We start from the raw sequence: 54,219 nt of genomic DNA on the forward strand, positions 1-54,219 counted from the left end.
GGGACCAGACCCTGTCGGGGGCGGGACGTCTACTGGCATACCCATGGAGCGACACGTGAATGAGTAGACGGGCGGTGCCGGTTGGTCGGCCAGCGTGTTGGTGACGGGTGCGACCAGTGGGATCGGGCTGGCCACTGCTCTGCTCCTTGCCCGTCAGGGCCGACGGGTGATCGGGACTGCCCGCTCGCAGGACAAGGCTGACGCGCTGGTGCGCACTGCCCGCGACCAGGGGCTGGTGTTGGACACGGTGGTCATGGACCTCATTGACCCGGTGTCCTGCCGCAAGGCTGCCGGGAGAGTGGCCGAACTCACCGATGGTGGCCCCGATGCGTTGGTGGCCAATGCCGGGATCCCGCTGACGGGTGCGATCACTGATGTGTCGGAGGACCGGATCCGCGAGGTGATGGAGGTCAACGTCGTGGGCACGCTGCGTATGTGCGGCCTGGTGTTGCCTGCGATGCGTGAGCGGGGCAGGGGACGGATCGTGACCGTCTCCTCGGCCGCCGCTCGGATTCCGTCACCGATGAACGGCTGGTATTCCGCGAGCAAGCACGCGCTCAGCGCGGCGACGCACAGCTTGCGCATGGAGATGCGCCGCTACGGCGTGCAGGTGGTCCTCGTCGAGCCCGGCACGGTCGCGACCCCGTTCTGGGACCGGGCCCAGGAGGATCTGTCCGCCCTGGCTACTGGCGAGGCCGACTCCGAGGTCCATGACCGGGCCGCGAGTCTCTTCTCCCGCATCCAGCGGTCGGCCGGCGGACCGCAACCGGTGGCCCGCACCATCGCCAGGGCTCTGCGTGTCCGGCGCCCGCGTCGCAGGTACACCGTCGGCGTCGACGCGCATCTGGGCACCGCCCTGCAATGTGCGGCGCCTCTGTGGTGCAGCGATCACGTCAAGAGCCGGCTGTTCGCCCTCCACACCCCGGCCGGCACTGCACCGGCAGCCGCCCCGATCGGGCAGACGAGCGGCAGCAGCAACGCTCCGCAGGCGCAGCACAGAACCTGACGACCCCGCGGCGGCCCGTCCGCGGTGAAGGGCCTCGACCGAACGAACGCACCTGCCCCGGACCCACGTTCAGGCCGGGCACTGCCCCCGCCCTCCGCGTGACGCCGCGCCGCCAAGATCGTTGTACCTGATGGCGCGTACGCCGCCGTGGCCGGTGCGAGGCCGAGGCCCTTGAGGGGTCACATGAACCAGGAGAGCGTCCTTGGCCTTCGAAGAGTTCGTGGTGTCCAGCTACGGCGGATACAAGTCCGAGGGCCGCACGCTGCGGCACGGCGACCCCGCGGCTGAAACGGTCGTGCTGATCGGTGGGGCCCTCCAGCGCAAGACGGCATGGGGCCGTTTCGAGGTGGCGCTGGCCCAAACGTTTCACATGTTCACGGTGGACCTGCCCGGGTGGGGTGACGCGGACACGCTGCCCGCCTCCCATGGGCTGGACTTCCTCGCAGGTGCCCTGCACGACCTGCTGGAGGCGGCTGGGCACCGGCAGGTGCATGTGCTCGGCGCTTCGTACGGTTCGGGCATCGCCCACCGCTATGCCCAGACCTATCCCCAGGCGGTGCGCAGCCTGGTGCTGGCGGGACCGCTCTTGTGGGTCCCCGACGCGGTCCGGGAAGATCTGCGGCGCAGCGTGGATCTATTGGCAGGCGAGCGGATGGAGGCGTTCGCCGAATTGAGCGCCGACACCATCCTGCGCTCCACGCCGGGCGAGCGAGTGACCCGCCAGTCGGCGGTGCGCCGCATCCTGCGTTCCATGTTCCGTGACATCGGTGAGGCGGACCGGGAGAAATACCGGAACAACACTTTGAGGTTGCTGGAACAGGCGCCGTCGCCACACCCGCCGATCACCGCGCCCGTCATGGTGGCCACCGGCGAGCACGACCTCTTCACTCCACCCGACCTGTGCCGCGAAGTGGCTTCAGCCTGCGCCGACGCCCGCGTCGTGCTGGTGCACTGCGCCGACCACGCGATGCATCTGGAACTCCCCGACCTGGCTGGCGACCTGCTGACCCGCTTCGCGACCGGGCAGTCCCTCGACGGCCTCGCCTACTGCCACCCGATCGAATATTTCGACTCTTCCATCGCTGGGCGCCGCGATGTGCGCGACGCCCAGCGCCGGGCCGTAGGGCCCCTTCCCGCGGCCGTCGTGTGAACTCCGTGGCCACCGCCACGCCCCCCGACATCCCATCCCAGCTGCGAGGCATGCCGCACGCCGGGCTGCCCCGTGCCCGTTCCTCCCGTTGCGAGGCCAACATGACCGCAGCCCGCCCCACCGTCCTCCTCACCGGCTCGACCGGCGTGATCGGGGCGAACCTCCTCCCCGCCCTCGCCGCCCGCCACGACGTCACCGCGTTCGTCCACCGCCGCCGGCCCGAAGGCGCCACCACCTGCGTGCAGGCCGACCTGACCGCCGACAGCCTGGGCCTGAGCAGCAGCCGGCGCCGCGAACTGGCCGCCGGAATCGACGTCATCGTGCACTGCGGCGGTCTCACCGACTTCGCCCCCCGCGACCGCACCGCCTTCGACACCGTCAACGCAGAGGGCACCCGCAGGATCCTGGAACTCGCCGAAGACGCCCGCGTGCCCGTGGTCCTGCTCTCCTCCGCCTCCGCCGCCTTCGACGTCCCCGGGGACGACCTCGCCGCCCGCTCCATGCGCGCGTACAGCCAGTCCAAGCGCCGAGGCGAGGAACTGGCCGCCCAATGCAGCCAGACGGTCGCGATCGTGCGCACCGCGCTCCTGTTCGCCGCCCGAAACGCGCCTGCCGCCCCGCAACACCAGTTCCCGCACGCCCTGTTCACCGCCATGCTGCAAGCACGACCCGGTTCACTGCCCGTCCTGCCCGACCACTGGACCGACATCCTCCCGATGGAGACCCTCGTCGACTACGTCACCGCACTCACCGAAGCATTGATCTGCGGCAACGCAGCAGCTCCCGGCCTCCACTGGGTCACCGCCGGCCCCGCCCGCCTGACCGCAGCCGACCTGGAGCGAGCATGCATCGACTTCCTCAACGAAGCGGGCCGTCCGGCCACCGGCCCCCTGCTCGCCGATCCTTCCACCCCGCAACCTCGCGCACGCGGCCTGGCACGCGTAGCCCAAATCGGCTTCCTGCCACCCAGTCAGCCTGACATGCCCTCCCACCTGACCCGGATGCTCCCCACCCAGGTGACCCGCTCCGAGGTACTCGACTCCCTCGCACACAACGTCCGACGCTGCGCGCCATGGACATCATGACCCCCACTCCTCGGCGACCCCGTCATGCCCGGCAGGCCCGACAAATGCATACACCCCAGCCGCGCCCCCAGGGCGGAGCCTGATGTCAGATGCGGGGGCGGTTCCGGCGACGACATGGTCGACGCCTTCCACCGTGAGCGGGCGGCGGCGGACGGTGTCGCCCGGTCAGCGGATCGGTGACAGGGTTATATCCGGGTGCGCGGTCTGTACGTACTTCACCGCGACACGGGGGTGGATGCCCAAGAGGCGGACGAGGCGGACCGGGTCGGCGGTCTCCTGGGCCTCGTAGAGGGATGCGGTCGGCCCATACCTGGCGGGGCAGCAGCCCGACCTGGTCGAAGGCGGTCCTGCACGCACTACCTGATCGGCGGGGATGCCAGGTGACGGTAGGTCTGGGAGGCGATGAGCAGATGCGGGTTGGCGGCTTGTGGCCAGCGCCGCCGGCGTTTGCGAAGCCAGTCGGCCACAAGGCCGGTGCCCAGGTCGTCGAGGTAGCCGGTGCGGATGTGCTCGGCCCGTCGGACTGCGAGGGTCCGGTGGCCGCGGTCGGCGTCGGGGAGGTTGAGCCGGGCGACCTCCACGGCGCGCACGGTGGATGGCGACCAGTCCAACGCCGTCGGCGTGAGGCGCCATGGCACGACGCCATAGAGCTCGCACAACTCGATCACGGGCTTGACCAACTGGTCGATCGACGTCGGCATCAATCCGGCCGCGTCCCGCGCCCACTGGTACTCCGCGAGCGTGTCGAAGAAGTACGACCGCTCATCAACCTGGCCCGGACGGCTCCGGTAGGTGTGGAGAGAGAAGACCTCCGCCAGACCGACCGTGTCACGTCCCGATCTCAGGGAACGGGTTCCAGATTCCCCATGTACCAGCAGACTACGAAAGGCACTCACAAAATCTGCCAGCGATTGCAGAAATCTCACACCCTTGAGAGACGCCTCGAACATGAGTCTCCTACCTGCTGATTTGGCCCCACCATCCCGTGATGACCAGCCAGGAACCCGTGCGTACTCCAGTTACGAAGTGCGCCGGCTGCTGTCCGGCGGCCTGGAGAGCTGCGGGGCCGCGCCGCTGCAGCCGGGTTTGCAGCTGCCCGAACGCGAGACACCCGGCGCTGTTCCACACGATGAGTTCGCCGTCCCGGGCGATGGCGTCCGGCAGTTGCGCTGCTCCGGCCACTACCTCAGGAAACGCGGCTGCCGTGGGGGCGCCGCGCCGGTAGCGCAGCACCACCTGGCCGCCGTCGACGGAGAGGCCGGCCCGGAATCCGTCCACTTGGGTTCCGCGGCTGACCGCGGTGGCAGGGCAGGGCTGCGCACCGCTTCGGTGAGCATCGGCTCCGGCAAGGTCCACATCACAAACCCATGCCTTCCACCCAGGCCGTGCGCTACCCGAGTGAGCGCGTGCGCCCACGTGGGGCTTGTACGTGGAAGCCAAAACCGTACTCACCGTTCCGAGCTGGTGATTTGGCCGCCATGCTGCCTGCCAGGAGCATCCTCTGAGCGGCTGGCTCGCGGCGCCCGGGAAGTGGCCCGGAAGCGCACACGCCGGACAACATGCCTCGTGGCAGCAGCAGTGCCCACTGCCGCAAGGCCACCCAAAAACTCGGGTAGCGCCTCCACCAGCACCTTCATGACGATGACCGTGCTTTCCGTACCTTCTTGGCGGCACCGTCGTGGGAACGGGAGACCGTACGTCTGACCTTGCGGCGCACCCGCTCACCGAAGACTCCCGGATCAGGCACGCCGACGAAGAGGGCTGCATCGGTCCACGTTGCGATTCCCTTGTGCGCCCAGGCCATCGCCACCGCGCGCTCGTCCGGATGTAGGGCGTGCAGGATCGTGGTCAGACGTGCCTCGTGAAAGTCAGAGGTCGCTGCCATGCTGCCGGGTTCAGCGACGGAAGCCAGCACGTCATACAGCGACAGTCCGTCGCCGAGGGGCATGTCGAGGAGCAAAAGTCGTGATCCGCAGGTACGGCGATGCCACAAGGGCAGCAACTGACGGTGAAGCTGCTCGGCTTCCTTCCTCAGCTGCGCGATGGCTTCTGGCCCTAGCCGGTGACCTTGGATGAACGGATCTGCCCATTCGCCCAGGAGAGCCGTGGAGACGGCCTCACGCCAGCGCGTCCCTCGGCGGCCGATTACTTGCATTGCGAAGGCGTCGATCAGGTCGTCCTTCCCCCGCAAGGCTGCCTGGCGGGCGCCGAGAGCGTGTGCGACGTGGAGAGTCTCTCGAGCGAGGTGACTGCGCCAGTTGCCCTCTAGATCCACACCGTCTTCGAAAAGCTTGTTGGAAACGGCACCGTCGTCCTCAACGGCAACGTGCACTGGCTTGATGCCCATGCGAGTTCCGACGCACAGCACGTTCCGGCGATCCAATCTGGCATGGAAGTAGATCATGGGCATGGCGCTTTCACCGACTCGAATGCCGACGGTTCCGATCTGGGTTTCTACGGCGGGCGACAAAACGATGCTGTCCTTCACGCGGGCTACTCCTACAGGTGGAAGACGCTGTACTTCTAGGCCCGGCAGCGCACTCCACCGGCAACGAATCCACGATTTCACCGTGTGATCGTCGTCACATGAGACTCCAAGGGAAGAGTGAAACGGAACGCGGGAGCATCGGCTCCGGCAACGTCCATGCCTTCCGCCCGGGCCATGCGCCTCCTGGGTGACCCCCTGCACGCCACCCCGTCGCCGATGGGCCGCCACCCCGACCATGACCCCGACCACATCTGGCAGGCCTCTTGTGAGGGCGAGAGGCACGGCGCATCCTGCGCCTGAGGCGGAACGACCGCTGCGAGTCCGGCCCCATCCGCAAGCTCGACTGGGTCATCGCCGACGCGAGTCCGGGGCCCGGGCTGACCTCTTCACCCGAACTGGATCCGCAGCGACCAGACCCGCGAGAACTACGTGCCGTTCTTCTTCAAACAGCTGGGGGCGCGCGCTGGAAGACCAAGGGCACGACCGCGGCGGCCTCACCGTCATCCACGCGGGGCCGCCTCCGGAACCGCGCGTACGCGCCCTCGCAGAATCCGTTGACTGCCTGGTGGAGCGCGCCCCGGCGCACTCCACCAGGCGACAATGCGCTCGTGGCGTGCGCTCGCCCAACCCGGGGAAAGCACGTGGCCTGGGCGGGACGAGGGCGAAGGACAGTTGTCGCCCCTGAGCATCTTCTCTTGTTGATCAAGCATGGTGCTGCCGGGCGGCTTTGCAGTGCGAGCGCGGGGAGCAGTTGGACGTCGAAGTCCTTGAGCCCGTCCGGGAGGGGCCATCCCCGCGGGTGCGGGGAGCAGCGTCCGCTGTACCAGGGAAGGGCCAGGCCGTGGACCATCCCCGTAGGCGCGGGGAGCAGCGCCCGGAGGTACATCGGATCGATCCGAAGTGGGCGGACAAGCTTACCGACGCGGACCGGCGAGCGCTGTCGCGGTTGTTATGGACCCATGTGAATCCGTACGGCCGGTTCGAGCTGGACATGAACAGCCGTCTCGATCTGGACCTGTCCGTCCGGGCGACGGTGCCCGGCCCGCGTATCCCGCAGGGTGAGGCTGCCGCAGCCCCAGTGTGACGCCCGGGATAGCCCAGGCCCGGAACCTCGGTGGGGACGACGTTGCTCGGGGCGCTTCAGCGTCCCGAGCAACGTGCGTGAGCGGCAGGTCTACCGCAGGAGCCGCAAGTGCTGAACCGAGTGCCGCACTATTCCTTCTTGCTAAGTACCGGTAGTCAGCGTTACGGTGTACCAGTACTCAGCAACACCGAATACCTCAGAGAGGAGGTGTCACATGGCCAAACTGCTGACGGAGATGCTCAAGGGCACGCTGGAGGGCATCATCCTCGCGTCCCTGTCTGGCCGGCCCGCCTACGGCTACGAGATCACGGCACATCTGCGGGAGCAGGGTTTCTCCGACATCGCCGAAGGCACTATCTACGCGCTGCTCCTGCGGATGGAGAAGCGCGGCCTGGTCGACGTGGAGAAGGTCCCCTCCGAGAAGGGGCCGCCGCGCAAGGTGCACTCCCTCAACGCGCAGGGGCAGCAGTACCTCGAAGAGTTCTGGAGGACCTGGAGCTTCCTCACGGAACGACTGGACCAGCTCCGCGAAGGGGGCAAGTAACCATGTCCGATGTCGAGAATAGCGGCTTCCTCATGAAGGTGATCGGGCCCAAGAAGCGTTGGAAGGCGTACAAGGAGCGCGTCAAGGAGCTTCCCCAGAACTACCGCACGGCGGTCGAGGCGATCGAGCAGTACCTGATGCACTTCGTGCCGACCGACGGCGACAGCAACGCGGCGATGTTCGAAGACCTTGCCGACCTCTTCGAGCAGGCCGCGGCGGACGGAATGCCGATCCGCGACATCGTCGGAGAAGACCCGGTGGAGTTCGTCGACGCGTACGCCCAGAACTACACGGAGGGCGGCTACGTCCCCGCCCGTGCACGCAAGCAGCTGACCGACGCCCTCGCGAGCGCCGAGGGCGAGGCCCCGGAGGAGACGGCGGGCACCGCCTAGGCCGTGTTTTAGAACGGGCTGGTCTGCCGAGTTGGCTGTCCGGGGAAGTCGCGGGCGGCCAGCCAAATGATGAGGTCGCCTGCGATCCGGCCGATGCTGGTGTCAGTGGTGACCTCGTGTTCGCGGCGGGCGGTGTCGCGGCGGACGGTCTCGTAGCCGCCTTCGTCGAGGACGGCCACGGAGGCGAACCAGGCGGGGTCGTCCTGGTCGGGCTGGATGACGACGAACGTGTTGTCCGCGTCGTTCAGTTCGCTGATGAGGTCGAACAGGGCGTCCTCGGACGGGTCGTCGATGTGATGGCCGTTCTCGCTGTCGGCGCAGTAGTACTCAGCCGCCATTGGTCCGCTGTCTCCCTTGTGCCGACGTGCTGCGGGTTGCCGCCGCCAGGATGGCATGCGGTGCGGAAGCGCCAAGTCACAGCCATTCGTTGATGGCGGCGATGTGGACGGTGGCCTCGAAGCGGACGGCGAGCTTGTCGAACCGGGTGGCCACCGCCCGATTGCGCTTGAGCCGGTTGATGCCGCACTCGACCGCGTGCCGGGCCTTGTAGTCCTCGCGGTCGAAGGCCGGCGGTCGCCCGCCGTTGCTGCCGCGGCGTCTGCGATGGCCGGCCTGATCGGCCGGTTCCGGGATGGTGGCCCGGATCCCGCGTCGGCGTAAGTAGGCGCGGTTGGCGCGCGATGAGTACGCCTTGTCACCACGGACCCGCAGCGGCCGTCTGCGCGGTCGCCCCGCGCCGAGCCGGGGCACACGGATGCCTTCCAGTACGGCCACGAACTGCGGGCTGTCACCCCGCTGCCCTGCCGTGACCAGCAACGACAAGGGCCGTTGGCCTTGTTCGCACGCCAGATGAATCTTGGTGGTCAGACCGCCTCGAGACCGGCCGAGTGCGTGATCGTCCGGCTCGGCGACGATCCCGCCGGGCGGCTCCTTCTGAGTCTTCCCGTCCCGGCGGGCGCCGGCCGCGTGCTGGTGAGCCCGGCAGACCGTGGAGTCGACATTCACCTCCCACGTGATCAGCCCGCCGGCATCGGCCCTGGCCTGCAGCCCGCTCAGTACTGCTGCCCAGACACCGGTGCGTTGCCAGCGACGGAACAGCCCGTAGACCGTCTGCCACGGCCCGTACTGACCCGGCAGGTCCCGCCATGGGGCACCAGTCCGTACCCGCCAGCGGATCCCATCGATCAGCCTCCGCCGGCATGCTGACGGCCTGCCGACCTGCGCGACGGGCAACAGCGGTTCCAGCACTGCCCACTGCTCATCCGAGAGATCCCCACGTCCCACACCGAGATCATCACGGCATCAGGCGCGGCAACAAACCCCGTTCTAAAACACGGCCTAGATCCGCACCCCGCCCCGGGCGCGGCATCATCGGCATTCGCCGCGCCCGGGGCCCGGCCCCAGATGGGCCGTCCTCAACTCACTCACCCGCCAGTCGCTTCAGCCTTCGAACGGGAACATCCATGCCTTCATCTGTCATGTCCACATCCAAAAAGGGCGACGGTCACCCATTGCCGACCGCCGTCTCCGCCGTCGGTCTGCGCAAGTCCTACGGTGACAAGACCGTCCTCGACGGCATCGATCTGCAGATCCCGGCCGGGTCCGTGTTCGCACTGCTCGGTCCGAACGGCGCGGGCAAGACCACCGCCGTGAAGATCCTCTCCACCCTCATCACCGCCGACCCTGCCTCCGGAGACATCCACATCTGCGGCCACGACCTGGCCGCCGCCCCGCAGGCGGTGCGTGCCGCGATCGGCGTCACCGGGCAGTTCTCGGCGGTCGACGGCCTGATCACCGGCGAGGAGAACATGCTCCTCATGGCCGACCTGCACCATCTCTCCAAGCAGGAGGGCCGCCGGGTCGCCGCCGAACTCCTGGAGCGCTTCGACCTGGCGGAGGCCGCCAAGAAGCCCGCCTCCAGCTACTCCGGCGGCATGAAGCGACGCCTGGACATCGCCATGACCCTGGTCGGCAACCCCCGGATCTTCTTCCTCGACGAGCCGACCACCGGCCTCGACCCGCGCTCCCGCCACAACATGTGGGGCATCATCCGCAAACTGGTCTCCGGAGGGGTCACCGTCTTCCTCACCACCCAGTACCTCGAAGAGGCCGACGAACTCGCCGACCGCATCGCCGTACTCAACGACGGCAAGATCGCCGCCGAAGGCACGGCCGAGGAGCTCAAGCGGCTCATCCCCGGCGGCCACATCCGGATCCGCTTCACCGACCCCGCCGCCTACAGGTCCGCCGCCTCCGCACTGCGCGACGTCACCACGGACGACGAGGCACTGGCGCTGCAGATCCCCAGCGACGGCAGCCAGCGCGGACTGAGCTCCATCCTCAGCTGGCTCGAATCAGAGGGCATCGAGGCGGACGAACTGACCGTCCATACCCCCGACCTCGACGACGTCTTCTTCGCCCTGACCGGCCCCACCAACGTCATCAGCCAGACCGAGGAGACCGTCCGATGAGCGCCCTCTCCCTCGCCGTCCGCGACTCGAGCACGATGCTGCGCCGCAACCTCCTGCACGCGCGGCGCTACCCGTCCGGAACCCTGAACCTTCTCCTCGCCCCGATCATGATGCTCCTGCTCTTCGTCTACATCTTCGGCGACGTGATGAGCACGGGCATCGGCGGCGCGGACCGCTCCGACTACATCGCCTACATCGTCCCCGGTATTTTAATGATGACCATCGGCAGCACCGTGATCGGGGCCGCGGTCTACGTCTCCACGGACATGAACGAGGGCCTCATCGCCCGCTTCCGCACGATGAAGATCTACCGCGGCTCCATGATGATCGGGCACGTCGTCGGCAGCGTGCTGCAGTGCCTGGCCAGCGTGGTCCTCGTCGGTGCCGTCGCCGTGGCCATCGGCTTCCGGTCCACCGACGCCACGGCCCTGGAGTGGCTGGCCGCGTTCGGACTGCTTGCACTGTTCGCCGTGGCGCTCACCTGGATCGCAGTCGGCATGGGCATGGCCAGCCCGAACGCCGAGGCAGCCGCCAACAGCGCCCAGCCGCTGATCCTCCTGCCGCTCATCTCCAGCGCGTTCATCCCGGCCGACACAATGCCGGGCTGGTTCCAGCCGATCGCCGAGTACCAGCCCTTCACCCCGGCCATCGAGACCCTGCGCGGCCTGCTGCTCGGCACCGAGATCGGCAACGACTGGTGGATCGCCCTCGCATGGTGCGTCGGCCTGATCGCGCTCGGCTACCGCTGGTCGATGGCGCAGTTCAACCGCGACGCGAAGTGAGCACGCGGGCGGGCTGATTCCCCCGGAGCCCGTCCCGCTCCCGGGCGGCGTACTTCGACACCGCGTCGGCGTACGCGCCCAGTCGGCGTCCTCGACCTGCCAGTCCGGGGCTGCGGTCATTGTCGGCTGGAACTCCCGTGGCAGGCGGAGCCGTTCGGCCAGCGCGAGCAACTGCACTGTGGAAGCCGCCGCCGACAAGGCCCGCCACGGCGAGCCCGCAGAGGACGATGCCGAAGGCCGAGGGCGAGGGGCCATCCCCGCGGGTGCGGGGAGCAGGAGCCGCTGCACCCGCACCAAATTCCGGCACACGGGACCATCCCCGCAGGTGGTCCGCGCCATGATCGACGGTTTGCGGGCGATGCTGGAGCAGGCGTTGCTGGCAGCGGGAGCCGGTAAGCAGGAGGCGGCAGAGCTGACGTTGTGCACGCTGGCGACGAACAAATCTCTGGCGGTGCTGAGCCGTGCCGGCTTCTCGGGCGAAGACCTGGCAACCGTCGCGGCAGCCGCCGCTAAAAATGCCAAGGCTCTGCCGAATCTACCGGCCGAACCGTCGGGGCCGCGATAGGACATCGTTTCTTATGGCTGTGATGAGGACTGGGCGGCTTTAGGGAAGCCCAGTTCATCCAGCAGCGCGTCGAACAGCTCCTCTACGAAGGTCTCCCGTGCACGTAGCAGTTCCTCGATCCGGGACTGCTGCGCCGTGGTCTGGACACCAGCTGCTGTAGCCCACGCAAGAGCACCTTCGGCGTCGGCCGGCACCTCCGCATCGAGCTCTGCGCGCTTACGTCCGATGGCTTCTTCGAACTCCGGGGTGGCTATCCACAGGCTCACGTCGTCTACGTCCTCGGGGTCCTCGACGAGGAGAGCAGCGGCGTTTTCCAGGTTGAGCCATGCCTGCCAGCGGTGCCCGCCGGTGTTGAGGCCGGTCACGAGGGCGATGCTGCTGTCGGAGACATCAGCGACGCAGGCCGGCGCGCCGGTCCATTCGACCAAGGTGGGCAGGTGCTCGTCCTCCCAGATGCCTTGCTCCAATTGCAGGGTCTGCCAGCCGCCTGGTCGCGGCTGCCACGCGTACACGTTGTCCCTCAGCCCTGGACCGGTGCTGCCGAACAGGGGTGCTTCCAGCAGGGGGCGCTCGCTGCGCGCAAAGACCAGATGACCGGAAAAGCCCATGGAACCTCCTCGTCGAATACCAGCGCACCCTACGAGCCGTCACTGACACCACCGGTGCTGGCCGACTGTTGATCCCGATCGATTGGTTCACCGGATCAGTCGGCGGTGGCCGATCAGGGTCGCGGCTATGCCGACAAAGGCGAGAAAGTGTTCGGCCTTGCGTTCGTAGCGGCGGTGGAGCCTTCGGTAGCCGGCCAGCCAGGCGGGCCGAGCCCGGCCTGGAGCCTCATCCCACCCCGCGCCGTCCGCCAGCGGCTCTACAAAAAGATCCACAGGATGCGAAAGGCGGTTGGAACCCTCGCCCTGCCCGCCATCGCCACCACCAGCAGCCTCTACTTCACCCACGTCCTGCCCCACAGCGATGCCCCCATCGCCCTGGGCCTCACCGGTCTCGTCGTCCTGTACGACTCCGTCATCGCCGTATGCCACACCTGGCACAAACGCCGAACGCTGGCCGCGCCTCGATCTGGAGCAGCTCCTCCAGGACCGTCTGATGCAACAGGACGTCCCGACACGCCTGTTGCTTCTGGATAGACCTGCGGGCTACTGATGGAAGACGCTGGCCAACCCGCTGCGCAAACTCGGCGCCCTCGCCGAGAGGATCTCGCGACCCGGACACCGATGTCGCGCGACGGCTTCGGCACCTGGCTGCGCACCCCCTGCCGGACCGCGACATCATCGCGAACCCGTCGGCGATGTACGCGGGTTAAGCGCTCGACGGCGCCGAACCGGACTGGGACCTGACCGAGGTCGCCGCCCACTACCCGTCGGCCCTGCCCGGCCTCCGCGCCGACCGGACGAAGACCCCGCTGGCTCTGCTCACGCCCAGCGCCGCCCAGGGCTTCACCCTGCTGCGCCACCGTGACGAAGCGCTGGAGGTCTGTCTCACAACTACCACGGCGACGAGACCGGCACCCTGACGTCCCTGCTGATGCTGGCCGGCGTGGGCCGTTTCGTCCGGCCCGGCACCGAGGCACCGGTCCTGTACTGGGGCGGCGACATCCACCCCGGCCTCCCGATGCCCGGCGACGAGCCCCACGCGGTCATGCTCGCCACCCCGACCGGGGCACGCTTCGTCGACACCTACCCGCTCGCCACCCTGATCGCGGCCCCGACGCCGATCGAGACCGACTTCCTCGCGGCGACCGCCCCCGGCGACGACGGAAACCCCGCCCTGGACGCCCCCGACCTGCTCGACCCCGCCCAGCTCGCCCAGCCGGCCCCCACCGAGCCAACCGAACAGCCCTGCCGGCCTCTCCTGCCCGCGTCAGAGCCCCCCACCTGTCCGTGACGTGCCCCGAGCCGCCGACGCCCCGCGCGCACAGGCGCGGAGCACGGACGCGCCGACCGGGGTGAGAGTGTGCAGCACCGTCGTCGCGTGCCGACTGCTGGTGATCAGCCCCGCGTCCCGCAGCGCGCTGGCGTGCCGGCTGGCCGACGACGCGGACACCCCGGCGGCCCGTGCGATCTCCCCGGTCGTGGCCCCGGCCGCCGAGGCCCACAGGGCGGTGGCCCGGGTCTGCCCGAGCAGGGTGGCCAGGGACGCCTCGGGGGAGTCCTCCAGGACGCGCCATCCTTGCGGTGACGAGGCCGACGGCTGCTCGTGCAGCAGCGGGTACATCAGCACCTGCGGCAGTTCGGGGTCGGCGAGCCCGACCGGGCGGTGCCAGCAGAAGTACGACGGCACGAAGAGCATCCCGCGGCCGCCCAGGTGCAGATCGCGGTCCACGGCGGGGTGGTAGTCGACGCGCAGGACGGGGGCCTCCCAGCACATGGTGGGGCCGAGACCGGCCAGCATGCCCTCGACACCCCCGTCCAGCAGCCCACGGCACCGCATCGCCCGCTCGGTCTCGATACGGGACTGCATCTGTTCCCCGTACGGGGCGATGGCGACCTCGTAGTAGGCGCGCAGCACCCGCACGAGTTCCTGGCGCGGCCGTGCCTCGGCTAATCGCGGGGCCCATGACGGGGCTCCCACGACGCGGTCGAGCATGTCCAATTCCTCCAGGACCCGGCTCGCCGGCGTGGCCAGAACGGCCTCCAGCCCGGCGTCGAAACCGTCGGACGCCTCGAACGGAGTGAGGAAATCCGGGAAGTAGGAGGCCCTCGGGAGCAGCGGCAGCAGCACGGTGTGCAGAGCACGATCGAGTTTCTTCTCCCGCAGCCGGTGGCGGACGGTGCGGAACCACTCCGCGTAGGCCCAGCGGCCCTGCCGGGTCTGGAAACGGTGCAGGCTGGCGACGATCTCCCAGAACGGATTAGGGGTCGCGGACAAGCGAGTTCTGGCCAGATCGGCGTCGCTGAAATGTATGCGGAGCATCTCGTTCTCCCCCGATGAGCTCAGCTTTTGCGGTCAGCCGCAACAGCATGGCTCGGTGTCAACTTCTCCGCAATGGTGGAACACGCGGATCGAGCCGTGGACGCGCATTGTGGCTCGATCAGGCACGCACGGATATCGGCCCACTGCGAGGGGAAGATCAATTGAACAAGGCGACCAAGCGGATTCTGGCCATCGCGGCGGGAGTGATTCTGCCGGTGGGCGGACTGGCGGGCACGGCCACGGCCAGTTCGGCGAGCGATTCGGTCAAAAGCACCGCTTACGTCTCGACCGCGGCACCGGCCGGCGAGAAGGCGATCACCGCGGCACCGCCCGGATGCACGGCGACGAACGTGTGCTTCTGGAACGGCACCAACTACTCGGACGGTCCGGGAAGACTGTCCGGGTCGAACCCGAACTGGACCGCGTTCTCGCACTCCAGCTGTCCGACCGGCACCTGGAACGACTGCGCCTCCTCGGTCTACAACAACGGGACCAGCTGTAGCGCCGTTCTGTGGACCACCGCGAACTACGGCGGGTCCAGGCTCACGCTCGGCCGCGGTTCGGGCCAGACGGCTCTGAGCTCCACGATGAACAACGCCATATCGTCCAACAACTGGAGCTGCTGAGCCGGTCGATCACGAGGGGCCGGCGTCCGGGAGCGCCGATTCACGGACACCGGCCCCTGCTCATCTGCGAGCCCGCACCGACCACTTACTGAGGGGCACCCGGATGGCACGCGGCCAGAGACCTGGTGGTGGCGTTTCGATTTCCTGCGCGCTGGCGGGATTTCTCCTGCTCACGGCCTGTGGAGTGGCCGCGCCGGACGCCACGGACGACGAGGGCGGGACGACAGGCCTCACTTCGGCCGAACTCGATCTGCTCACCCGATCCGGCTCCTACGTCCAGGGCGAACGCGCGCTGCGCAGGGCCGAATCGGAACTCATCACGGTCTGCATGGCGGACAAGGGTTTCCCGTACCGGGCCGGGACATCCGCGTCCGCACCCATGTCCTTCGAGGATCAACTGATCGGCATGGACGAGCGGCGGACCCGAGGGTACGGCCTCTACGCACAGTATGTGGATTCTCCGGGATCCGGAAAGAAGCGGGAGGGCGGCGAGCCCCTCCCGCCGGGGATGGAGAATGACGCCTATGTGGCCCGGTTGCCCGAGGCGGAAGCGGAAAAGTATGTGCACGCGCTGCGCGGAAATGCCTCCGACCACCGTGAGATGCGACTCCCGGACGACCAGAAGATCACTTTTTCGGGCAAAGGGTGCGAGGCGGTGAGCCGGGAGAAACTGTACGGAAGTCTGGACAACTGGGCGGCCTCCGAACATGTTCCGCAGATCCTCAACAACTCGCTCACGGACCGTGTGACAGCGGATCCCGCGTACGCGGCCGTCATGCGGAAATGGAAAGAGTGCATGGCCGCGAAGGGATACTCCTACAGGGATCCCGAGGACGCGTACCGGAAACTCAAGGACGAGTACGGAGAACGGGGCCCCACCCGGGACATGCGAGAGCGGGAGATCGAGGTGGCGACGGACGACGGCACCTGCGCTCGGCATACGCACGTCCCGAACACCATCCTTTCTCTCAGAAGGCAGTACGCGAAATCCCTGCCCGCCACCGACAAACGCGATCTCCGCCAACTCGCCGATATATGGAAGGCCGCTGCCACACAGGCCCGCAAGCTGACCGAGTGAGAGGAAGCCCTGGTGCAAACAGAGAAAAGGACGAGGACAGGGACGAAGGAGCGGCGGAAGACCGGGGCCAGGAGCAGGGCGAGAAGCAGAGCGTTGATCGCTGTCGTGGCAGGGGCGCTCGTTTCGCTGGGCGGCCCGGCGACCGGGTCGGCAGCGGCCGACACCGAAGCCGTGGCGCCGCCGGGCTGCCCGGCGGGGTACCTCTGTTTCTGGACGGGGCCCAACTTCACCGGCGTCCAGGGCCGGCTAGCGGAGCGGACCTGGATCCCGAACTGGTCCGCGCTGTCCGGCGCGGACTGTCCTGCCGGAAACTGGTCGAATTGTGCGCAGTCCTTCTACAACAACGCGGTCGTCTGCACGGCGGAACTGTGGTCCGCGCCGAACTACTCCGGATCCAAGGTCTCCCTGTCCCGAGGGTCGGCACTCGTGAATCCGCCGATCACGCTGCGCGTCTCCTCCAGCAGTTGGCGCTGCTGAAGACCACGCGCCCCCTCGGCACTCGATGATGTTCACAGCCAGCCCGCCCCGCGCCGTCTCCTCGTACTTGACGCTCATGTCGGCACCGGTCTCCTTCATCGTCTTGATGACCTTGTCGAGGGACACCTTGTGGGTGCCGTCGCCGCGCATGGCCATGCGGGCGGCGGTGTGACGGCCTTCACCGCGGCCATGCCGTTGCGTTCGATGCAGGGGATCTGGACGAGGCCGCCGACGGGGTCGCAGGTGAGGCCGAGGTTGTGTTCCATGCCGATCTCGGCGGCGTTCTCGACCTGTTCGGGGGAGCCGCCCAGCACCTCCGCCAACGCGCCCGCCGCCATCGAGCAGGCCGAGCCGACCGATGCTGCCAGCGTGTCGATCGAGGGTTGTGGGTCTTGGCCGGGCAGCGGGTCTTCGGGGACCAGTTCGTCGTTGAAGGGGAACGGCCGGGGGTGGAAGTTGATGGCGACGGGCTGGGAGAGCCCGGCGTCCAGCAGGTTGATGTGGGCGTAGCGGACGTCGAGGGTGAGCGCCGTGTTGATCTGCGCGGCGTGCAGGAGGACGTGCGTGGCGGCGATCCGTATGCGGATCGGGCAGGTCAGGATGGCTCGGCTCAGGTCCAGGCGGCCGCCGCAGACGATGGGGCCTACCAGGGGCCCGTTGAACGTCGTGTCGGGGAAGTCGGCGTCGCCTTTGAAGCGGGCCCCGGCGAAGACGGCGTCACGGCCGAACGTCGCCTCGTTGAACCGTGCCCTCTCCTCGATCTGTACCGAGACGAAGACGATTCCGTCGGTGAACGTCACGCCGTGGAAGAAGGCTTCGCCGAACAGCTGGGCCCGGGAGAACAGGGCCCCAGCGGCGAACCTGGCGTGGTCGAAGGCGGCGTCCGAGCCGAAGAGGGTGTCCTGGAACCAGGCGGAGCCTTGGAAGTCCGCGTGTTCGAAGGCGCCGCCCATTTCGAAGACGGCTTCCTCGAAGACAGCGTCGCGGTGGAAGGAAACCTCGTCGAACAGGGCGTCGTCTGCGAACTGGGTGCACCAGAAGAAGGCCTCGCCGGTGAACGTGACGTCCGTGAAGTCGGCCAGCTCCAGGAAGCGGGCGCGGCCGAAGTCTGCGTCGCCGAAGGTGTTGCCGACTGCTGCCTTGAGCTCTTCCAGCAGTTCCCGGGTGAAGGGCACCCCGCGGCAGTCCACCGCGGCGCCGGCCGATAGCGCCCCGAGCTCCTGCCTGCGTTCCTCCAGTTGCAGGTGGGCCAGGCACCGGTCGTACGGTGCCCACGGCACACCGAAGCAGTCGCCGCGATCATCCGGGAAACCACAGGCAGGCCAGTGAAGCCGAGGGTTCTGCGGCAGGAAGGCCAGGATGGGGCGGCCCTGATGTATCAGGTTCACCGGGTCTGCAGGGCGCCGCTGTCGATGAGGCCCTGGATGTAGGGCGGCCAGTCCCGGGCCAGGCTCTGGACGATGCCGTCGTGGACGTTCTGGCGGACCTGCGGGGTGACGTGTTCGACGTCGCCGTTGGTGTAGTGCAGGCGCAGGCCTTCGCGGCTGGCGTCACACAGGATGGCGTGAGCCTTCTGTGTGAGCGTGAGATACAGCTGCGGGACCTCCGCCTTGAGGAGTTCGTCGATGACGGCGTCGTAGTCGATGCCGAGGTCGCCCCAGGTCTTGCCCTGGCTGTCGAGCCACAGGGTGATGTCGGAGAAGAACACGGCCTTGCCCGGGCCGTCTTTCGGGTCATGGGCCAAGCCGGTGGCGAGGTCGAGCGCGGTGCCGGCGCCTTTGCTGACGAGGGAGCGGGAGACCATCGGTGGGGCGATGACGGCTGCGCATTCCCCCCAGCCGTCGCGGGTTTCGGTCGGCCAGGGCAGTCCCAGTACGAGCCATCCGGCCGGTGACAGCAGCGAGTTGGGCACCGTCGTCTCCCCCTTGGTGTCGTGGTCGGGTGTCGAGTTGATCTTTTCTGTCCAATTGCGGTGCGACAAGGCCGCATTGAGCCGTTGCCAGTACAGGGAGCGCGGCGGACCGCGTGGGCTGGGTGGCTTCTTCCAGGGTCTTGTCACTCGTTGCTCTTGTCGGCGACCTGGCGCTGGGCCAGGACGTGACCGGTGTGGTCCATCGCGGCGAGAAGGGTGACGTACGGGGTGGTGGCGGTGCGTGAGCCGCGCAGGGCCTTGCCGTCGACAGCGATCGCCCGCAGTCCGGGGCAGGCCGGGGTGGTGCGTGCGGTGAGGAAGGCGCCGATCGCCCGGTCCAGGGCGTCGCCGTCCAGCTGGACGAGTAGACGGCGCAGGGTGTGAGGGTGCGGGACGGACACGGTGCCGGAGAGCGGGTCGGTGGGGAAACCGAGAACCCGGCAGGCCCACGCAGGGACGTCGCCGATCCATTCCGTGATCGCGGTGAGCGACCGGGCACCGGCCAGCACACTCACGCGGCCGCGGCGACCAGGGCGGACAACCGGTAGCGGCGGCCACGGACGCCTCTCGGATCGGGTACCAGATCCAGGAAGCCAGACAGAGCAACCGCGTCCGCCAGCGGGCCCGGCACAGCGGTCCGGCCCAGCTGGTCCAGCGCGGCAGGCATGGGAGAAGATGCAGAAGCGGGCACGGACTCACCAAGTGTTCAGGGGACTTCGACACTCACATGATCACGGAGACCGCGCCTGCCCTGCGTCCGCCCCCTGCCCGAACCGGGGTGCCCCTTCCAAGGACGGGCCAGCACGGCACTCCGGACGAAACGTGATCATGTAACGGCCCCTGCTTCTCCGGGGCGATCAGGCCGACTTGGCCTTGACCACCGCGAATTCCACCGAGGTGAGTGTGTGATTGTCGGCGACGGTCATCCCGGACAGCATCGGCGGGGTGTTGGCCTTTCGCAGGGCCGCCATTTCCTCGGGACCGTTCGCCTCGAAGTTGCACAAATAGCAGCCGAAGCCGTTCGCTGTGAATGTCGTACCGGTGTCCGACCGTTCGGACGGCTCGAAGGTCAGGATGCCCTGCCCACCGCAAGCGGGGCAGCCGCCGCCTGAAGCCTTCAGGACGACCTCGCCGCCCTTGAGGACCTCCAACGGGTGCGCGAACCCCTGGTGGAGCGGCGGGGGTGCCTTGAGGGCGCCCTCCTTGACTTCCGCCGGGAGACCCACGAACCGATCCTCGAATGCGTGCCGGGCCTGGGTGATCCGGAGCTGCACGTCCCGGAAAACCTGGTCCTCCTGCTCGTTCACCGCGTCCTTGACGGCCTTCGTCCACCGTTCCCAGAAGGCGTCCAACGGCTTGCCGAGATCGCTGAGCAGAGTCTCGATCGTACGGGCGAGGGGAGAGATCATTCCCTTGGCCTTGGCACTGTCGGGGGCAGCGTGGGCCGCGCCGTTGCGCATCGCGATCAGCAGATCGAGCTGGGAGTCCGGCTGGAGCACGCCGATCTTGCGGAGGAGGACGATGGCGTCCTTGGCACCGACGGTGCGGACCTTGTCCTCGTCCATCTTGAGGTGCCCGCCGAGGTACAGCATCGTGTCCGCGTTGCGGATCTCGGTGATGTAGAGCGGGTTCTTAGCGGCGAGGACCGCCTTGGCGAGCTTCTCAACGGCGACACCGGCGTGGAGCGCGAACTCGTCGTACTCCGGGCGGCCATGGTCATCCATGGCCTTGTGGGCGGCCTTCTTGGCGCCCTTGAAGAAGCTCTCGAAGGAGAGCGAATCGTTCATGACTAGGACATTAGCTCCCCTGTACTACAGGGAGCGATCTCATTCACGGACCGGGCTGCGGTCTACTCGGGGACCGGCCGCTTCACTCTGCTGAGCGGGTCAGCGAAGACGTTGAAGTCGCTGACCGACTTGAGAGCGCGAGGGGGCCAGGAGAACGTCCCCCGCACGGGCCATAGCGGCTCTACGTATAGAGAGAAGTCACCCAGGCCGATGTCGTACCGGAGGCCCTTGGGGCCCGCGCTGACGGACGTCATGACGGGGTGCCGTCGTCGCCCGCTGAGGGCTGTGGCGGGTGCGGCAGTCCCAAAAACTCCCGGAGATCGCGGGCCCGCTGCATGTCCTCCTCGTCCAGCCCGGAGCGCTCGGCGTCGCGTTCCAGCGACTCCAGTTCGTGTTGGGCCTGCTGGCGTCGGTACTGATTCAATTCCTTCGCGATGACCGGGTTCAGGGCCTGTCTCTCCGGGACGTCCGAGCCTCGGACGAAGGTGCCGAGGAACTTGAGTGCTTCCGCCAAGACGACGCTGGTCTCCACCGTGTACTCGGGCCAGGGAGGGAGCCCGTACCACTCCTTCATCATTGGGAGCAGTACGAGGACCGGATCGCGCGTCTCCTTATACGCGTCGGGCAGCAGCATGACGGCGCTGTGAGTCGTGGTGATCAAGGTCTGGCGCTCCCGGTTCCAGGCATCTCGGGTCTCCGCTGTACCCATCCCCTGGAAGGTCTGGGCCTCCAGATGCACCTTGAGCTGGGTCAGGGTGTCGAAGCCGCGCTGGGCGTTCGCCTGAGCCTGAGCCAGGGCTGTGGCCTTGTTAGCACTTTTGGTCTGAAACCATGAGCCCAGCAGGGTGAAACCGCCACCGACCAGGGCACCCAGCAGGGCTATGCCGAACTCCATCGACCAGAGCTTGTCCAAGAACTCGTTCATGCTGGTCATCATGCCGACGGGACCCACTCCGTGGGGATGATCCCGTCAAGTCCTTCTGAGCCGGCTGCCTGGCGGACTCATGCCCCGTCTTCACAGGTGAGCAGCAATACGTTCTATCCGAACGGGTTGCCGCCCTGCGCTTGGACTCCGGCTGTGGCGGCTTTCAGGTACGCGACGCAGGTCTCCCACTGGTTCCACGTGAAGAGGACGGTGCGGGAGTTGTTCGCGATGGCCTTCTGCGCTTCGGCGGTCGCGATCCGGAGCTGTCCGCGGTCCTGCTCGGTGGCGAGCTGCACGTACCCGTTCACGAGGCGGGTGGGCTCCTTGGACTGCACCTTGATGACGTTGCTGAGGGGGACCACGGAGTCCTTGGCGCCGGTCACCTTTCCCATGAATTCCCGCTTGATCTCGGCGCGATCTGCGTAGAGCGTCACGGTCGCGACGTAGCCCTTGAAGACCTGCGCTTCGGGCTGGGGTGCAGGCGCACCCTTGGAGAGGTCGTATGCCATCGGATCAGTGTGCCGTCTTGTCCGTCGGTCCGCGTGGAGATCGCCCTCTGTCCTCGGGATTCCTAGCAAATATCAGGTTCATCGCTGCAAGGGTTCTGCATATTGACCCTCGGGTATGGCTTTGTCGTAGGGCCTTCCAGGAGGGGCTTGAGAGCCGGAGGCCCTGCTCACTGCCCAGGGAAGCGAAGGGGACGAAGAACTCGCCGGGCGTGACCAAGGAATCCAGGCATGCACAGACGTGCCGGGATCTTGGCACGCCTGTCATGGCCCAAGGTCCCGGAGAAGGGACCTACAGCAGTGGAGATCCTGAACTCAGCTCTTGGCGCCGCTGCCGCGAAGACGAAGGCTGATCGAGTCGGCCGTCTGACGCTTCATGGCTCAGGCGGCCTTCCGAAAGGCATTCCGGGGTGCCCGGGTCCTGGCGGCCAGACCGGCGTTGGAGATGTCCTCGAAGTGGAGGAGCTTCGGGCCCCGGTCTCCGAGGTCCACCGGCGTCAGGAGGCCCCGGTGGACCCACTGACGGATGGTGCCGGGCCTGACGCCCATCATCAGGGCGGCTTCGTCGTAGGTCATGAGGTCCTGGGGGTCGATCTGCTCCAGCGTCACAGCAGCCTCCGGGCAAACAAAAGGTCCCCACCAGATTCTGGCAGGGACCCGAGTTCCGAGCAGGGGCTACCTGCTGTTTCGGATGTTACGGCGCCCTTGCTTCAAAATGCAAGCACTTGGCCGACGGGCGTCAAACGATCCCCTGACGGTCGGTCTGTTCGTGCTGCTCCCTCTCTGCTACATGGTCCGATAGATGACTGAGAGCGCTGGTGTAGTCGACCGACCTTGCAGGGATTTTCTCTCCCCGCCAGTACGCGCCGAGGACCCGAGACGCCTCGTCGATGACGTTGCGGACCACGACGAACCGCTGAGGATCGTCGAACTGCTCCGGCGTCAGGTGCTTCCAGTCTGTGAGCATGTCCACCACCTCTTCGAGTCGGCTCCTGAATTCCGTGCTGGCGAAACTGAACGTGGCCAGGCGCAAGCGGTCCAACTCCGTGTTGAGCAGGTGTTCCCAGCCGGGTTCAACAGCTCTGAATCTCTTGCGGCGAATGAGATCTTTGACCGCGAACAAAGCGTTGGCCGCAGATTCAAAGGCCGCGTCATGCAGGATTGCGGCTCGTTGGATCTCCATGGCCTTGGCCTGTCTGTGCTGCTGAAACCACACGCCCCCAAAGGCGGCAAAAGCGCCAGCAATAGTACCTCCGAAGCCGATCAAGGCGGATGAGATCCCAGGGTCCATGCGGATCATCATGCCGACGGGACCAGCCCTCTAGGGGTTAATCCCGTCAAGTCCTCGGCGGCCGGCTCACGCTGTGAGGGTGGAGCACTCATCCTGTAGCGGCGTCATGACGGGGCCGGATAATGCTCCCAGACCTCCTTGGGGAAGGGTTGGCGACGGAGGACGGTCCCCATCACAGTCCGAATGTCCGTGCAGATGATGACGTACCTCGGAGGCCAGGGCTCGGGGGCCGCCACGAAATCCGGCCGGACGTACATCTCGGCGTGACAGCGCTCCAGGAAGTCGCGGACCGCCTTGTCGTGAAACCGGAGCGCCTGTTCCTCCAGAGCCCGGCACAACTCCTCGCCAGCGGAACCCCACCCAAAGTAGGCGCTGCTGTTCCGATCCGGCACTCCCTCCGCGAAGTGCTTGTGGAGCGCATAGCTGATCTTGATGCACTCGTTGGCTGCCGCCTCGGCAAGGCCGGACAGATGCATCCGCTCGGCCTCGTGGGCCGTCTTGCGCTGCTGCCAGATCACGGCCCCTGTGGACAAACCCGCACCCACGATGGCGCCTCCAAGGCCCATCAGAGCCGCCAATGTCTCTGCCTGCACTACCTAGACCTCCCAGGTCTTACCAGGTCTGACGGGCGTCATGACGCGGGCTCTCCACCGTCGGCGGCGTCCTCCTCGCGAGAGTCGACGTTGGCGGGGTCGGGATCCTGCATCAGCTCGAAGCGGCGTCGCTGGGCCAGCTCGTGCTGAATGGCCCGTTGCTGCTTTGACCCCGTCCGCTCGGAGAGAGGCGGGAGGGGGTCGGTACGGATGTAGGCCGACAGGAGTTCAGTCAGCTCGTCCGCCAGCTCCGCCAGCCACCCCACCGCGAAGAAGTGCCGGACACCGGCGGCCCTGAACTTCCGCATGACGGTCAGGAGGTCCCTCACGCGTGTGCGGAGTTCCCGGTCAGGTATTCGGGCCACCGCCCTCTGGGCCCTTTCCATGTGGCCGAACACGGTGTTCAGGTATTCGGCGTTCTCGTCGGTGCGCATCGTGGCGACTTCGCCTCTGACGGACTCCAGGAACTCTCCGAGCGTGATCAGCTCGTTCAGGGCCCTGTCCGCCGCTTCCTGGCCTATCTCCGCGAGGCGGGCCTCCCGGGCCAGCTTCCTCTGGTGGGACAGGGTGAGCCACAGGCCCCCGAAGGACGCCGCGCCACCCACCAGGGCACCGCCGAAACCGATCAGACCGGAAAGCACTTCTGGTTGCATGACGATCATCATGCCGACGGGACCAACCCCCTGGGGCTGATCCCGTCAAGTCCATGCTGGCCGGCTCGGCTACTGGCCGTTCAGACTCTCCAGAACGTCGTCCGAGTACGTCAGGAGGTGCCTGTACGCACCCTCGGGGTCAGGGGCCGTTACATGATCACGTTTCGTCCGGAGTGCCGTGCTGGCCCGTCCTTGGAAGGGGCACCCCGGTTCGGGCAGGGGGCGGACGCAGGGCAGGCGCGGTCTCCGTGATCATGTGAGTGTCGAAGTCCCCTGAACACTTGGTGAGTCCGTGCCCGCTTCTGCATCTTCTCCCATGCCTGCCGCGCTGGACCAGCTGGGCCGGACCGCTGTGCCGGGCCCGCTGGCGGACGCGGTTGCTCTGTCTGGCTTCCTGGATCTGGTACCCGATCCGAGAGGCGTCCGTGGCCGCCGCTACCGGTTGTCCGCCCTGGTCGCCGCGGCCGCGTGAGTGTGCTGGCCGGTGCCCGGTCGCTCACCGCGATCACGGAATGGATCGGCGACGTCCCTGCGTGGGCCTGCCGGGTTCTCGGTTTCCCCACCGACCCGCTCTCCGGCACCGTGTCCGTCCCGCACCCTCACACCCTGCGCCGTCTACTCGTCCAGCTGGACGGCGACGCCCTGGACCGGGCGATCGGCGCCTTCCTCACCGCACGCACCACCCCGGCCTGCCCCGGACTGCGGGCGATCGCTGTCGACGGCAAGGCCCTGCGCGGCTCACGCACCGCCACCACCCCGTACGTCACCCTTCTCGCCGCGATGGACCACACCGGTCACGTCCTGGCCCAGCGCCAGGTCGCCGACAAGAGCAACGAGATCCCCGCCTTCCAGCCCTTGCTGGACAGCGTCGACCTGACCGGCACGGTCATCACCGCTGACGCGCTCCACACCCAGCACGCCCAGGGCACTGGAAGATCGAAAACCTGCTGCACCACGTCCGCGACCGCACGTTTCGCGAGGACGACTCCAAGATCCATGCTGGTCATCTCCCGCGCATCATGGCCGGCTTGCGCAACCTCGCCATCGGCGTCCACCGTCAGGACGGCCGCACCAACATCGCCGCCGCCCTACGTCACACCGCTCGCGACTGGCGAAGGCCCCTGGTCGCCCTCGGCATCACCGGATGAATCCGGGCAAACCTCGATCATGCAAGGGACCCTGCAAGCGTGAGTGCCGTCCCGGCCCCTCCCCGCACGGCCGCGGACCCAGCCAAACGATGACTGCAACCCGTCAGCACGGGAGCGTTTCCCCAAAGAATCACGTACCAGGCTCAACAAAACAGCCCCGGCATCCCTTATGTCATCAGGATCGACAAGCTGACTGCTGGCCGCGTGCCAGAAGCGGCAGGAATGAGGGAGGTCGCGTTGGCTGACATCGTGGCTGTTGCCGGGCCTGTCACCATCATGGTGCTTACGATGCTCATCCGGCTCCGGAAAGGACACGGACGGATCGGGCCGTGGGAGGTGCTGCGGGAACTGGCCCGCGGCCGTTCGGCCGCAGCAGCGGAGCGTGAATACCGGGCCACCGCTGTCGAGGTTCTCGAACGTTTGCCCGCAGGCGGCAGGTTGGACATGGTGGACGACCGCGGACTCCGGCGCACCTACCATGTGTCCGCCTGGAGCGAGGAAAGCCGGTGACTTCGGCGCACGCGAACTGTTCGGCACAGTGAGGACCGCATGCCCCAAGGACCACCCGGATTCGAGGAGTTCTTCAGGTGCTATCACCCCACGGTCTGCCGCTACCTGCTCTGGCGTGAGGCGGAACACAGCGTTCTGGAAGACGCCGCTCAGCTCACCATGCTCGCCGCCTACCGCTACTGGGAGCGTGTGGGTGCGATGAAAGATCCCCGGGGCTGGCTGTTCAAAGTGGCCGGCCAGCGCCTTGACGACGCCCGGCAGGCACGCAGTCGCCAGGGTCTGCTTCTCGACGCCGCGACGTTACGGGGCCGGATCGCCGCACAGGACGAGGTCGCCGCCTGCGATCTGCGCCTCGACATCATCCACGCCGTCCGTAAGCTTCCCGCACGCCAGCAGGAAGCTCTCGTCATGCGACTCCAGTTCGGCATGGACTATGAAGAAATCGCGCAAGCGATGGAAGCAACCCCGGCAACGGTACGCTCCCACGTTCACACGGGCAGAAAGACCCTCAGGGCGATACTCGGGGACTGCGACACGGAAGGAGACCGCGCATGAACATCGACAGGGGTCTTCGGGCAGCCGTTGAAGCGGTCGACGAGCTGTGGTCGGGAGAGGAGGAGATCGCCGAGCGATACCGGCTCTTCCTCACATCCCTGCAGCCCCGCCCGCTGACAGGTGCTGTCATCGCGTCCATCGGCAGGGTGCTCGACGGACTGCGCGACGAGGTAGGGGCCTCGTTGTACTTCGCGGTCTACGAAGAGGGCGAGGTCCGGGTGGTCGCCGAGTCATCTGGGCCGACCGCACCGCCCCTCATCGAGTGGGTGGATTTCCGTCAGACCGCGCACGCTCACTCGTTTGGCAAGTGCCTCCTCGCACAGCTCGACGAGGACACCCGTCGTGACCACTTGGCGCGTCACCGGATGGGAAGGCTGACGTCCCGCACCATCACCAGCGAACGCCTCCTTGCCCACAAGCTGCTCAAGCCTTCCCCGCAGGCGTCGCCCTTCCTGGACCTGCAGGAGTACAGCGTGGGTTGGGTCTCCGCCGCGGTCTCCGTCGGTGCCGCCAGCCGCATCGGAGCCGTGGCCGCCTACCTGCCCGTGGCGATGGCCCATCGCCTCAGAAACGTGGGCGATACCCTCCTCCGCCTGGCCGGCCCGCCACTCGACCTTGCTCTCACGGGAAGGGCCGACCAACTGCCGGAGAACCCTCCACTGGAGAATCATTTGCCGGCGAGCGGCGACCGAACGATCGCTAACGTGCGCTCGCAGGTCGGCGGTGCGATGGCCAAGGGCTCCTGAAGCGGTCCGACGCGTCGAGGAGGCTGTGAGCGGTAGCGCGCGCCGAAGCGTGCCGGGGCAAGCTGTAGGGAAACCGGCCTTCGCCGGAGAATTGCTGTGTCATTTGCTGTCACCGACCTGCCCGCAGTGAAAGCACCGATTGCTCACCGTGTACCGACGCGGACACTGCTCAACTAAAGGGTGTGGCACAAGACTGCGGTCACAGGCCCTGGCCTGCCCAAACGCAGCTTTGTGCAACACCCTTCAGGCCGTGTCGGAGTCGTACGGCATTGACGACAAGTGCGACTGAGCGCTTCAGTCGGCGAGTGCGCGGTCCAGTCGGCGGATTGAGCGCCATCCCATGTCCTGGCAGGTCCAGACTGGTGACTCGTCCCCGGGGCTGCGGTCGGGTTTGCTCTGGCTGATCCGCAGAACCGTCCTGCACGTCGGGCCTCGGATGGCCTCAGAGGGCGCTGTCTCCGCCCAGGACAGCCCATCCAGAAGCACCTCGCTGCCCGGCGCGGCGTGTTCCAGTGCCGGAGCGGTTACAGAAAGTATTTCTCCGTCAAGGAATCTGTCGTCACGGGGGCATTGGCGTGCGGTACATGCGGCTTGGTATCTGGGGGACGGCACTGATCATCGCAGCTGCCGTCATCCTTGTCGCAGCGCTGAACGAGAAGGGTCTTACCGATCCCGAGATCCTGATCGCAGTGTTGGGATTCCTTGTGGCCGCCTTCGGAATGGTGCGGACACTGCTCCATGACGTTGCCAAAGCAGAGCACGAGGCTTCATCCCCCGAGCGGCTGGACCACCTCGCCGGGCGACTAGCCGACGCGGTCAAGGACGAATGGAAGGAGGAGTGGAGACGGCGTCGGCTGCAGGACCCCGATCCGCTGCCCGTGCCCTGGGCCTTGCCGGAACCGTGGCTGTCCGACGCAAGCGGCGACTGGGACGACACCGTAGACCCCAGCGACCGGTGGGGGAACATCGCCGAGGTCTTCAACCGGGTTCCTTCCAGGCGGATGGTGGTACTTGGTGCTCCAGGAAGCGGCAAGACGGTCCTAGCCGTGCGGTTCACCCTGGACGTACTACGGCAGCGCCAACCCGGCGACCCTGTGCCAGTGATCCTCTCGCTCTCCAGCTGGCGGCCGGATCGCGAGAGCCTCAGTACCTGGGCGACTGCCTCGCTGGCCACCATAGGGATCACACGAGTCCAGGAGCTCTTCGCCAACGACCGGGTGCTGCTGGTACTGGACGGTCTGGACGAGATTCCCCCACCCCTGCGTACCTGTGCAGTGAGCAGGCTGAACGCTGAGTTGGATACGGCCAGCCCTGTCCTGCTGACTTGTCGAACGCAGGACTATGCCGAGCAGGTCGAGAGTGGGGGTGCCTTCACATCTGCTGCGGTGGTGGAATTGAGGCCGCCCTCCTTCGACGACGTGAGCACCTACCTCGTACGCACCGCACGACCGATGCGAGGGGCCTCGGGAGAACGGACCACGCGTTGGGACCCGGTCCTCACCCACCTACGAGATCATCCGGACGCTCCCGTCTGCCACACCCTGCGCCAGGTCTTCCAGACGCCGCTGATGGTGGCGATGGCTCGTGCTGTGTACGGCAATGGCAGGGCCGACCCCGCGGAGCTACTCGATCTTCGCTTCACCATCCCCGCAGACCTCGAGCAGCACCTGCTCGAGGGATTTGTGCCGGCAGCCTTCAGCGATTCTCCTGATGCTGGCCGGGCTGGTCGGTGGCTCGGGTTCCTTGCCGCACACCTGGAACGCCGTCAAGCCCGTGATCTTGCCTGGTGGCGCCTGCAAGTGGCGTTGCCGTGGCCGCTTCGCCTCCTCGGGCCGATCCTGCTTCTGGGAGCCGTCGGAGCCGCGATCAGCACCACTCTGGATCCGACGGCGGGGTGGGGGGCACCCGTGGAGGCCACCGCCTTGCTGATCGGCGTCTGCATCGGATACGTCGTCCTGTCGCGTGGCCCAGGATTGCCGCTGGTACAACGAGGCCGCGCCCTACGAAGGCTCTTGCCGCTTGCAGGAACGGCCGCCGTCCTTGGCGCCATAGTCGGCACCATGGGAAGCCTGAGTTTCGAGGTATTCGGCTACAACGGCCCCTGGTGGTTGAGGCATTCTGCATCGGATGCACAGGATTGGCGGTATGAAGCCTGTTTCGCGATGGTCGGAGGCCTGGCCACCGCCGTGGTCCTGGCTGTGATCGGCATCGTCAGCGAGCCGGTACCCTCCACTGCGTCCTTCCGCGGCCGTCGCCAGTCCCGGCCAGCCCTGGTTCTCGCCACGGCCGCTGTGCTGACCGCGGTCGGTTCGCACCTGTTTTGGGGGCGCCACGAACTCGCTACCGTCACCATCAGCGTTTCCGTGGCGGTCACGATGTATGCACTGACAGCTGGGCGCCGAGCGAAGGCCAACTCGGTTGTCAGGCGCAGGGATGCATCCCGCCATAGGCCCCCAGGGAGAGCCAGGAGATGGCAGCGGCTGGGACAGGCGGTAGGCCGGAGTCTGGCGGCTGGGCTAGTTGCAGGATTCGCCCTCGGCGCTCCTCTCGGTCTGGCAGCGGGGACCGCACTAGCCATCCGGGCTGGTATCTACCAGACGTTTCCCGAAGGCTCCGATGTGTTTGCCCTCCGTCAGGGCATCCACTGCGCGGTCACCCCGGTTGGCTGGAGCCAGTGCACGTCGCCGGAGGGCGAGCGATTCGTGCGTACCTCACGTGAGGTTGAGGTTGTCCGTGTCGGCGACTCGGCGACTACGCCGGAGCGGGCCAAGGCAGAATGCGCAGGAGGGAAGGGGTGCGCCACCTTCCATGGGCTCATCGAGGTTCACGTCCAAGGGGACCGTGACACCGGGATCTCCTTGGACGTAAGGCTTCCCGACGGTACCTACGCCCACGATTTTGACTTCGTGGGGAAGCTGCCCCCTCAGACAGCTGATTGGCTCTACAGCCCAGGCCCGGGGCTGTTGTTCAGGAGCGCCGTGGCCTTCGGCCTCACAAGCGGACTGGCCATCGGTCTGGTCAGCGGCATCGCCGCCGCACTGCACAGGTGGCTGTTCTCACCGGTGGACATCGTCTGCGCACTGAGTCCGCGAGGGAGTCTGCGTACGGAACAAACGGCAGCGATTGCCCAGGGCCTCATCGTGTTCCTCTTCAGCTTTGCTACCGTTTTGCTATTCCTGGCTCTCCCAGCAAGTTTCCGGGAAGGCGAGGTCTCGTGGGTCATCTGGCCACTGGCCGGAATCCTTGCTATCGGCCTGAGTGCCTGGGGTTGGTTCCTCACTGCACGCCTGTGGCTCTGCGGCACCGGCAAGCTGCCCTGGCGGCTGATGACCTTCCTGAACGAGGCCCATCGTCGCGGAGTTCTTCGGCAAGAAGGCGCGGTATACCAGTTCCGGCACGCCAGAGTGCAGACGCAATTGGCGACGGCCTACGAACAGCCAGCCTCCGACACGAACTGATACGGCTGAGCGCTTCATCTGGCGAGACTCGCCAACTGAAGCGCTCAGTGTGCGACACGAGGTCGCACCAGGTAAGTAAGGACAGCCGCATGAAGGGAAGTTGAGGAGGCTGGACTTCGGGTCAGTGTCAGGGCTCGTCCCCTCGCTCCCATGCGTCGCTGGTAACGGCGGGGTGTGAAGCGGAGCGTTCAAGCCCAAGAGCGTCCCGGCCATCGGGGTGCAACAGGTGAGGTCCTCACGGCCCGCACAAGGGTTGTCCTGCGCCTGGCTCTGCAGGACCTGTCGAACCAGGCCTGGGAAGAGGTCGCGGCGTTTCGGCGACGAACCGCTGCCGCGCGGCGCCGGCGGTCTGTTCGGCTCGCTGCCGCCGGTGACGCTGCGCCAGGACGGCAGCTGGCGCCGGAACATGGCCAGAGCCTTCGACGACCTGGTCGCGGATCTCTCGTCCGAGGCAGAAGTCGAGCCGCGCTGCACTGCAGAGGAGATGGCGCTCCATCTGGGCATCGCCCGAGCCCGGGACCTGACGCGCAACCGGCCGCGCCGCGTACAGGAGACCGTGGGGGAGCTGCCCGAGCACCGCCGCGACTTCGACTGGCATGCCTGCTCCGACCTCCTGTTCCAGGATCACGACGTCCTGATGCTCTTCGACAGCTCCCTTGACGGTATCGAAGACGGCGGCAGCCAGGTCAACCAGGCGCTCGGCATGGTCAACCTCGCAGCTCAGGACTGGTTCGACCCCTTCGCCTCCGAGCAGGCCCGTGACCCCAACCGCGGCTTCCGTATCCCGTGACCGGGGTACTCCGGCTGTCGCGTGATGCGCAATGTGAGGCGATGCCGCGTCGACGGGAGGCGGGAGGCGGGCGGCGTGCGCAGACGTTCGCGGGTGGAGGGACCGAACCTGATCTGCGGAAACGCTCAGCGATCCCATGTAGTCCGTCCGCTCCCGGAGGCGGTGGCTCAGCTTCTCGAGACTTTCCTGACGCTATCCGGTGTCTACATGTCGTGAGGCGTGGTGCGGTTTCCGGGCACGCGGACTACAACGGCCCAGCGGTCCCGTTGCGCGGCGTCGGGGGCGGGAATGTGTTCGGTCCACATGCTGTCGCGGATGTTCGCGAGCCAGTTGGGCTTCGGCGTGAGGTCCAGGACGGCGAGCATCCCGAGGGTGACTCCCGCAGCTTGATAGGCCACGGTCTGCCCCAGGTACCGCTTGAGGTCCTCACGCTGTGCCTTCTTCAGCTCGCGCTTGCACTCAATGACGATGTCGAATCCGGGGAACCGGACGATGATGTCGCCGCGGCCTCCGCTGCGGTCGATGGCTTCCATCTGGACTTCGAAGCCGGCGCTGTCAAGGTAGTCGTGCAGGTCCTCCTGCAACTCGACCTCATGCGGAAGCGCTTCTCCCTGTTTGGGTGCGAAGAGGTATGCGGTCTTCTTCGTGTGCTTGTCGCGGCCGCGGTTTGTCCTGTTCGCAAGGAACCGGATAGTCGCGGTGATGAGACGGATGAAGTGATGTCGCACCGAAGCGGACAGGAAGTCGGGGCAGTGCTCCAGCCCCGCCACGACGCTGTTGAAGGTGTCCTGCTCGGCCTTGGGCAGAACTGCGATATATCCGAGTTCGCCGTGGGCGACCTGCTCGCGGAGGCCGTTGAGCATTGCCGGTGGCAGGGCGGTGAGTATCTGGTTACCGAGCGCGGCGGCCAAACTGGGGTGGGCCGCCGGTCCGCCTTTTCCCGGGCCGTCCACGGCTGGTTCCTCGTGCCGAAGCCCGAGCCTGGACTCCACTGCGGACCGGAGATCTTCGGCAGCGTCCCGGTCCCAGTCGGGGGGTGCATCGGCGAGCAGGCCACGCACGTGCAGCAGGAGCCCCTCGCGGGCGGCGAAGGCATCCTCGATGCGGGGGGCCACAAGGAGCTGGAGCGCTGGCGCTGAGCCGGTCGAGGTGAGGCGTACGGAGCGGTGGGCGGTGTAGGCGGCGAGGATGTGCTGGATCGTCTGGCTCGGCCAGGTGGTGAGCGGCGCGTTGAGGTGGGCGGCGGCCTGTTCGAGGTCGGCGCTGAGGGTGTACCAGGCGGCTTCGGTGTCGTAGCGGCCGTCTCGCCAGCCGGTGCGCAGGCCGGTGAGCCAGAGTGCGTGTTCGGTGGTGGAGCGCCGTAGTTGTGCTGCTTGTGCGGCGAGGGTTTCGTTGTCGCCGGCTTCGAAGGCCAGGACTGCGTTGATGGCGGCCCGGTAGGCGGTGGCGTCCGGGCGGTCCTCGTCTGCGCTGATGGCTTCGTTGAAGTGGGTGCGGCTGGTGTCGAGCCGAGTCAGGAGGCTGGAGCGGTCTGCGGCGTTGAAGGCGTCCGAGAGGTGGCACATGGCCAGCTCGAACGCGGCGTCGGAGCGCAGTTCGGGTAAGTCGAGGAAGGGGCGGAGCGCGGCGGTCAGGTCCGGGTCGCGCCACTGTTCGTAGGCGGCTCCGAGTGCTCGTACGACGCGGCGTGCGTAGCCCGGGGGTGCGGCTGGAGCCTGGGGGGCGACGAGGAGGTCGAGGAGTCCGTAGCGCTTGGTGGTTCCGGCGAGTGCCAGGCGCAGGGCGGCTTCGAGGAAGAGGCCGGCGGTCTCCGCTTCGAGGGGGCTGGCGTGGATCTCGGTTCGGCGCAGGGCGATGCGGTTCAGGGTGGTGGCGTGGTCCTGGAGGTATCCGGGGTGGTCGCAGAGCCGGTCGAGGAGGTCGCCGGTGACGCCTGGCCGGGTCTCGGTCGTGAGGGCTTCGGCGATGAATGCGGCGGCGCGGTCGGGTGCGGCGAGGTGGTTCCAGGCGGCGAGGAGGGTCTCGGCCGCGCGGAACCACAGTCGGGAGGTGGCGAGTTGGTCCGCCTGCGCCCACAGCTGGTCCTCGCCGCCGAGGTCTTCGAGTGCGGGGGCGTCTCCGTGGCGGGCGAGGAGTGTCTCCAGCGGGGTCACGGTGGGCCTTCCTCGTCGCACGGCGGCGTGCGGGGTGGTGGCACGTTAACGCGTGCGGGGTGGTGGTGGTCACCACATGTAGGCGCCTTCCTCAGCGATCTTCGCACGGTCTTTGTGGATCACTGTGCGGGTCAGTTCACGGTTCGCGGTGGCGGCGATGATCTGGAGACCCTCGGTTTCTTCGCAGATGGCTTTCAGCTGCTGCAGGGTTTCCGCCAGGTCGGTGCGGATCATCTCCTGCGCGCCGGCGGAGTCGATGAGGAGCAGGCCGGGGTGCCGGCCTCCGTGCTTCTGGCCGACGCGGAGCAGGGCGAGCAGCGTGGCCATCCGCAGGCGCAGCTGTTCCCCGTCGCTGACGTCTTTGAAATAGGTGGGACCGTCGTCCTTGTGCAGTCTCATGACGCCGTTCGACTGGAGCTTCACGCCTTGGAGTGCGGCATAACCGAGCCGGACAGCAAGCGTGTAGATCTCGGTACTGACCCGGTCCATGATCGGTTTTCCGGCCTTCTGCGCGCGCACGTCGGCTTCCTTGCGGGCGGCTTCCAGGATCCGTTCTTCCGCGTCCGCTTCCGTTGGTGCTGCAGCCCGGGCGTGCGTGGATGCGCGTTCCTTCAGCTGCCCGCGCAGCCTCTCGACATCGAGATGACGGCGCAGCACGGAACCGCCCGGAAGCGCCGACTGCGCGGACGACAGAGCGTGCCGGGCGCTGGTGAGGGCGCTCTCGGCCCGTACGCGTGCGGCTTCTGCTTCACGGACGGTGCCGCTGGCTTCGCGGTCCGCGGAGCGCAGGGCGTTCACGCCCTCGGTGAGCTGCTCGATCGCGGACGGGTCCTCCAGGGCGTCCTCCGGGGCCGCGGTACCGCAGACGGAGCAGTGGTCGCCGTTCTGGTCGGAGTGGGCGAGGTCGGCCACGGGGGTGGTACAGCGAGGGCAGCAGGTCGGGTTGAGCGCGCCGAAGTACCGTTTGGCCGCGGTGTTCTCCCGAAGGTCGCGCAGCTGCATCTGGTCATCGAGGAGAGCCCGGTGGACTTCGGTGTAGCGGATCTGGGCGGCGGTGTGGGCCTGGACGGCTGCCGCGTGCTCCTGGGCGCAGCGGGCGACCCGGGCGGCAGCGTCTTCCAGGGCGGAGGTCTGGTCTTCCAGGGAGGGTGCGGCCTCGGTAGCGGCCAGGGCGGCCTCGGCGTCAGCCAGCTGGTCCTTGAGCTCCTGGAGCGAATCGGCGCGGGCCTTCGTGTCCTCGGTGGCGCGGCGGCGTTCGCCGCGCAGTTGCTGGCGGACCGTCTTCAGCGCGGTCTCGGCGTCGCGGCGGGTACTCGTCCAGGGCAGTCCGATGAACATCTGCAGGAGGCTGACGACGGATCCGTTCTCGGCGGTCTCGCCGAGCAGGACCTGGGCGTTGCGGTTCCGGGCGATCAGGGCGTGGCTGAACAGCGACCAGTCGGTGACGCCGGCCTTGCCGTCCTCTTCGCCTTTGACGTCCTGCCGCCAGCCACGGAGGATCTCCAAATTCAGCCGGTTCATCATGTATTCGCCCATGACGGCCTCGAATTCGGCGTGACCGGTGAAGTCGACGGGCGGTGTGGTCGGTCCTGTTTCCAGGCGGCCGGTCAAGGATCCGGTGCTCTGTCGGAATTCGACACTGAACGGCTCGCCGTCGATCTTGCCGTCGAGGCGGACGTGGGAGATCCATCGGCGCACCCCGTCCTGGAGCCGGCTGTTCTCGCCGCGCAAGCACCAATAGATCACCTCAAGGACGGTGCTCTTGCCCTTCAAGTTGTCGCCGGCCAGGCACCAGAGGCCGTCACCGAGGGGCCACACGAAGCGGAAGTCGCCGGTGACGGTGCCCGCCTTGGTGCCGGAGAACTCAATGGACGTGAGCGAGAGGCGGTGGGGGCGTGGCAGGATTCCGCTCTCGCGGACGTGGTGGTGTTCCAGAACCGCGGCGGCCTCGGACGGGGTGACAGCGGCCCGGCCAGCGACGGCTTCGGTGAAGTTGCTCATGCGTCCTGCCCTTCACTCGCACGGTTCCTCAATGCCCCGAGGCGAGCGCGGACGCGGCTGGTAATGCCCGTGATGCTGTCGCCAAGATGGGTGCGCTCGTACTCCGCCTGCGCGTACTGGACGTCCTTGAGGCGACTGCCGCTACGGTCTTCAGCCATCAGCAGCACGAGCGCGGCGCGGTCGTCGTACCAGGCCAGATCCGGCTCGTCGGTGCGCAATTCCTGCGCGGTGAGCCGTCCTGGGGGCAACAGGCAGTAATCCCAGCGGTCGATGTCCGGTGCCGTGCCCACGGCGTCAATGCCGATCATCCCGTGGGAGAGCAGCAGACCGAGGGCGTCGTCCAGCGGCTCGTACGCGCCAAAGCGCCAGCGGACCATCGGATACGACTCGAGATCGGGCTCGTCACCCCTCAGCAGCGCGGCCGCCTGGGCGACCGGGTCGACACCGGGCACGGTGTGACCGGCCTCGGCAAAGTTCAACAACTCGTCAGCCAGGTAGTCAGGGTTACGCAGCCAGAAATCGAGCGCCTGGAGCTTCTTCTGCCCCCGCAGGATCGTCGCGGCATCCGGATGCGCACCGCACGGCCTGTCCGGCACTGGGCAGTGGTCCAGGAGAAACAGAATCCGCACCGCGTCCTGAACCCGGCTCGCCCGCCGACTTCGAGTGTGCGTACCGCTGTCAGCCATCGTCCCCCTCGGCAAGCCGATCACGCCCCGGTACGACGAGTAGCACAACCATGACCGAATGAGTAAGTGGTCGAACACGATCAGTACCCGAAAGAGCAGCGCTTGAGTCTCTGAGCAAGCAACGCGGACAGCGGCACCCCACGCCGGTGGATCGAGCGGGACGGACCGCGGGTGTCCGGCGACCCAGATGCGGGGGAGTGGCTCACGCCGCCGCGGTCCCGGCGCAGGAACTGGGAGCGGAGGTCATCCGCTCCAGCATCTGCCGCGCCTGCTCGGCGGCGCTGAACGGGTCCAGCACCGTGAACCGCTAGACGAACCCACCTCCGGGAAGGATGTCCGCGGTGCCGTGGCCGTGTTCACGCAGCCAGGCGAAGACCTTGCCCTTGTCGTACCCGTGCTCCAGCGGTTCGGCGAGCTGCCGCTGGGGCACTTTCCCCAGGGCCACCAGCACCTCATACGGGCGGGCCGGCGTCCGCGCGAGCTCGGCGGCTCCATCCGCTACGTCCGCAGTGGTGGCGCACGCGGCGTAGAGGCCCTGACCCAAGCCTTGAGATAGCTAGCTGGCGCTGTAGCCCAGGTCAAGGAGGTGGAAGGCCACCGTGCGGGAGAACCGCTCCGGCTTGACCCGCTCGTCGACGGGAATGTTGATCCCTACCGCCCACCACTCCAGCAGTTGCCTGAGCCCCTGAAACAGTCCTCGCAGACTCATTCCTCCTGGCAGACCGCTCCGCCCATCCCTCCCCGCCGGGGACCGGGTCCGGCTACCGTGGGGGCATGGCGAAGGAGATCCGTATCAAGGTCGACGACGAGACGTTCGAAGAGCTGCGCCGTCGCGCCGCCGACGACCATGAGGAACCAGATCAGTACGCGAGCCGGCGGCTGACCGACGACCTCGCGCGAACCCGGTTCCTGGAGGGCGCGAAAGCCTTCGTCGAGGAGCACGGGCAGGCCTTCGCCGACCGCTTCGGGACCGGCCCCAGCAGCCACGCCGCCTGATGCCGCCTGTTGTGGTCATCGATGAGCGATGGCTGCTGGATATCGCGCAGAACCTCGTGCCCGGCGACCCCGATGTGACCGACTACGGGGCGCTGGCCGCCGCCGTCGCCCGCCACCGGCACGAGGTCATGGGAACCCTGGTCTACCCAGCCGCACACCACCGAGCTGCTGCGATCCTGCACGCTCTCGCACGGCTTCCTGCCCTTGAGCACTCGAACGAACTCTTCGCGGCTCAGGCCGCCTACGCCTATCTCCACGCCAGCGGCATCCAGGTCAAGGTCGGCAGCCAGGAGGCGATCACGCTGGTCGTCGAGGTCGTCGAGGGCCGCTGCGACGTCCGCCAGGTCGCGGAAGCGCTGAAGAGCTGGGGCTGATGTGCCCGACCATCCCAAGAAGCACCACTTCGTTCCCCAGTTCCTGCTGCGACGGTTCACCGATCCGGCGGAGCGGCTGGTCGTTCACCGGGTCATGGTGCAGAAGCAGTACCAGGCCAGCGTGATCAACGTCGGGCACACGCTGTACCGACCTCTACCTCGCTGGGCCCATCGCACCACAGCCGGTTCCAGGTCAACGTTCCGTGCGCCCCGTGCTCTACTCGTCTCGATTGCGCCAGAAGGCAGGGCACTCCGTCTTTGCTGCCGCGGGTAGATCCTTGACGATCCGGCTGCGGGCGGCTGCCAGGGTCCGTGATGTCCCGGCGCCGTCGACCCGGAAGGTCTCGGACGGCTCGTCGGGACGGTCCATGACAACCACCAGCAGGTGTTCCCCCGTCGAGTAAGCAGGCTCGCCCTTCCACTTGCCGCTCATGGTGGTGAACTGGATCTGTCGCTGAGAGCCCTGCTTCGGCTTGATCCAGTCCGTGACGGTGAGCGTGACTTTCACGGCGTCGGCCTGTTCGGGGTGCTCCTTTATCGCCGCGATGTCTCCTTCGACGATCTTCGGCGAGCAGGCAATCCGTTCCACCTCGGTCAGAGCCTGTCCCTGATCCTGCCGGGAACCGGCAGAACCATCATCAGCAAGCCCGTACGCCAGGAGAACCAGGCCGACGGCCGCGGCAGCGACCAACGCGCCGGCAATCGTGCCGGGACGCTTCATCCAGACGCGGCGCGGACCCTGAGCAGAGTCGCTCTCTCCCTCTTCGGCCGCTTCACCGATCATGCCGAGGGCCAGCCGCAGCTGGTCCTCCTCCGGGCCGGTCAACGGGGTCATGTCAGATCGCCTCCACCTGGCGCAGCCGCGCCCGCATTGCGGCCTGAGCCGCGTGCAAGCGGCTCTTGACGGTTCCTTCAGGGACGTCCAGGAGTTGCGCGATCTCACGGATGGGCAGATCCGCGTAGTAGCGCAGCACCAGGACCTGCCGGTGGGCCGGGAGCATCGATTCCAGTTCGTCCGCCACCGCCAGGGCGAGCAGGCGCTGTTCCTCGGAATGCTCCACAGGCGGCTGGGACCAGCGCTCGGCCAGGCGCCGACGCAGCCCGGCGTCTCTGCTCTGTGAGCGATGCCAGTCACTGGCTACACGGGAGGCGACAACAGTGAGCCAGGCCAGGGGATCGCGCACCTTCGGTCGCGTCGGGTCGGCCTGTTCCTCAAGCAGCTTGAGCCTGACGCGCTGCACACCGTCGTCCAGCGCATCCCATGGCACGCCGCCCAGCGCCAGCACCGCGCGCACGCGCCTGACCTCGGCCGGATCGACCAAGGCCGGCTGATCGTCCTCACCGGGCCGTCGTGCGCCACGCCCTCTGGCCATGTACAGGTCCTTCCTCGTTTCCTTAATGACGGGGCAGTCATGGGAAACGTTCGTCCGAGCCGGGAATCGTCCGCGGCGAGTGTTCAGCCGCCGCTACAGCGACGGCCGGTCTGAGGCAGAGTCCGTGTGAGTGCTCCCCGGTTCTCGGTGGAGGCCCGCGCCCATCAGCCGGAGGGACCGTGGCGTGGCAGCCGACGGTCCCGTTCCGCTGAGTGGTCGGGTCAGGTGCAGGTGTCTGCTGTCGGCTCCTGTGCGAACTGCCTGGACTCGTCCGGTTCGGCGGCCATGAGTGCGGAGGCGAGATGCGCCGTGTCCTTGCCGGCCATCTCGTCCTTCAGGCCGATGTTGGGGCCGCCCTCGTCCAGGACCTGGCGTGCCTGTTCTGCGGTACGCTCCCGGCCCTCCAACTCGCCTTCGCCGATCCTGTTGTTGTCATACGGGACGGTGGATCCGGCACCCAGACCGCGCCATCGGCCGCCCTCGGGGGAGCAGGGGTCTTCTTCCCACACGATGGCGACGGTGTAACTGTGACCCGCCTGGATCCGAGGGCTGTCAGCCTTGGCCACCTTGACGCGGTTGTTGATGTCACCGTCGGTGAACTGCCAGCCCATGGAGGGACGGACCCAGGTGCTCGGTGCCGCTTTCGGCGCGTCGGCACGCGACCAGACAACCTGGTCGATCCTCAGCGTCACGGCCCGGCCGATGAGTCCTTCGCCGCGGTCGAGTTCCGACTGCGCCGGCGGGGTCTCCTTCTCCGCGGTGGCAGTGACCGCTACGACATGGTCGGCGTAGGTGACCCAGTCGGACGCCGTGCGGCTGGGCAGGTTGTCGGCGCCGTGGGCGATGATGATCCGGTCCTGCCGTCCGCGCGGCGTATCGGCAGCGGCAATCGCGGACCAGTCGATGGAGACCGCCGCGGTGACGACGGAAACTGCTCCTGCGAGAACCACCGCGATTTTGCTGCGGAATGTCATGCGAGCCATCTTTCTCACCTCCGGGAAGATCACGGTCAGGGCGCCGGGTAAACGTTGTTGATGGACTCGGTATTGCTGGCACCGAGGTCCAGGGTTTCCACGGGCAATGTCATGCAGCCGAGAGCGTTGTTCCCGTTGCTGACGGAGGGCGAAGCATTGCCTCCGTGCACCAGGCCGACCGCATGTCCCGTCTCATGGCAGGTGAGCCCAAACGTGTAGTGGTCGTTTCCGCGGATGCGGATGTACTGCTGGTCGCATTCCCAGAGCGCGTACTGCCCGGAACTCTCGTTGGCGGCAGAGTCATTGCACCAGGTGACGCCATCGATATCTGCGTCCAGGTTCGTCGAACCTTCCTGGTAGACGATGTCGGTTTCCCCCGACCCGGAGAACACCGGCGTCGAATCGTAATGAATGGCCAGGTCAGTCGGCGAGAACTCATCACTCAGCGTCGACTGCACTCTGAAGCGGTCCTCCGACTCCAGCTCGTACTCCCCGGAAGAGTCCATGTAGTAGTAGACATCGGAGTTGTCTGTAAGGCAGTTGAGGATTCCGTCACCACCGTCCGGGTCGGTCTCACAGGGAGCTGCGCCGAATCCACCGACCGGGACGATGTTGTCGGTCACCGGTGCCGCCCATGCCACGCTCACTGTGGCCAGGAGCCACGCGGTGACAAGAGCGAGCACATACCGAATTCTTCCCTTGGCGAACCTTGACACGCGGTATCGCATGTTGTCCTTCCCCTTCTGCATCGAAAAGCGGCGGAACGCTGGAGTAATCGGTGCAAAACAGCAGGCCGTGATGCCTGTTGCCGGAATTCCCCGTCCGGGGAGCAAAGCGAAACACCGTGGCGTCAGCCACAGTGGGCTGATCGGTCAACGCACGCGGAGATCACACAGGGCCCCTGAATCCATGGCCGCGAAAGGCTACGGCTCCGACAAGTTTCCAATTCCCGCACTGTGCACGAGTACTTCCTCTCGCAGAGCCGCGAGAGGGCAGGGCAGGGCAGGGCAGTGGGGGATACCCGTCATCGTTGGAGCCGACGCAGTGATCGACTCGCACTCTAGTTCGTCTCCTGCGTGCGCGTCCATGTCAAATACTGGATGAGTTTCAAGCGGCGGCTCAGGAAACATCGGGTGGTCGCGAAGGGCGGACATGGCAGGGGCAGGTATGGCACGCATCCCGGCAGTCAGGGTCGCGAAACCCGGTTACCTTCCCGGTTGGAGCACTCCACCGCAGGACGGTTCCTCCGACATCACCAGCTATCCCTATAACGCCTGCGGATCGCGGGCCGGGGCGGGCGGCGCGGGCGGCTACGGAGGCAGCGACGGCAGCGCCTACAACGGCGGCAACGGTGCCGCCGGCTGCGTCGTCCTAGAGTTCAGCAACTGACGGCACTTCGTCACCGCTCGGCATCCGGCGAACCCGCCGTGCTGCGCCCGGCCGTACTGCATCTGCTGCACGGCCCTGGCCGGGCGCTGCACCATCGTGTGTGCGCCGTGCCGGGTTTGGCGAGGTGGAGAAGAGGCAAACCGCCTGCCCACGCCTTTCCCGGGGGTGTGGACGATCGCGGAATGGGCCGGGGAGAGCAGCCATCACGGCGGTTCCTGGTGGATGGGGACGGGCCCGGTTTGGACGATCGGGTGGTTGATCCGGCCGCTCCGCGCGAAGAGTGGGTGACATCCGCCCCGGACGGGCGGTCCGCCCGAACATGAAACCGTCCCGCCGTGTCCACGTGATCGGCGTCAGGTTCTCCGCGGCGACGACGTCGCGGACGTGCCGGATGCCGCGGCCGATCTGCGAGCGGGTCAGGCGGGTGGCGGCCGTGAGCTGGTAGGTGTGCAGGCCGGCGGGGCGTGCTTCCATCAGGGCGACGCGGACCAGGTCGCCGTAGTGCTCGGCCAGCGGCCGGGCCTCCCGGCGTCGCGGCACGGCTACTCCTCGCCCTTGAGCAGCTGCTCGTCCAGGGTGAACTCGCCGTTGTCGAGGGCTCCTTCGAGCCAGTCCGCCGCGGCGCGGACCCGGCCGATCTGCCGGCGGACGGTCTCGCGCTCGTCCTCGGTGAACTCCTGCCCGCGCCGGCCTACTGCGAGAACCAAGGCTTGTCAGCCCCCGCGACATCACGCCAACAAGGTCAGTAAGTGGTGAGCCGGGTGAGCCCGGTTGCGCGCTAGTGCTTCCGGGTCCGAACGACCGGCGGTCACTTGTGACGACAGGCGTTCTACGAGGTCTAGGTCTGCTGACCAGCCTGCAGGTCGTCGAGCCGCGCGAGCATCTTGCTCATCAAGGACGCGAAGCTCTGCGCCTCACGATCCGTGAGCCCGTCGAAGAGCAACTCCCGCACCCTGGCCACGTGAGGGTGAGCAGCGGTGATGATGGCCTGCTTACCGGCGGGCGTCAGGACGACATAGGCGCCACGTCGGTCCGACCTGCACTCCTCTCGAACGACGAGACCCCGCTTGACCATCCGCGACAGGTGGTGCGACAGCCGGCTCTGCTCCCAGGCCAGCACCGCGCCGAGTTCGAAGGGACGCAGGCGCTCCTCAGGAGCCTCGATCAGCTCGACCAGGACGGCGTAGTCGGACTGCGACAGGTCGTTGCACTCCTGCAGTTGCCGGTTGAGCTCGACGTCCAGCCGGCTCTTCACCTGCAGGAACTCGCGCCAGGTGCGCTGCTGCTTGTCGTTGAGCCACTCGGTCATGACGTCATCCTACCTCAGCACTTGACACGTCATCTAAATCAACTAAAGTGCATGACGCGTCATCTATAGGGGATGGCAAACACCCGACGGAGAACCTCGTGACCGGCCCCACCACCCTCATGCACAACATCCGCTTGTTCACCACGACGGGCGCTCTTGCACTTGTCACTCTGCTCGCGACCGTGCCCGCCAGCGCCGCCAACGCCAGCCAGGCCCCGCCCAGCACGATCACCTACACCGTGCCCGGCGACCGACTCTTCCTCGAGGGCGTCGACACCATAGGCAACACCTTCTACACCACGTCCCTCGGCAACGGCGCTGTGTTCCGAGGGCAGCTGGGCGACACCGACTCCGCCGAAGTCTTCCTGCCCGCTGGCGCAGACGGCCGCACGAGCGCCAACGGCATCAAGGCGACCGACAAGCTGCTCATCGTGGCCGGCGGAACCACCGGCAAGCTCTTCATTTACGACCGCCAGAGCGCCAAGCTCTTGGCGATCCACACCGTCTCGGGCTCTGGCGACACCTTCGTCAACGACGTCACCCTGACGCCGAAGGGCGACCTGTACGTCACCGACTCCAGCCGCGACGTCGTCTACCGGGTCAACAAGACCGACATCACCCGGAACTCCACCCTGCGGGTGTTCTCATCCTTTGCCGGCGTCGACCCCAAGGGCGCGTTCAACGCCAACGGCGTCATCGCGGTGAGCCAGCGGTACCTCGTCGTCGTCCAGACCGACACGGGCAAGCTGTACCGCGTCGCCACCAAGGACGGCTCCATCAGCCGTATCAACACCGGCGGCGCGACCGTCACCGGCGGCGACGGCCTCGAGGTGAAGGGCCGCACCCTCTACGTGGTGCGCAACGCCGCGGCCGTCATCACGAAGCTCAAGCTGGCAGGCAACCTGGTCAGCGGCCAGGTCGTCAGCGAAAGGACGGACCCGTCGTTCCGCTTCCCCACGACCGCCTCGCTGCACGACGGCCGGCTGCTAATCGTCAACGGCCAGCTCGACAAGCTGGGTGGCGGCTCGCTCGAGCCCTTCACGCTCACGGACCTGAAGATCGCGTAACCGCTCACTCCAACGACTCCGCCGCCGGCCCCGCAGTGCCGGCGGCGGAGTCCTCGTTCCCGTACCAGAAGGCCGTGCCCGGCACGCTGTCAGACATCCCATGATCTTTGATGTCAAGCGGCAATTTGTTGATCTTGTTGGTGGTGCGCCCAGGCGGTGTGTTCGTCGTACGGGGTGCCGGTCTTGAGGCAGCCGTGCAGGATCCCGACGAGCCGGTTGCCGAGCTGGCGGAGCGCGGCCCGGTGGCCTATGCCGCGGGCGCGTTGCTGGTCGTAGTAGGCGCGGGCGCCGGGTGAGGCTTTCAGTGCGGGGTGCCGCGGCGTGAGCGCAGCACCACCTGGCCGTCGTCGACGGAGAGTGCGGCCCGGAATCCGTCCCACTTCGGCTCCGCGGCCGACGACGCCGGCAGGGCGGGGCTGCGTACCGCTTCGGTGAGCATCGGCTCTGGCAAGGTCCAGCCCTGGCCGCCCGCGACCTCAAGGACGGCCGCCGAACCACCCATCCCGAGCTGGTCTTGTTCCTGTCCTGGGGGGACCTGCAGGACTACGCGGCCTACGACCCGGCGGGACGGGATCTGCAGCCGCTGGTCGACCTCGTCGACACCCATGGCACGGACGCCATCCTGTCGGCCGTTGCCCATCTCGTCCCCGAGGACCAGGCAGAGGTAACCGTCTCGACCGCCCACAAGGCCAAAGGGCGAGAATGGGCCGGCGTGAAGATCGCCGACGACTTCACCCCGCCTAAAGACAGCGACCAGCACGACGCCACCGGCCGTCCTGTACCCGGTCCAATCGACGGCGATGAGGCACGCCTCGCCTATGTGGCCGTTACCCGCGCTCGGCAATATCTCGATATGGGTGGCCTGTCCTGGATCTATGACCATCCCCACGGGAATCCTGTGTCCGCCCTGGCATGCGGTACCTGACGCTAGTCCAAACCAGCAGGGGCAGCGGGCGAGGCGACGCTGTTTCATCGCGCCGGAGGACGTCCAGAGTGAAACCATGGTGGAGGCCGCTCTCAGCCGCTGCGACTAGGCCGACTCCGTCGTGATCACGACCGCCACGCCGGGCAACCTCGCGGCGCCCATCGACGCGTTCCGCGCCGCTCTGCACCTCGGTGGGCGGCCGCGACGGCTGGCTGATGCGCAGCGGTCTGCCGAGGACGAAATCGCACGACGCTCCTGGCCGGTGGTGGTCGTACGCGATGCCCACCCGCTGCGAACCGAGGCCCTGCAGTACCTCTATGGGCTGTGGACCCTGTTCCAGAAGCGCGAACGCCGGATGCCCGTCGTCCTGGTGGGACCAGAGCGGAGGGGCCGGTCCGTGCTGAGCAGGCCATCACTCGCCAGCCTGCAGAGCTGCATCTTTAGCTGGCACCGCCGCACTTCCTGTCAGCCGCGATGATTTGCGCTGAGGCACGGCGTCAGCGCACGCAGCCGCACAAATCACAAGCGCGGCACCTCAGCCAGATGAAACGCTTGGCCCATGAGTGAGCGCAGCCGTGTCACGATCGAGAACATCGACACTCGCACGCCGACCGGCGAGTGCCCGAACTGCAAACTGAACGTAGCGTTCGACCACGTCAGCCGACGAGATGTCTGGCCCGCCTTGAAGGACCGGCCCTTCGGCCCCGCTCGCTCTGGCGCGGACTTCAACGGCACTGGGCCCAGCCCGGAACTGCAGCCCAAGGCCGACGTCTTCCGCGTTGTCGAGCACATCCTGGCCTGCCAGAGCTGCAGGAAGACTGCCGTAGTGCACCAGCACTGGGGGCCGGACCTACCCAAGGGTGATGATCACGACGCCATCGCCACAGCCATCAGAGAGAGGGCATCCAAGCCGCGGCTCCTCCTCCTGGTGCATCCTCGGCGGTCGACGCAGACCCTTGATCCAACCGCCCCGCAGGAAGTCCGCGACCTCTTCAGCGAAGGCACCAGATGCCAGGAAGCCGGTGCACTGCGGGCAGCAGCAGCGATGTACCGAGCGGCGGTCGAAGAGCTCTGTAAAGATCGCGGTGCCACCGGTAGGAACCTCAAGGACAAGATCGCCGACCTGACCAGCAGAGGTGTACCCGCTGACGTTGTCCGCGACCTCGACGAGGCCCGGACTCTGGGCAACTGGAGCCTTCACGACGGGCTGGCCTTCTCCTACGCGGAGGTAGACGACGTAGCTTCGCTGATCCAGGAAGCCGTATTCCTCCTCTACGTCCAACCCGAACAGCGTGCCGCTCTCCGTGCAGCACGCCAACAACGTCACGATCAGGCACGTACTGGAGCATAACCGGCTATTTTAGAGGGGCTTGATGGAGGACTTAGCTGTGGGCTGGGTCAACGGCAGACTTCTGCGGGTCTGACGAACTCTGTGTCGTCCAGCCAGCAGACGCGGTGTTAATCAAGGTCGTCCCAGGCCCACGGTGTAGCAAGACTGCCGTCAGGTTCACGCCCGACCCGGAACTGCTCAGGAGGGTACGAGCCGTACTCGGCGGCCGGGGGAGTGAAGGGCGCAAAGGGCTGGGACGGCGCAGGCCACTGTCGGCGGTGTTCTTCCGATCGAGACACGGAACTCACCGCCGGAATCTGTGCTGCGCCCGGGCTGCGTGCGTAGCGGGTGGCCAGGGTGGTGACTTGTTCGTGGGCGCCTGTGGTGTACAGGGCGCTGAGGCGGCGGGTGGCTGCGGTCGGGTTGTCCAGGCTGACGTGCGCGGCAGGGTCGCGGGCGAGGACCTGTCCCGTCTGTTCGCTTGCGCCTGCCTGGCGCAGACTGTCCAGCAGGTGCGCGACGCCGTCCGCATCATCCAGCAACGCGTGAGCAGTCACCCACTGAGCAGGACACTTGTCGCTGGGATCGAGTTCGGCAATCAGACGGATGAGCTGGTCGGACGCGTACGAACTGCCAGCAGCAGATCCCTTGTAGTAGAGCTGTGCGGCGTCGCGGTGTAGCCCGAAACCCCACGCGGCGTCCGCCAGCTTTGCCAGGTCGGTGCTGCGGGCGTGGGCGGCTGCTGCGATCGAGAATGTGGACGTTCGCGATATTCCCCCGCCAAAAGTTTGCGTAATTCCCCCACCCCTCGCCTGATCGGGGTCACTTGACCGGGGCCTTGCCGGGCTTGTCGGTGGGGTTTTTGGGGCGCTTGTTCGGCCGGTAGCTGGGGCCGTTCATGATGACTTGGTGGCTGGTGTTGATGAGCCGGTCCAGGAGGGACTCGGCGACGACGGGGTTGGGGAAGAGCGGATACCAGTCGCTGGGCGCCCGGTTGCTCGTGATGATCAGGGACCGGCCCTGCCGCTCGGAGACGAGTTCGTAGAGGTCGTCGGCCTGGGCCGCGCCGAGCTGGCGCATGGCGAAGTCGTCGAGGATGAGCACGTCGGGACGTACCAACTCGCGCAGGCGTTTGTCCCAGGTGCGGTCCGCGTGGCCGCCGGCCAGTTCGGCGAGGATCCGGCTGGTCTTGGCGAAGCGGACGTGGGCGCCCTGGCGGACCGCGAGGTGCCCGAGGGCCTGGGCGACGTGCGTCTTGCCGACCCCGACGGGACCGAACAAAATGACCGACTCGCCCGCGTGCAGCCAGCGCAGGGCGCCGAGGTCGCGGATCTGGGCCGCGGGCAGCTTCGAGGAGGCGGTGAAGTCGAACTCCTCGAGGGTGACCTGCTGCTCGAACTTCGCCCGGTGCAGGCGCCGTTGGAAGGCGACGGTCTCGCGGCGGGTGATCTCGTCCTGGCAGAGGACCTGGAGGAAGTCGAGGTGGCCGAGCTCGCCGCCGTGGGCCTGGGCGAGGCGGGCATCAAGGGTTTCCAGCATTCCCGAGAGCCGCAGCGACTTCAGCGACTCGCGCAGGGCGGTGTCCATCACGCTCATCAGATGCTTCCCTCAGCTTCGCCGTGGACCTGGTCGTCGCGGAGCCCGTCCGCCGTGTCGGGGGGTGTCGCGGAGGCGAACAGCCGCTTCGGTCCGTGGAGGAAAGCCGCGGCTCCCGCATCGCCGCTGGTCTCGGGCTCGGGATCGGTCTCGGTGCCGGCGATCAGGATGCCCTTGATGGTGCGGTAGGACGGGTCGCCGACCGTGATCGCTCTCGCGCAGGCGGCCTCCAGCCGCGTGTCGCCGTACTTCTTGCGCAGTCCGAGAACTCCCTGGGCGGCGCGGAGCCGGTAGAGCGCGTTGACCTCCAGCAGCTGGTCGACGACCTCGCGGCAGGCGTCGCCGAGCTCGGACGCCTGGGTGCGGCACCAGATCGGTGTCTTCATCTGGAAGGCGATCTTCTCCGGCGGGTAGTCGCTTCTGTCGGTGCGTTTGCCCTGCTCAAGTGCCGCGTGAGTCTTGACCAGTTCACCGTCGAGGAAGACCTGGACCATCGTGGCGGTGGAGCGGACATCGACCCTTCGGCCGATCAGTTTCCAGGGCACCGAGTAGAGGGTGCGGCCGACCTTGATGTGGATGTCCGGGCCGACCGTCGCGGTCGACCAGCGGGCCAGCACGAACGGGGTGGGCGGCAGCGGCAGCAGCGTCTCCGCCTCCAGGGCCCCGAAGACCGCCATCGGGGTGGCCCCGCCCAGCGGCCGGCATGGCCGCTGGCCTGCGACGTTCTGGGCCCAGGTGACGGCCTCGGCCTGCATGTGCTCGATCGAGATGAACTCCCGCCCGCGCCAGAACGAGTCCCGGATGTAGGGCATGGGCCGCTCCACCCTGGGCTTGTCCTTCGGCTTCAGGGCGCGAGCCGGGTCCACCAACGCCCCGTAGTGGGTGGCGAGTTCGGCATACGCCTTGTTGATTTTCGGGTCGTAGAGATCGGGCTTGTCGACGCCGGTCTTCAGGTTGTCCGGTACGAGCCGGCGCGGGACGCCGCCGAAGTAGCGGAAGGCCGCGACGTGAGCTTCGGTCCAGGAGTGCTGGTGGAGGTTGAGGACGGGGCGGACGAACATGTGCCGCGAGCACGGCAGGACCATCACGAAGGCCCAGATCCGGTGCCGTTTGCCGGTGCGCGGGTTGATCCACTGACCCAGGAAGCCGTAGTCGATCTGGGCCTCCTCGCCCGGCTCGATGTCCTCGCGCAGGACGGTGACCTGCGACCTTTTCACGTCGTCGGGCAGCGTGGCGTGCACCCAGCGGCGGAACGCGGAGATCGACACCTGAAGCTTGTGCTCGTCCCGCAGCCGTTGATGGATCGTGGTGACCGTCACCTCACCCAGCAGGCCCTCGATGTAGTCGCGGTGCCGATCGATCTCCGCCCAAGTGATCTGCCGCAGACGGGAGTTGGTCAGCTCAGGGAACCACTCCTTGATCAGCTTGGCCCAGTCGGCCTCGCCCATCGGCGGCCCGCCCGGAGTGATCCCGGCCGCCTCCGCCGGCGTCAGGTACTTGCGGATCGTCTTGCGGTCCACCCCCAGCGACGCGGCCAGCTCACGCTTCGAGCGGCCTGCGTACCAGTGGACGTAGATCTCGGTGACATCGACCACGACGAACGTTCTCCTCGCCATCCGGGCTGCCCATCGGCCTTGCGAACCACAGGCCGAGAGCCGCCCCGAGCACCTCCGCGATGCCCCGGTCCCTCGATCCCGAACTCCGCCGTACCCATGGCCAATTAGGAGAATTCGGTATGGGGAATAACGAAGTGCTCAAACCACCCAACATGGGGAAAATCGCGATCGTCGACACGAGAAATCCCCCGCCGCTGCCTCGACGCCCTCATGACCATGGCCGGGCAGTGGAAGAGCCGCCCTGACATCCCCGCCGCAACCAGCGCCGTCCGCGCTGCACGTGACGCGGACCTCATCCCGGAGCGGTGACCGTGAGTTCCTTCTGGTTCCTCATGTCGGGCACGGTCAACCGGGTGGATTGACACCCCAGATGCCTACGTGTGTGCATGGGGTCTGATGCAGGTTTGGGTGACAGGTCAACCTGTCACCCAAACCTGCATCAGACCCCATCACCTTCGCCCCTGTCGAGCACACGACGGAGCGGCTGCCCCTGCTGAGCCTGGACGAGGCGCACGACCTGCTACGCCTACTGCTGGCAGTGGCGCTCGACGAGGGAGCGCAGTCAGAAGAGGCCAACCGACTGGCGCGCGAAATCGCGGCCCGTATCCCCTCCGAAACCAGGTGATGCAGCCCTCGCGCAGAGTATTCGATGAAGCCGCTACCGACCAACGGCGAGCTGGAGCGTGGCAACGGCCCTTGCCGTGCGCATCGTTGTCAGTGCCTGCTCCTACCCTGCTGAAAGAGCAACGTCGGGAGGCAGCTTGGCGGATGTTCGAGCGTCGGCACGGCTTTCCCCCCCGGCACCAACGAGGTCCGGCCGGCCAGCCGTGCCCATCGAACCGCGGCTCGCGCGCTTGCTCAAGCGGGCGTTATCCCGGCTGACCTGGTCACTTTCTACGACAGCATCGGCGACGTCACCTGGGCGGACGTCGGCAACGGCTACTTCCTCGACCCGGCAAGTGACGTCCTTTTGCGACTTCAGGAGCACGGCTCTGTCGATGCTGGCGCGGACCAGAAGGTGGCCCTCGGCTCGAACGGCGGCGGCCTCTCCTACGTCGCGGGCCCTGATGGGTCGGTTCATCGGACGCGGACGGCCGGCTCGTCTGCTCCCCGTTCACGGTGACAGGCCGGCCGCGGCCGCCCCGTGAAAGACGTCCCCGCACGTGAGTGAGGGCATCGGCGAGCGTTCCCAGCTACGACGTGGCTTCAAGCGGCCCGGAAATAGCAAGTTAAGTGTCGAGTCCTGTGAGGGCGGGCCTGTCCGAAGGTGGCGTGTGAGCGATGAGGGCTGTGCGAAGGTGTTCGGCGGTGTTGCGGTGCTCTTGCGATTGTGCGGACAGTGCGGTGAGCAGGCTTGCTTCCACACGCAGATACGGGAGTGCCTGTGGTGTGATCGTGGGTATTGCTTGTGGTGTTGGTTTCCGAAGGCGGTCGCTGAGCCCTGAGAGGGCTGGCATGTGGCGTGCCAGGTGCCTGTCGAGCAGCTCCGCGGTCTGATAGGTGTGGGTGGAGTCGCTCTGGGCGAGGAGACACTGGCGTACGTCGTCGGCGAAGTCGAAGGTCACCTGGCCGAAGCTGCTTGCTTCTCCAGCGGGCTTTTCAAAGGCGACGAGTAGGTTGCTGGTAAGGACGCGCGATAGATCACTGGGGGTGGCTGTCGGTTCTGACTTATCGGCAATGAGGTCCATTACATACCGGTTTAGGGGAGCCATGGCGAGGCTCTTGGCAAGGGCGTATGTGCTTTCAGGTACCGAGGATTCAAAGGCCGCGACCCGCTCGCTGGCCGTTGTGGACGGTTCGCTCTGTTTTGGGAAGAAAGGCCTCTCCGTCAAGGGGCCTGCGGGAATGGCTGCGACCGGCTGATGAACGCGTGAGTTGGTCAGAAGCATGCGAACCCACTGATCGATCCATCGTTTGCGAAGTTCCAGCACAGGGATGAGCGTCGGTGTGGGGCCGATGTTTTCGGCTGGGTGTGCCTGCGGCTCTTCGATTTCGTGAAGTACCAGGTTGTTGTTGGTGCAGCCAGGTGTAGGGGCGCGCAGGCGTGCTTGGCGGGTGGGTAAGCCTGTGAGTTCCCACTCGATCTCGGGGAGCGTCTGCAGAATGGCTACGACGTGATGGCTGGCCCATGCGCGAAGGTGCTTGAGAACTTCTGACCGGTGCCAGTGAGGGCCGACTCCGTCGGTAAGCAGAAGGATCATGCACCGGCGGTTAGTGTCCGCCGGGGCGTGAGATAGGGAACTTGCGTCGGGGGTGAACGTCAGTGGCTTGCCTTGCCGGTTCTTCATGCGGATGACGCGCACGCTGTGAAAGAGCGGGAGGTCGTGTGCGCAGGCTGCGATTGCGTTGGCGGTCGAGAACCAGGGCTGCATGGACAGGGCAGTGTCGACGACGAGGACGAGTTCCCAGCCTGGTGAGAAGGACAGAGCAAAGGGATCCAGAGGGCTCTCGTAAATACCGTCGCTTGAGGGCTCACGGGGGCCTTCCAGCTTGGCCAGAAGGTTCAGAGGAGCCATTGCGGTTTCCATGGCCGGGGCCTGTGAGGTTACGCCCCATTTACTCGGAGGCTCGGTGAACTCAGCCTCGAAAGAGGAGGAGTTGCGCCAGATCGGCAACGCGCTCTGCAGCGGTGAGGCGGTGATCACCCAGCGGTCGTCAGGGAGGGTCACCGTGCCGAGACCTCGTCTGGGGACGTCAGGGGGCTGGGCTCGGGCAGATCTCGGTCAGGATCGTCCCAGATGAGGACGGCGTCATGCAGGGCCTCTGCTTGCGGGCTCCCGTCTCGAGCTGATTGGACTTGGTTGAGCCTCATGGGCAGTTGTGCGGGGGGCACTTCGTCGAAGAGTATTTCAGCGTAAGTGCGGAACTGCTGGACGTCGGTGTTGCTGCGGTCCCACATGACGGCGGCCACTCCTTGATGGAGTGCCTCCAACAATTGTGCGCGGCCGGCTTCGCTGGCTGGCGACTCGGCCAGGATCAGGGGGCGTCTGGCCGGTAGATCGGCGGTTTTGCCAGCGGGGCACAGAGCGCGCCGGGCGGTCGGGTCCTGGCCAATGAGGCCGGACCAGTGTGCACGCCACGGATCGCGGGTGTCATCCGGACGCAAGCCCATGCTGCGGACGACCACCCGCATGCGAGTCTGTCCCTCTTGCAGGTCCTCCTCCGGCACACACCAGTGCATTACGGGAAGGTTGATCAGGGATAGTCCGAGCCAGAACTCGACCAGGATCTGACGGGGGGTCTTCTGGGCGGTCCAGTGGGCAAGGCGCTGGCGCACGACACGCTGCAAATCGCTCTGGCGGACGAGGACATCGTCGTCCTTGAACGTCTGGTCGTGCTGGTGCCACACGCGCAGGGTGCAGTAATCCTCGTCCAGGCCGTCCGGGAGGAGTACCACCATGATGCGGTGCTCTGGAATGGAGCGGGTGTGCCGGGAGGAGGGGCGGGCTGAGGAGCGGCAGGCTTTGAGCGGTTTTTCAAGGCCGCGGGCCTGCGCATAGGCCAGATTCCACCGCTGCAGCTGCCGCTGAGCGTCAGGGTCGGTCAAGGACGCGGCCGCGTGTTCAAGGAAGGCCAGGAACGGAGGTAGCCCGTCGGGCCGTGTGTTGCGACGCATCAGGTGCAGCGTGACGCTCCAGGCGTTCGTGCAGTGGTCTGGAAGCCTGGGGGGGAACGGGGCGAGCGCTGACCGTGCGACGTCATTGACGTCGAGTGCACAGTCCCGCAGCATCGTGTGCAGTGCGCTGAGTTCATCCTGGGGGAGGCGTGCGTGCGCGAGATTGAGGTCGCTGAGTAGCCGCAGTTGAGAGACCATCTCGCGGTCACCGGTCACGGCGAGTACAGCGCGGGTGAGCGAGTCCGTCTTCTCGCCGGTCTGGTCGTTTTGGGCACACCCATGAACGATTTTCGCCAGTTCATCGGTGGCTGATGCTTCGCGCGGAGCGGGAGGCACGCTGAAAGCGAGGTGGCGTAGGAGCGCTCGGCGTGCGGCTGGCTTGCCCAGTCCCTCTGAGTGTTCCAGGAGGCGGATCATGGCTTGCTCAAGTAGAACGGTGGACGCTACCGCGCCCAAAAGCTTGGCGGCGGAGATGCCCAGGTCTCTAGATGTGCCCATGGAGTGTCCCCCCAGTCCGGCGCGCGGGATGTGATGCGTCGGAGCGTGACTCGCATGCGTACTTGAACTGTCCCGCATGACGGCCGGCTTTGCCAGAGCGCATTGGGTCTAACGACAGGGCGTGAATCCAGACAGCGTCTGCGCGGTAATCCACCCATGTGGAGGCGTGGCGAGGGGTGACAATAGGCGTGTGGGGGACATGAGCGTGTGGGCGGCGTGGGCTGCTGCGCTGACGAGCGCGGCGACGTTGATCGTGACCACGGTAGTAGGGGGTCGCCGAGATCAGCGGCGCTGGGCGCGGGATGCTCTCACTGATGCCTTCGTGGCTTTCCTGGAAGCCAGTTGGCAACATTCGGACCTCTCTCGTGAACAGATGGAAGGCAGCGCTCCACCAAATGGTGCGGCAGAGGCCTACGAGGAGATGCGTAGCCAGCTGACGCGGCTGCGTCTGCTGGCTTCCGGGCGTGCCCTGGGAGCGTGTGAGGAGTTGCTGCGCTGTCAGAAGGAGGTGCGTCAGACCACACCGGGGCCGGCCCGGCAGGGTGCGCTCGCCCGTGCGTCGCAGGCACGCCGCACGGTAGTGGCGGCGGCGAAGTCGGAGATGGGCTTGCCGTAGACGGTCAGCAGCTGACATAGCGGCCCAGCCTGTCTTCGATGCTCAACCTCAGTTCTGTCAGAACGCCACGCGCCTGCGGCGTGAGGGGCATCTCCGTGGTGGCTCTAAGTAGTCGGCTGGCGATGTCTCTGCGTCGTTCGTCAGCTTCCT

Annotated in this window: 62 protein-coding genes and 5 pseudogenes (1 of these 67 running past the window's edge); 28 read left to right on the forward strand and 39 right to left on the reverse strand. The window is 66.9% G+C overall.

Annotation, left to right across the window (positions count from 1 at the left end; all coding sequences use genetic code 11):
- Positions 1–100: 100 nt before the first annotated feature.
- From O1Q96_RS01305 to O1Q96_RS01315, 3 genes are all read left to right on the forward strand, one after another.
- Entirely contained in the window at positions 101–1,006 is a 906-nt protein-coding gene (locus O1Q96_RS01305; RefSeq protein ID WP_269246510.1) for an SDR family NAD(P)-dependent oxidoreductase, read from the forward strand.
- Between the two features lie 202 nt (positions 1,007–1,208).
- Positions 1,209–2,156 carry an alpha/beta fold hydrolase gene (locus tag O1Q96_RS01310; RefSeq protein ID WP_269246430.1) on the forward strand — a complete coding sequence of 316 codons (948 nt, stop codon included), beginning with the start codon at positions 1,209–1,211 and terminating at the stop codon, positions 2,154–2,156.
- Between the two features lie 101 nt (positions 2,157–2,257).
- Positions 2,258–3,241 carry an SDR family oxidoreductase gene (locus O1Q96_RS01315; RefSeq protein WP_269246431.1) on the forward strand — a complete coding sequence of 328 codons (984 nt, stop codon included), beginning with the start codon at positions 2,258–2,260 and terminating at the stop codon, positions 3,239–3,241.
- A 356-nt stretch (positions 3,242–3,597) separates the two neighbouring features.
- Here the strand turns inward: O1Q96_RS01315 and O1Q96_RS01320 are convergent, their stop codons facing one another.
- From O1Q96_RS01320 to O1Q96_RS01330, 3 genes are all read right to left on the reverse strand, one after another.
- On the reverse strand, positions 3,598–4,191 hold the full coding sequence (locus O1Q96_RS01320) for a hypothetical protein (protein WP_269246432.1): 594 nt from the start codon (positions 4,189–4,191) through the stop codon (positions 3,598–3,600).
- A 7-nt stretch (positions 4,192–4,198) separates the two neighbouring features.
- Positions 4,199–4,519 carry a DNA ligase-like domain-containing protein gene (locus O1Q96_RS01325; RefSeq protein ID WP_269246433.1) on the reverse strand — a complete coding sequence of 107 codons (321 nt, stop codon included), beginning with the start codon at positions 4,517–4,519 and terminating at the stop codon, positions 4,199–4,201.
- A gap of 355 nt (positions 4,520–4,874) precedes the next feature.
- Positions 4,875–5,729: a hypothetical protein gene (locus O1Q96_RS01330; RefSeq protein ID WP_269246434.1), complete on the reverse strand. Its 855-nt coding sequence runs from the start codon at positions 5,727–5,729 to the stop codon at positions 4,875–4,877.
- A 1,298-nt stretch (positions 5,730–7,027) separates the two neighbouring features.
- Between O1Q96_RS01330 and O1Q96_RS01335 the strand changes: the two genes are divergently transcribed.
- Together O1Q96_RS01335 and O1Q96_RS01340 are read left to right on the forward strand one after the other, a co-directional pair.
- Entirely contained in the window at positions 7,028–7,357 is a 330-nt protein-coding gene (locus tag O1Q96_RS01335) for a PadR family transcriptional regulator (protein WP_269246435.1), read from the forward strand.
- A 2-nt stretch (positions 7,358–7,359) separates the two neighbouring features.
- Positions 7,360–7,749, forward strand: a complete 390-nt coding sequence (locus O1Q96_RS01340; RefSeq protein ID WP_269246436.1) for a DUF1048 domain-containing protein — start codon at positions 7,360–7,362, stop codon at positions 7,747–7,749.
- An 8-nt stretch (positions 7,750–7,757) separates the two neighbouring features.
- Here O1Q96_RS01340 and O1Q96_RS01345 read toward each other — a convergent pair whose 3' ends face one another.
- Both O1Q96_RS01345 and O1Q96_RS01350 read right to left on the reverse strand, forming a co-directional pair.
- Positions 7,758–8,087: a hypothetical protein gene (locus O1Q96_RS01345; protein ID WP_269246333.1), complete on the reverse strand. Its 330-nt coding sequence runs from the start codon at positions 8,085–8,087 to the stop codon at positions 7,758–7,760.
- Positions 8,088–8,163: 76 nt separating this feature from the next.
- Positions 8,164–9,033, reverse strand: a complete 870-nt coding sequence (locus O1Q96_RS01350; RefSeq protein WP_269246334.1) for an IS5 family transposase — start codon at positions 9,031–9,033, stop codon at positions 8,164–8,166.
- Between the two features lie 194 nt (positions 9,034–9,227).
- Here O1Q96_RS01350 and O1Q96_RS01355 point away from each other — a divergent pair, with 194 nt between their 5' ends.
- From O1Q96_RS01355 to O1Q96_RS01365, 3 genes are all read left to right on the forward strand, one after another.
- The gene (locus tag O1Q96_RS01355) at positions 9,228–10,220 is read left to right on the forward strand and encodes an ATP-binding cassette domain-containing protein (protein ID WP_269246437.1); all 993 of its coding nucleotides are present in this window, start codon (positions 9,228–9,230) and stop codon (positions 10,218–10,220) included.
- Positions 10,217–11,002 carry an ABC transporter permease gene (locus O1Q96_RS01360; protein ID WP_269246438.1) on the forward strand — a complete coding sequence of 262 codons (786 nt, stop codon included), beginning with the start codon at positions 10,217–10,219 and terminating at the stop codon, positions 11,000–11,002. The genes O1Q96_RS01355 and O1Q96_RS01360 overlap by 4 nt, the downstream gene beginning before the upstream one ends.
- A gap of 337 nt (positions 11,003–11,339) precedes the next feature.
- On the forward strand, positions 11,340–11,567 hold the full coding sequence (locus O1Q96_RS01365) for a hypothetical protein (RefSeq protein WP_269246439.1): 228 nt from the start codon (positions 11,340–11,342) through the stop codon (positions 11,565–11,567).
- An 11-nt stretch (positions 11,568–11,578) separates the two neighbouring features.
- On the opposite strand, the gene O1Q96_RS01370 is transcribed toward O1Q96_RS01365, so the two are convergent.
- Positions 11,579–12,175: a hypothetical protein gene (locus tag O1Q96_RS01370; protein ID WP_269246440.1), complete on the reverse strand. Its 597-nt coding sequence runs from the start codon at positions 12,173–12,175 to the stop codon at positions 11,579–11,581.
- An 87-nt stretch (positions 12,176–12,262) separates the two neighbouring features.
- Positions 12,263–12,379: pseudogene (locus tag O1Q96_RS01375) on the reverse strand (IS5/IS1182 family transposase); the annotation flags it as partial.
- A gap of 739 nt (positions 12,380–13,118) precedes the next feature.
- Between O1Q96_RS01375 and O1Q96_RS01380 the strand changes: the two are divergent.
- Positions 13,119–13,466 carry a hypothetical protein gene (locus O1Q96_RS01380; protein WP_269246441.1) on the forward strand — a complete coding sequence of 116 codons (348 nt, stop codon included), beginning with the start codon at positions 13,119–13,121 and terminating at the stop codon, positions 13,464–13,466.
- Here the strand turns inward: O1Q96_RS01380 and O1Q96_RS01385 are convergent.
- Positions 13,443–14,495: a helix-turn-helix domain-containing protein gene (locus tag O1Q96_RS01385; protein ID WP_269246442.1), complete on the reverse strand. Its 1,053-nt coding sequence runs from the start codon at positions 14,493–14,495 to the stop codon at positions 13,443–13,445. The two genes, O1Q96_RS01380 and O1Q96_RS01385, sit on opposite strands and share 24 nt — an antisense overlap.
- Before the next feature lie 161 nt (positions 14,496–14,656).
- On the opposite strand from O1Q96_RS01385, the gene O1Q96_RS01390 reads away from it, so the two are divergent.
- From O1Q96_RS01390 to O1Q96_RS01400, 3 genes are all read left to right on the forward strand, one after another.
- Positions 14,657–15,121: a peptidase inhibitor family I36 protein gene (locus O1Q96_RS01390; RefSeq protein WP_269246443.1), complete on the forward strand. Its 465-nt coding sequence runs from the start codon at positions 14,657–14,659 to the stop codon at positions 15,119–15,121.
- 103 nt (positions 15,122–15,224) lie between these two features.
- Entirely contained in the window at positions 15,225–16,199 is a 975-nt protein-coding gene (locus O1Q96_RS01395; RefSeq protein WP_269246444.1) for a hypothetical protein, read from the forward strand.
- A gap of 93 nt (positions 16,200–16,292) precedes the next feature.
- Positions 16,293–16,676: a peptidase inhibitor family I36 protein gene (locus O1Q96_RS01400; RefSeq protein WP_269246445.1), complete on the forward strand. Its 384-nt coding sequence runs from the start codon at positions 16,293–16,295 to the stop codon at positions 16,674–16,676.
- Between the two features lie 18 nt (positions 16,677–16,694).
- Here O1Q96_RS01400 and O1Q96_RS01405 read toward each other — a convergent pair.
- The 12 genes and pseudogenes from O1Q96_RS01405 to O1Q96_RS01460 all read right to left on the reverse strand — a co-directional run.
- Positions 16,695–17,032: pseudogene (locus O1Q96_RS01405) on the reverse strand (L-serine ammonia-lyase, iron-sulfur-dependent, subunit alpha); the annotation flags it as partial.
- 309 nt (positions 17,033–17,341) lie between these two features.
- Positions 17,342–18,064 (reverse strand): annotated as a pseudogene (locus O1Q96_RS01410) (pentapeptide repeat-containing protein); the annotation flags it as partial.
- A complete protein-coding gene (locus tag O1Q96_RS01415; RefSeq protein WP_269246446.1) occupies positions 18,061–18,657 on the reverse strand; it encodes a hypothetical protein in 597 nt (198 codons plus the stop codon). The pseudogene O1Q96_RS01410 and the gene O1Q96_RS01415, both read right to left, overlap by 4 nt.
- Before the next feature lie 74 nt (positions 18,658–18,731).
- The gene (locus tag O1Q96_RS01420) at positions 18,732–19,103 is read right to left on the reverse strand and encodes a transposase family protein (protein WP_269246447.1); all 372 of its coding nucleotides are present in this window, start codon (positions 19,101–19,103) and stop codon (positions 18,732–18,734) included.
- The gene (locus O1Q96_RS01425; RefSeq protein WP_269246448.1) at positions 19,100–19,255 is read right to left on the reverse strand and encodes a hypothetical protein; all 156 of its coding nucleotides are present in this window, start codon (positions 19,253–19,255) and stop codon (positions 19,100–19,102) included. The genes O1Q96_RS01420 and O1Q96_RS01425 overlap by 4 nt, the downstream gene beginning before the upstream one ends.
- A gap of 190 nt (positions 19,256–19,445) precedes the next feature.
- Positions 19,446–20,375: a hypothetical protein gene (locus tag O1Q96_RS01430; RefSeq protein WP_269246449.1), complete on the reverse strand. Its 930-nt coding sequence runs from the start codon at positions 20,373–20,375 to the stop codon at positions 19,446–19,448.
- A 250-nt stretch (positions 20,376–20,625) separates the two neighbouring features.
- Positions 20,626–21,300, reverse strand: coding sequence for a hypothetical protein (locus O1Q96_RS01435; RefSeq protein ID WP_269246450.1), 675 nt, complete (start codon positions 21,298–21,300; stop codon positions 20,626–20,628).
- 113 nt (positions 21,301–21,413) lie between these two features.
- The gene (locus tag O1Q96_RS01440) at positions 21,414–21,809 is read right to left on the reverse strand and encodes a hypothetical protein (protein ID WP_269246451.1); all 396 of its coding nucleotides are present in this window, start codon (positions 21,807–21,809) and stop codon (positions 21,414–21,416) included.
- A 378-nt stretch (positions 21,810–22,187) separates the two neighbouring features.
- Positions 22,188–22,415 (reverse strand): helix-turn-helix domain-containing protein, encoded by a 228-nt coding sequence (locus O1Q96_RS01445; protein ID WP_269246452.1) that lies wholly within the window; start codon positions 22,413–22,415, stop codon positions 22,188–22,190.
- A 130-nt stretch (positions 22,416–22,545) separates the two neighbouring features.
- The gene (locus O1Q96_RS01450) at positions 22,546–23,097 is read right to left on the reverse strand and encodes a hypothetical protein (protein WP_269246453.1); all 552 of its coding nucleotides are present in this window, start codon (positions 23,095–23,097) and stop codon (positions 22,546–22,548) included.
- A 104-nt stretch (positions 23,098–23,201) separates the two neighbouring features.
- Positions 23,202–23,690 carry a hypothetical protein gene (locus O1Q96_RS01455; protein ID WP_269246454.1) on the reverse strand — a complete coding sequence of 163 codons (489 nt, stop codon included), beginning with the start codon at positions 23,688–23,690 and terminating at the stop codon, positions 23,202–23,204.
- A gap of 38 nt (positions 23,691–23,728) precedes the next feature.
- Positions 23,729–24,343, reverse strand: coding sequence for a hypothetical protein (locus tag O1Q96_RS01460; RefSeq protein ID WP_269246455.1), 615 nt, complete (start codon positions 24,341–24,343; stop codon positions 23,729–23,731).
- 316 nt (positions 24,344–24,659) lie between these two features.
- On the opposite strand from O1Q96_RS01460, the gene O1Q96_RS44415 reads away from it, so the two are divergent.
- The 7 genes from O1Q96_RS44415 (at position 24,660) to O1Q96_RS01490 (ending at position 31,550) form a co-directional block, all read left to right on the forward strand.
- Positions 24,660–24,815, forward strand: a complete 156-nt coding sequence (locus O1Q96_RS44415) for a hypothetical protein (RefSeq protein WP_269246448.1) — start codon at positions 24,660–24,662, stop codon at positions 24,813–24,815.
- Positions 24,812–25,534: an ISAs1 family transposase gene (locus tag O1Q96_RS01465; RefSeq protein WP_419586410.1), complete on the forward strand. Its 723-nt coding sequence runs from the start codon at positions 24,812–24,814 to the stop codon at positions 25,532–25,534. The genes O1Q96_RS44415 and O1Q96_RS01465 overlap by 4 nt, the downstream gene beginning before the upstream one ends.
- 194 nt (positions 25,535–25,728) lie before the next feature.
- The gene (locus O1Q96_RS01470) at positions 25,729–26,001 is read left to right on the forward strand and encodes a hypothetical protein (protein ID WP_269246456.1); all 273 of its coding nucleotides are present in this window, start codon (positions 25,729–25,731) and stop codon (positions 25,999–26,001) included.
- A 39-nt stretch (positions 26,002–26,040) separates the two neighbouring features.
- Positions 26,041–26,556: an RNA polymerase sigma factor gene (locus O1Q96_RS01475; RefSeq protein WP_269246457.1), complete on the forward strand. Its 516-nt coding sequence runs from the start codon at positions 26,041–26,043 to the stop codon at positions 26,554–26,556.
- Positions 26,553–27,302, forward strand: a complete 750-nt coding sequence (locus tag O1Q96_RS01480; protein WP_269246458.1) for an IclR family transcriptional regulator domain-containing protein — start codon at positions 26,553–26,555, stop codon at positions 27,300–27,302. The genes O1Q96_RS01475 and O1Q96_RS01480 overlap by 4 nt, the downstream gene beginning before the upstream one ends.
- 584 nt (positions 27,303–27,886) lie before the next feature.
- Positions 27,887–30,760 (forward strand): NACHT domain-containing protein, encoded by a 2,874-nt coding sequence (locus tag O1Q96_RS01485; RefSeq protein WP_269246459.1) that lies wholly within the window; start codon positions 27,887–27,889, stop codon positions 30,758–30,760.
- Positions 30,761–31,130: 370 nt separating this feature from the next.
- Positions 31,131–31,550, forward strand: a complete 420-nt coding sequence (locus tag O1Q96_RS01490; RefSeq protein WP_269246460.1) for a hypothetical protein — start codon at positions 31,131–31,133, stop codon at positions 31,548–31,550.
- A gap of 203 nt (positions 31,551–31,753) precedes the next feature.
- On the opposite strand, the gene O1Q96_RS01495 is transcribed toward O1Q96_RS01490, so the two are convergent.
- The 5 genes from O1Q96_RS01495 to O1Q96_RS01515 form a co-directional block, all read right to left on the reverse strand.
- A complete protein-coding gene (locus O1Q96_RS01495) occupies positions 31,754–33,703 on the reverse strand; it encodes a hypothetical protein (RefSeq protein WP_269246461.1) in 1,950 nt (649 codons plus the stop codon).
- 69 nt (positions 33,704–33,772) lie between these two features.
- The gene (locus tag O1Q96_RS01500; RefSeq protein WP_269246462.1) at positions 33,773–35,704 is read right to left on the reverse strand and encodes a coiled-coil domain-containing protein; all 1,932 of its coding nucleotides are present in this window, start codon (positions 35,702–35,704) and stop codon (positions 33,773–33,775) included.
- Positions 35,701–36,390: a hypothetical protein gene (locus tag O1Q96_RS01505; protein ID WP_269246463.1), complete on the reverse strand. Its 690-nt coding sequence runs from the start codon at positions 36,388–36,390 to the stop codon at positions 35,701–35,703. Before O1Q96_RS01505 ends, O1Q96_RS01500 begins: the two co-directional genes overlap by 4 nt.
- Positions 36,391–36,697: 307 nt before the next feature.
- Positions 36,698–36,835 (reverse strand): hypothetical protein, encoded by a 138-nt coding sequence (locus O1Q96_RS01510; RefSeq protein WP_269246464.1) that lies wholly within the window; start codon positions 36,833–36,835, stop codon positions 36,698–36,700.
- 111 nt (positions 36,836–36,946) lie between these two features.
- Entirely contained in the window at positions 36,947–37,099 is a 153-nt protein-coding gene (locus O1Q96_RS01515; protein ID WP_269246465.1) for a hypothetical protein, read from the reverse strand.
- Between the two features lie 65 nt (positions 37,100–37,164).
- On the opposite strand from O1Q96_RS01515, the gene O1Q96_RS01520 reads away from it, so the two are divergent.
- Positions 37,165–37,386: a hypothetical protein gene (locus O1Q96_RS01520; protein ID WP_269246466.1), complete on the forward strand. Its 222-nt coding sequence runs from the start codon at positions 37,165–37,167 to the stop codon at positions 37,384–37,386.
- Entirely contained in the window at positions 37,386–37,760 is a 375-nt protein-coding gene (locus O1Q96_RS01525; RefSeq protein WP_269246467.1) for a fic family toxin-antitoxin system, toxin component, read from the forward strand. The genes O1Q96_RS01520 and O1Q96_RS01525 overlap by 1 nt, the downstream gene beginning before the upstream one ends.
- A gap of 217 nt (positions 37,761–37,977) precedes the next feature.
- On the opposite strand, the gene O1Q96_RS01530 is transcribed toward O1Q96_RS01525, so the two are convergent.
- From O1Q96_RS01530 to O1Q96_RS01545, 4 genes are all read right to left on the reverse strand, one after another.
- Entirely contained in the window at positions 37,978–38,595 is a 618-nt protein-coding gene (locus O1Q96_RS01530; protein WP_269246468.1) for a hypothetical protein, read from the reverse strand.
- A 1-nt stretch (position 38,596) separates the two neighbouring features.
- On the reverse strand, positions 38,597–39,133 hold the full coding sequence (locus O1Q96_RS01535) for an RNA polymerase sigma factor (RefSeq protein ID WP_269246469.1): 537 nt from the start codon (positions 39,131–39,133) through the stop codon (positions 38,597–38,599).
- Between the two features lie 221 nt (positions 39,134–39,354).
- Positions 39,355–40,107, reverse strand: a complete 753-nt coding sequence (locus O1Q96_RS01540; RefSeq protein WP_269246470.1) for a hypothetical protein — start codon at positions 40,105–40,107, stop codon at positions 39,355–39,357.
- Positions 40,108–40,142: 35 nt separating this feature from the next.
- Positions 40,143–40,790 carry a hypothetical protein gene (locus O1Q96_RS01545; protein ID WP_269246471.1) on the reverse strand — a complete coding sequence of 216 codons (648 nt, stop codon included), beginning with the start codon at positions 40,788–40,790 and terminating at the stop codon, positions 40,143–40,145.
- Between the two features lie 469 nt (positions 40,791–41,259).
- Between O1Q96_RS01545 and O1Q96_RS01550 the strand changes: the two genes are divergently transcribed.
- Positions 41,260–41,496 (forward strand): hypothetical protein, encoded by a 237-nt coding sequence (locus O1Q96_RS01550; protein WP_269246472.1) that lies wholly within the window; start codon positions 41,260–41,262, stop codon positions 41,494–41,496.
- Positions 41,497–42,038: 542 nt separating this feature from the next.
- Here O1Q96_RS01550 and O1Q96_RS01555 read toward each other — a convergent pair.
- Together O1Q96_RS01555 and O1Q96_RS01560 are read right to left on the reverse strand one after the other, a co-directional pair.
- Positions 42,039–42,203, reverse strand: a complete 165-nt coding sequence (locus O1Q96_RS01555; protein ID WP_269246473.1) for a DUF6192 family protein — start codon at positions 42,201–42,203, stop codon at positions 42,039–42,041.
- A 131-nt stretch (positions 42,204–42,334) separates the two neighbouring features.
- Complete coding sequence (locus O1Q96_RS01560; protein ID WP_269246474.1) at positions 42,335–42,805, reverse strand: MarR family winged helix-turn-helix transcriptional regulator; 471 nt, start codon at positions 42,803–42,805, stop codon at positions 42,335–42,337.
- A 98-nt stretch (positions 42,806–42,903) separates the two neighbouring features.
- Here O1Q96_RS01560 and O1Q96_RS01565 point away from each other — a divergent pair, with 98 nt between their 5' ends.
- Positions 42,904–43,872 carry an SMP-30/gluconolactonase/LRE family protein gene (locus O1Q96_RS01565; RefSeq protein ID WP_269246475.1) on the forward strand — a complete coding sequence of 323 codons (969 nt, stop codon included), beginning with the start codon at positions 42,904–42,906 and terminating at the stop codon, positions 43,870–43,872.
- A gap of 113 nt (positions 43,873–43,985) precedes the next feature.
- Here the strand turns inward: O1Q96_RS01565 and O1Q96_RS01570 are convergent.
- Positions 43,986–44,180: pseudogene (locus O1Q96_RS01570) on the reverse strand (IS110 family transposase); the annotation flags it as partial.
- A complete protein-coding gene (locus O1Q96_RS01575) occupies positions 44,174–44,374 on the reverse strand; it encodes a hypothetical protein (RefSeq protein WP_269246516.1) in 201 nt (66 codons plus the stop codon). The pseudogene O1Q96_RS01570 and the gene O1Q96_RS01575, both read right to left, overlap by 7 nt.
- Between O1Q96_RS01575 and O1Q96_RS01580 the strand changes: the two are divergent.
- The 3 genes and pseudogenes from O1Q96_RS01580 to O1Q96_RS01590 all read left to right on the forward strand — a co-directional run.
- Positions 44,330–44,797 (forward strand): annotated as a pseudogene (locus O1Q96_RS01580) (3'-5' exonuclease); the annotation flags it as partial. The gene O1Q96_RS01575 and the pseudogene O1Q96_RS01580 overlap by 45 nt on opposite strands.
- 121 nt (positions 44,798–44,918) lie before the next feature.
- Complete coding sequence (locus tag O1Q96_RS01585; protein ID WP_269246476.1) at positions 44,919–45,275, forward strand: hypothetical protein; 357 nt, start codon at positions 44,919–44,921, stop codon at positions 45,273–45,275.
- Positions 45,276–45,356: 81 nt separating this feature from the next.
- Complete coding sequence (locus tag O1Q96_RS01590; protein ID WP_269246477.1) at positions 45,357–46,148, forward strand: DUF4145 domain-containing protein; 792 nt, start codon at positions 45,357–45,359, stop codon at positions 46,146–46,148.
- 107 nt (positions 46,149–46,255) lie between these two features.
- On the opposite strand, the gene O1Q96_RS01595 is transcribed toward O1Q96_RS01590, so the two are convergent.
- The 3 genes from O1Q96_RS01595 to istA all read right to left on the reverse strand — a co-directional run bounded on the left by O1Q96_RS01595 (position 46,256) and on the right by istA (position 49,318).
- Positions 46,256–46,684, reverse strand: a complete 429-nt coding sequence (locus tag O1Q96_RS01595; protein WP_269246478.1) for a hypothetical protein — start codon at positions 46,682–46,684, stop codon at positions 46,256–46,258.
- Between the two features lie 265 nt (positions 46,685–46,949).
- Positions 46,950–47,723, reverse strand: a complete 774-nt coding sequence (istB, locus tag O1Q96_RS01600; RefSeq protein ID WP_269246479.1) for an IS21-like element helper ATPase IstB — start codon at positions 47,721–47,723, stop codon at positions 46,950–46,952.
- Positions 47,723–49,318: an IS21 family transposase gene (gene istA / locus O1Q96_RS01605; protein WP_269246480.1), complete on the reverse strand. Its 1,596-nt coding sequence runs from the start codon at positions 49,316–49,318 to the stop codon at positions 47,723–47,725. The genes istB and istA overlap by 1 nt, the downstream gene beginning before the upstream one ends.
- A gap of 469 nt (positions 49,319–49,787) precedes the next feature.
- On the opposite strand from istA, the gene O1Q96_RS01610 reads away from it, so the two are divergent.
- Positions 49,788–49,964, forward strand: a complete 177-nt coding sequence (locus O1Q96_RS01610) for a DUF6417 family protein (protein WP_269246511.1) — start codon at positions 49,788–49,790, stop codon at positions 49,962–49,964.
- 604 nt (positions 49,965–50,568) lie between these two features.
- Here the strand turns inward: O1Q96_RS01610 and O1Q96_RS01615 are convergent.
- On the reverse strand, positions 50,569–52,008 hold the full coding sequence (locus O1Q96_RS01615) for an SAV_2336 N-terminal domain-related protein (protein ID WP_269246481.1): 1,440 nt from the start codon (positions 52,006–52,008) through the stop codon (positions 50,569–50,571).
- A complete protein-coding gene (locus O1Q96_RS01620) occupies positions 52,005–53,453 on the reverse strand; it encodes a VMAP-C domain-containing protein (RefSeq protein ID WP_269246482.1) in 1,449 nt (482 codons plus the stop codon). Before O1Q96_RS01620 ends, O1Q96_RS01615 begins: the two co-directional genes overlap by 4 nt.
- Positions 53,454–53,643: 190 nt before the next feature.
- Here O1Q96_RS01620 and O1Q96_RS01625 point away from each other — a divergent pair, with 190 nt between their 5' ends.
- Positions 53,644–54,069, forward strand: coding sequence for a hypothetical protein (locus O1Q96_RS01625; protein WP_269246483.1), 426 nt, complete (start codon positions 53,644–53,646; stop codon positions 54,067–54,069).
- Between the two features lie 4 nt (positions 54,070–54,073).
- Here the strand turns inward: O1Q96_RS01625 and O1Q96_RS01630 are convergent, their stop codons facing one another.
- On the reverse strand, positions 54,074–54,219 hold the end of the coding sequence (locus tag O1Q96_RS01630) for a hypothetical protein (RefSeq protein WP_331276014.1). It continues 5,008 nt past the right edge of the window; 146 of the gene's 5,154 nt are visible here — the last part of the coding sequence; the start codon falls outside the window, past its right edge; it ends in the stop codon at positions 54,074–54,076.

Origin of the sequence: Streptomyces aurantiacus (genome assembly GCF_027107535.1) — a bacterium.
In the GTDB taxonomy this organism is placed as follows: domain Bacteria; phylum Actinomycetota; class Actinomycetes; order Streptomycetales; family Streptomycetaceae; genus Streptomyces.

Excerpts from the sequence above, each read along its gene's own strand:
- O1Q96_RS01315 (WP_269246431.1), top strand. The coding sequence starts at position 2,258 with ATGACCGCAGCCCGCCCCACCGTCCTCCTCACCGGCTCGACCGGCGTG.
- O1Q96_RS01320 (WP_269246432.1), bottom strand. The coding sequence starts at position 4,191 with ATGTTCGAGGCGTCTCTCAAGGGTGTGAGATTTCTGCAATCGCTGGCA.
- O1Q96_RS01335 (WP_269246435.1), top strand. The coding sequence starts at position 7,028 with ATGGCCAAACTGCTGACGGAGATGCTCAAGGGCACGCTGGAGGGCATC.
- O1Q96_RS01340 (WP_269246436.1), top strand. The coding sequence starts at position 7,360 with ATGTCCGATGTCGAGAATAGCGGCTTCCTCATGAAGGTGATCGGGCCC.
- O1Q96_RS01345 (WP_269246333.1), bottom strand. The coding sequence starts at position 8,087 with ATGGCGGCTGAGTACTACTGCGCCGACAGCGAGAACGGCCATCACATC.
- O1Q96_RS01355 (WP_269246437.1), top strand. The coding sequence starts at position 9,228 with ATGTCCACATCCAAAAAGGGCGACGGTCACCCATTGCCGACCGCCGTC.
- O1Q96_RS01360 (WP_269246438.1), top strand. The coding sequence starts at position 10,217 with ATGAGCGCCCTCTCCCTCGCCGTCCGCGACTCGAGCACGATGCTGCGC.
- O1Q96_RS01365 (WP_269246439.1), top strand. The coding sequence starts at position 11,340 with ATGATCGACGGTTTGCGGGCGATGCTGGAGCAGGCGTTGCTGGCAGCG.
- O1Q96_RS01370 (WP_269246440.1), bottom strand. The coding sequence starts at position 12,175 with ATGGGCTTTTCCGGTCATCTGGTCTTTGCGCGCAGCGAGCGCCCCCTG.
- O1Q96_RS01385 (WP_269246442.1), bottom strand. The coding sequence starts at position 14,495 with ATGCTCCGCATACATTTCAGCGACGCCGATCTGGCCAGAACTCGCTTG.
- O1Q96_RS01395 (WP_269246444.1), top strand. The coding sequence starts at position 15,225 with ATGGCACGCGGCCAGAGACCTGGTGGTGGCGTTTCGATTTCCTGCGCG.
- O1Q96_RS01425 (WP_269246448.1), bottom strand. The coding sequence starts at position 19,255 with ATGCCTGCCGCGCTGGACCAGCTGGGCCGGACCGCTGTGCCGGGCCCG.
- O1Q96_RS01430 (WP_269246449.1), bottom strand. The coding sequence starts at position 20,375 with ATGAACGATTCGCTCTCCTTCGAGAGCTTCTTCAAGGGCGCCAAGAAG.
- O1Q96_RS01435 (WP_269246450.1), bottom strand. The coding sequence starts at position 21,300 with ATGAACGAGTTCTTGGACAAGCTCTGGTCGATGGAGTTCGGCATAGCC.
- O1Q96_RS01440 (WP_269246451.1), bottom strand. The coding sequence starts at position 21,809 with ATGGCATACGACCTCTCCAAGGGTGCGCCTGCACCCCAGCCCGAAGCG.
- O1Q96_RS01450 (WP_269246453.1), bottom strand. The coding sequence starts at position 23,097 with ATGGACCCTGGGATCTCATCCGCCTTGATCGGCTTCGGAGGTACTATT.
- O1Q96_RS01460 (WP_269246455.1), bottom strand. The coding sequence starts at position 24,343 with ATGCAACCAGAAGTGCTTTCCGGTCTGATCGGTTTCGGCGGTGCCCTG.
- O1Q96_RS44415 (WP_269246448.1), top strand. The coding sequence starts at position 24,660 with ATGCCTGCCGCGCTGGACCAGCTGGGCCGGACCGCTGTGCCGGGCCCG.
- O1Q96_RS01475 (WP_269246457.1), top strand. The coding sequence starts at position 26,041 with ATGCCCCAAGGACCACCCGGATTCGAGGAGTTCTTCAGGTGCTATCAC.
- O1Q96_RS01480 (WP_269246458.1), top strand. The coding sequence starts at position 26,553 with ATGAACATCGACAGGGGTCTTCGGGCAGCCGTTGAAGCGGTCGACGAG.
- O1Q96_RS01485 (WP_269246459.1), top strand. The coding sequence starts at position 27,887 with ATGCGGCTTGGTATCTGGGGGACGGCACTGATCATCGCAGCTGCCGTC.
- O1Q96_RS01500 (WP_269246462.1), bottom strand. The coding sequence starts at position 35,704 with ATGAGCAACTTCACCGAAGCCGTCGCTGGCCGGGCCGCTGTCACCCCG.
- O1Q96_RS01505 (WP_269246463.1), bottom strand. The coding sequence starts at position 36,390 with ATGGCTGACAGCGGTACGCACACTCGAAGTCGGCGGGCGAGCCGGGTT.
- O1Q96_RS01515 (WP_269246465.1), bottom strand. The coding sequence starts at position 37,099 with ATGAGTCTGCGAGGACTGTTTCAGGGGCTCAGGCAACTGCTGGAGTGG.
- O1Q96_RS01520 (WP_269246466.1), top strand. The coding sequence starts at position 37,165 with ATGGCGAAGGAGATCCGTATCAAGGTCGACGACGAGACGTTCGAAGAG.
- O1Q96_RS01525 (WP_269246467.1), top strand. The coding sequence starts at position 37,386 with ATGCCGCCTGTTGTGGTCATCGATGAGCGATGGCTGCTGGATATCGCG.
- O1Q96_RS01530 (WP_269246468.1), bottom strand. The coding sequence starts at position 38,595 with ATGACCCCGTTGACCGGCCCGGAGGAGGACCAGCTGCGGCTGGCCCTC.
- O1Q96_RS01535 (WP_269246469.1), bottom strand. The coding sequence starts at position 39,133 with ATGGCCAGAGGGCGTGGCGCACGACGGCCCGGTGAGGACGATCAGCCG.
- O1Q96_RS01540 (WP_269246470.1), bottom strand. The coding sequence starts at position 40,107 with ATGACATTCCGCAGCAAAATCGCGGTGGTTCTCGCAGGAGCAGTTTCC.
- O1Q96_RS01550 (WP_269246472.1), top strand. The coding sequence starts at position 41,260 with ATGGCAGGGGCAGGTATGGCACGCATCCCGGCAGTCAGGGTCGCGAAA.
- O1Q96_RS01560 (WP_269246474.1), bottom strand. The coding sequence starts at position 42,805 with ATGACCGAGTGGCTCAACGACAAGCAGCAGCGCACCTGGCGCGAGTTC.
- O1Q96_RS01575 (WP_269246516.1), bottom strand. The coding sequence starts at position 44,374 with ATGGGTGGTTCGGCGGCCGTCCTTGAGGTCGCGGGCGGCCAGGGCTGG.
- O1Q96_RS01590 (WP_269246477.1), top strand. The coding sequence starts at position 45,357 with ATGAGTGAGCGCAGCCGTGTCACGATCGAGAACATCGACACTCGCACG.
- istB (WP_269246479.1), bottom strand. The coding sequence starts at position 47,723 with ATGAGCGTGATGGACACCGCCCTGCGCGAGTCGCTGAAGTCGCTGCGG.
- O1Q96_RS01620 (WP_269246482.1), bottom strand. The coding sequence starts at position 53,453 with ATGGGCACATCTAGAGACCTGGGCATCTCCGCCGCCAAGCTTTTGGGC.